46 protein-coding genes, 1 tRNA gene, 2 pseudogenes and 3 riboswitches (2 of these 52 only partly in view) are annotated in these 55,898 nt (G+C 71.6%); of the genes and pseudogenes, 22 read left to right on the top strand and 27 right to left on the bottom strand.

Annotated elements, in window-relative coordinates; translation table 11 throughout:
* Window positions 1-1,142, bottom strand: partial view of a DEAD/DEAH box helicase gene (locus ACFRU2_RS02920; RefSeq protein ID WP_382966881.1) — the 5' portion only. Its footprint begins 427 nt before the window's first position; only the first 1,142 of its 1,569 coding nucleotides appear in the window; its start codon is at window positions 1,140-1,142; its stop codon lies beyond the left edge, outside the window.
* A gap of 351 nt (window positions 1,143-1,493) precedes the next feature.
* Window positions 1,494-1,697, bottom strand: coding sequence for a cold-shock protein (locus ACFRU2_RS02915; protein ID WP_053678014.1), 204 nt, complete (start codon window positions 1,695-1,697; stop codon window positions 1,494-1,496).
* 337 nt (window positions 1,698-2,034) lie between these two features.
* Here ACFRU2_RS02915 and ACFRU2_RS02910 point away from each other — a divergent pair.
* Window positions 2,035-2,111: transfer RNA gene (locus ACFRU2_RS02910), tRNA-Met, on the top strand.
* A 91-nt stretch (window positions 2,112-2,202) separates the two neighbouring features.
* On the opposite strand, the gene ACFRU2_RS02905 is transcribed toward ACFRU2_RS02910, so the two are convergent.
* The 4 genes from ACFRU2_RS02905 to ACFRU2_RS02890 form a co-directional block, all read right to left on the bottom strand.
* Window positions 2,203-2,967, bottom strand: coding sequence for an SDR family NAD(P)-dependent oxidoreductase (locus ACFRU2_RS02905; RefSeq protein WP_382966879.1), 765 nt, complete (start codon window positions 2,965-2,967; stop codon window positions 2,203-2,205).
* A gap of 55 nt (window positions 2,968-3,022) precedes the next feature.
* Complete coding sequence (locus tag ACFRU2_RS02900; protein ID WP_382966877.1) at window positions 3,023-4,402, bottom strand: MFS transporter; 1,380 nt, start codon at window positions 4,400-4,402, stop codon at window positions 3,023-3,025.
* A 95-nt stretch (window positions 4,403-4,497) separates the two neighbouring features.
* Window positions 4,498-5,082: a TetR/AcrR family transcriptional regulator gene (locus ACFRU2_RS02895; RefSeq protein WP_382966875.1), complete on the bottom strand. Its 585-nt coding sequence runs from the start codon at window positions 5,080-5,082 to the stop codon at window positions 4,498-4,500.
* A 54-nt stretch (window positions 5,083-5,136) separates the two neighbouring features.
* Window positions 5,137-5,436 (bottom strand): hypothetical protein, encoded by a 300-nt coding sequence (locus ACFRU2_RS02890; protein ID WP_382966873.1) that lies wholly within the window; start codon window positions 5,434-5,436, stop codon window positions 5,137-5,139.
* A 383-nt stretch (window positions 5,437-5,819) separates the two neighbouring features.
* Here ACFRU2_RS02890 and ACFRU2_RS02885 point away from each other — a divergent pair, with 383 nt between their 5' ends.
* Window positions 5,820-7,385, top strand: a complete 1,566-nt coding sequence (locus ACFRU2_RS02885) for an oleate hydratase (RefSeq protein ID WP_382966871.1) — start codon at window positions 5,820-5,822, stop codon at window positions 7,383-7,385.
* A gap of 50 nt (window positions 7,386-7,435) precedes the next feature.
* Window positions 7,436-7,921, top strand: coding sequence for a peroxiredoxin family protein (locus ACFRU2_RS02880; protein WP_382966869.1), 486 nt, complete (start codon window positions 7,436-7,438; stop codon window positions 7,919-7,921).
* 61 nt (window positions 7,922-7,982) lie between these two features.
* Here ACFRU2_RS02880 and ACFRU2_RS02875 read toward each other — a convergent pair whose 3' ends face one another.
* From ACFRU2_RS02875 to ACFRU2_RS02865, 3 genes are all read right to left on the bottom strand, one after another.
* On the bottom strand, window positions 7,983-8,183 hold the full coding sequence (locus tag ACFRU2_RS02875; protein ID WP_382966867.1) for a hypothetical protein: 201 nt from the start codon (window positions 8,181-8,183) through the stop codon (window positions 7,983-7,985).
* 415 nt (window positions 8,184-8,598) lie between these two features.
* Window positions 8,599-9,516, bottom strand: coding sequence for a MurR/RpiR family transcriptional regulator (locus tag ACFRU2_RS02870; RefSeq protein WP_250745767.1), 918 nt, complete (start codon window positions 9,514-9,516; stop codon window positions 8,599-8,601).
* 143 nt (window positions 9,517-9,659) lie between these two features.
* Entirely contained in the window at window positions 9,660-10,961 is a 1,302-nt protein-coding gene (locus ACFRU2_RS02865) for a M14 family zinc carboxypeptidase (protein WP_382967822.1), read from the bottom strand.
* A 332-nt stretch (window positions 10,962-11,293) separates the two neighbouring features.
* Between ACFRU2_RS02865 and ACFRU2_RS02860 the strand changes: the two genes are divergently transcribed.
* A complete protein-coding gene (locus ACFRU2_RS02860) occupies window positions 11,294-12,109 on the top strand; it encodes a hypothetical protein (protein ID WP_382966864.1) in 816 nt (271 codons plus the stop codon).
* Window positions 12,110-12,154: 45 nt separating this feature from the next.
* Here ACFRU2_RS02860 and ACFRU2_RS02855 read toward each other — a convergent pair whose 3' ends face one another.
* Complete coding sequence (locus ACFRU2_RS02855; protein ID WP_382966863.1) at window positions 12,155-14,074, bottom strand: HelD family protein; 1,920 nt, start codon at window positions 14,072-14,074, stop codon at window positions 12,155-12,157.
* Between the two features lie 6 nt (window positions 14,075-14,080).
* Here ACFRU2_RS02855 and ACFRU2_RS02850 point away from each other — a divergent pair, with 6 nt between their 5' ends.
* Window positions 14,081-14,428, top strand: coding sequence for a hypothetical protein (locus tag ACFRU2_RS02850; protein WP_382966861.1), 348 nt, complete (start codon window positions 14,081-14,083; stop codon window positions 14,426-14,428).
* Between the two features lie 151 nt (window positions 14,429-14,579).
* Here ACFRU2_RS02850 and ACFRU2_RS02845 read toward each other — a convergent pair whose 3' ends face one another.
* Window positions 14,580-15,365, bottom strand: coding sequence for a carbonic anhydrase (locus ACFRU2_RS02845; RefSeq protein ID WP_382966859.1), 786 nt, complete (start codon window positions 15,363-15,365; stop codon window positions 14,580-14,582).
* A gap of 189 nt (window positions 15,366-15,554) precedes the next feature.
* Complete coding sequence (locus ACFRU2_RS02840; RefSeq protein ID WP_382966857.1) at window positions 15,555-16,523, bottom strand: helix-turn-helix transcriptional regulator; 969 nt, start codon at window positions 16,521-16,523, stop codon at window positions 15,555-15,557.
* Window positions 16,524-16,586: 63 nt separating this feature from the next.
* On the opposite strand from ACFRU2_RS02840, the gene ACFRU2_RS02835 reads away from it, so the two are divergent.
* Window positions 16,587-17,732, top strand: a complete 1,146-nt coding sequence (locus tag ACFRU2_RS02835; protein ID WP_382966855.1) for an epoxide hydrolase family protein — start codon at window positions 16,587-16,589, stop codon at window positions 17,730-17,732.
* A 103-nt stretch (window positions 17,733-17,835) separates the two neighbouring features.
* Window positions 17,836-17,975, top strand: a riboswitch (cobalamin riboswitch).
* 140 nt (window positions 17,976-18,115) lie between these two features.
* Window positions 18,116-18,604 (top strand): DUF4430 domain-containing protein, encoded by a 489-nt coding sequence (locus tag ACFRU2_RS02830; protein WP_382966853.1) that lies wholly within the window; start codon window positions 18,116-18,118, stop codon window positions 18,602-18,604.
* 123 nt (window positions 18,605-18,727) lie between these two features.
* On the opposite strand, the pseudogene ACFRU2_RS02825 reads toward ACFRU2_RS02830, so the two are convergent.
* The 3 genes and pseudogenes from ACFRU2_RS02825 to aceA all read right to left on the bottom strand — a co-directional run.
* Window positions 18,728-18,877: pseudogene (locus ACFRU2_RS02825) on the bottom strand (3-hydroxyacyl-CoA dehydrogenase family protein); the annotation flags it as partial.
* A gap of 120 nt (window positions 18,878-18,997) precedes the next feature.
* The gene (gene aceB / locus ACFRU2_RS02820) at window positions 18,998-20,593 is read right to left on the bottom strand and encodes a malate synthase A (protein WP_382966851.1); all 1,596 of its coding nucleotides are present in this window, start codon (window positions 20,591-20,593) and stop codon (window positions 18,998-19,000) included.
* Between the two features lie 110 nt (window positions 20,594-20,703).
* Window positions 20,704-21,990, bottom strand: a complete 1,287-nt coding sequence (gene aceA, locus ACFRU2_RS02815; protein ID WP_382966849.1) for an isocitrate lyase — start codon at window positions 21,988-21,990, stop codon at window positions 20,704-20,706.
* 379 nt (window positions 21,991-22,369) lie between these two features.
* Between aceA and ACFRU2_RS02810 the strand changes: the two genes are divergently transcribed.
* Window positions 22,370-23,785, top strand: coding sequence for a short-chain fatty acyl-CoA regulator family protein (locus tag ACFRU2_RS02810; protein ID WP_382966847.1), 1,416 nt, complete (start codon window positions 22,370-22,372; stop codon window positions 23,783-23,785).
* Window positions 23,786-23,800: 15 nt separating this feature from the next.
* On the opposite strand, the gene ACFRU2_RS02805 is transcribed toward ACFRU2_RS02810, so the two are convergent.
* Together ACFRU2_RS02805 and ACFRU2_RS02800 are read right to left on the bottom strand one after the other, a co-directional pair.
* Entirely contained in the window at window positions 23,801-24,715 is a 915-nt protein-coding gene (locus ACFRU2_RS02805; protein WP_382966845.1) for an ABC transporter substrate-binding protein, read from the bottom strand.
* 54 nt (window positions 24,716-24,769) lie between these two features.
* A complete protein-coding gene (locus tag ACFRU2_RS02800; protein WP_382966844.1) occupies window positions 24,770-26,182 on the bottom strand; it encodes a hypothetical protein in 1,413 nt (470 codons plus the stop codon).
* 118 nt (window positions 26,183-26,300) lie between these two features.
* Window positions 26,301-26,436, bottom strand: a riboswitch (cobalamin riboswitch).
* Window positions 26,437-26,523: 87 nt separating this feature from the next.
* Window positions 26,524-26,662, top strand: a riboswitch (cobalamin riboswitch).
* A gap of 108 nt (window positions 26,663-26,770) precedes the next feature.
* Here ACFRU2_RS02800 and ACFRU2_RS02795 point away from each other — a divergent pair.
* Genes ACFRU2_RS02795 through ACFRU2_RS02775 form a run of 5 tightly spaced genes read left to right on the top strand, consistent with a single transcriptional unit; the run spans window position 26,771 to window position 34,235 of the window.
* Complete coding sequence (locus ACFRU2_RS02795; protein WP_382966842.1) at window positions 26,771-29,566, top strand: prenyltransferase/squalene oxidase repeat-containing protein; 2,796 nt, start codon at window positions 26,771-26,773, stop codon at window positions 29,564-29,566.
* Window positions 29,563-30,489 (top strand): hypothetical protein, encoded by a 927-nt coding sequence (locus ACFRU2_RS02790; protein WP_382966840.1) that lies wholly within the window; start codon window positions 29,563-29,565, stop codon window positions 30,487-30,489. The genes ACFRU2_RS02795 and ACFRU2_RS02790 overlap by 4 nt, the downstream gene beginning before the upstream one ends.
* 4 nt (window positions 30,490-30,493) lie before the next feature.
* Window positions 30,494-31,681: an energy-coupling factor transporter transmembrane component T gene (locus ACFRU2_RS02785; protein ID WP_382966838.1), complete on the top strand. Its 1,188-nt coding sequence runs from the start codon at window positions 30,494-30,496 to the stop codon at window positions 31,679-31,681.
* Entirely contained in the window at window positions 31,678-33,333 is a 1,656-nt protein-coding gene (locus tag ACFRU2_RS02780; protein WP_382966836.1) for an ABC transporter ATP-binding protein, read from the top strand. Before ACFRU2_RS02785 ends, ACFRU2_RS02780 begins: the two co-directional genes overlap by 4 nt.
* Window positions 33,334-33,386: 53 nt before the next feature.
* Window positions 33,387-34,235 (top strand): ECF transporter S component, encoded by an 849-nt coding sequence (locus ACFRU2_RS02775; RefSeq protein ID WP_382967820.1) that lies wholly within the window; start codon window positions 33,387-33,389, stop codon window positions 34,233-34,235.
* 100 nt (window positions 34,236-34,335) lie between these two features.
* Here the strand turns inward: ACFRU2_RS02775 and ACFRU2_RS02770 are convergent.
* A pseudogene (locus tag ACFRU2_RS02770) lies at window positions 34,336-35,190 on the bottom strand (hypothetical protein); the annotation flags it as partial.
* A complete protein-coding gene (locus ACFRU2_RS02765) occupies window positions 35,187-38,618 on the bottom strand; it encodes a DNA polymerase III subunit alpha (protein ID WP_382966834.1) in 3,432 nt (1,143 codons plus the stop codon). The gene ACFRU2_RS02765 and the pseudogene ACFRU2_RS02770, both read right to left, overlap by 4 nt.
* Window positions 38,619-38,925: 307 nt before the next feature.
* Between ACFRU2_RS02765 and ACFRU2_RS02760 the strand changes: the two genes are divergently transcribed.
* The gene (locus tag ACFRU2_RS02760) at window positions 38,926-39,936 is read left to right on the top strand and encodes a S41 family peptidase (RefSeq protein ID WP_382966832.1); all 1,011 of its coding nucleotides are present in this window, start codon (window positions 38,926-38,928) and stop codon (window positions 39,934-39,936) included.
* A 94-nt stretch (window positions 39,937-40,030) separates the two neighbouring features.
* Complete coding sequence (locus ACFRU2_RS02755; RefSeq protein WP_382966830.1) at window positions 40,031-40,384, top strand: hypothetical protein; 354 nt, start codon at window positions 40,031-40,033, stop codon at window positions 40,382-40,384.
* Window positions 40,385-40,400: 16 nt separating this feature from the next.
* Here ACFRU2_RS02755 and ACFRU2_RS02750 read toward each other — a convergent pair whose 3' ends face one another.
* From ACFRU2_RS02750 to rox, 4 genes are all read right to left on the bottom strand, one after another.
* Window positions 40,401-40,799 (bottom strand): YdeI/OmpD-associated family protein, encoded by a 399-nt coding sequence (locus tag ACFRU2_RS02750; RefSeq protein ID WP_382966828.1) that lies wholly within the window; start codon window positions 40,797-40,799, stop codon window positions 40,401-40,403.
* Window positions 40,800-40,921: 122 nt separating this feature from the next.
* On the bottom strand, window positions 40,922-41,335 hold the full coding sequence (locus ACFRU2_RS02745; protein ID WP_382966826.1) for a VOC family protein: 414 nt from the start codon (window positions 41,333-41,335) through the stop codon (window positions 40,922-40,924).
* Window positions 41,336-41,472: 137 nt separating this feature from the next.
* Entirely contained in the window at window positions 41,473-42,576 is a 1,104-nt protein-coding gene (locus tag ACFRU2_RS02740) for a hypothetical protein (RefSeq protein WP_382966824.1), read from the bottom strand.
* A 29-nt stretch (window positions 42,577-42,605) separates the two neighbouring features.
* On the bottom strand, window positions 42,606-44,093 hold the full coding sequence (rox, locus tag ACFRU2_RS02735; protein ID WP_382966822.1) for a rifampin monooxygenase: 1,488 nt from the start codon (window positions 44,091-44,093) through the stop codon (window positions 42,606-42,608).
* Window positions 44,094-44,273: 180 nt separating this feature from the next.
* Here rox and ACFRU2_RS02730 point away from each other — a divergent pair, with 180 nt between their 5' ends.
* From ACFRU2_RS02730 to ACFRU2_RS02700, 7 genes are all read left to right on the top strand, one after another.
* The gene (locus ACFRU2_RS02730; protein WP_382966821.1) at window positions 44,274-44,843 is read left to right on the top strand and encodes a DinB family protein; all 570 of its coding nucleotides are present in this window, start codon (window positions 44,274-44,276) and stop codon (window positions 44,841-44,843) included.
* Between the two features lie 55 nt (window positions 44,844-44,898).
* On the top strand, window positions 44,899-45,222 hold the full coding sequence (locus ACFRU2_RS02725) for a hypothetical protein (protein WP_382966819.1): 324 nt from the start codon (window positions 44,899-44,901) through the stop codon (window positions 45,220-45,222).
* A gap of 108 nt (window positions 45,223-45,330) precedes the next feature.
* Entirely contained in the window at window positions 45,331-46,071 is a 741-nt protein-coding gene (locus ACFRU2_RS02720; RefSeq protein WP_382966817.1) for a hypothetical protein, read from the top strand.
* Between the two features lie 284 nt (window positions 46,072-46,355).
* The gene (locus tag ACFRU2_RS02715) at window positions 46,356-47,705 is read left to right on the top strand and encodes a discoidin domain-containing protein (RefSeq protein WP_382966815.1); all 1,350 of its coding nucleotides are present in this window, start codon (window positions 46,356-46,358) and stop codon (window positions 47,703-47,705) included.
* Window positions 47,705-49,048: an MFS transporter gene (locus ACFRU2_RS02710; RefSeq protein ID WP_382966813.1), complete on the top strand. Its 1,344-nt coding sequence runs from the start codon at window positions 47,705-47,707 to the stop codon at window positions 49,046-49,048. Before ACFRU2_RS02715 ends, ACFRU2_RS02710 begins: the two co-directional genes overlap by 1 nt.
* Window positions 49,045-50,091, top strand: a complete 1,047-nt coding sequence (locus tag ACFRU2_RS02705) for a TolB family protein (protein ID WP_382966811.1) — start codon at window positions 49,045-49,047, stop codon at window positions 50,089-50,091. The genes ACFRU2_RS02710 and ACFRU2_RS02705 overlap by 4 nt, the downstream gene beginning before the upstream one ends.
* 130 nt (window positions 50,092-50,221) lie before the next feature.
* A complete protein-coding gene (locus tag ACFRU2_RS02700; RefSeq protein WP_382966809.1) occupies window positions 50,222-52,561 on the top strand; it encodes a family 20 glycosylhydrolase in 2,340 nt (779 codons plus the stop codon).
* A 16-nt stretch (window positions 52,562-52,577) separates the two neighbouring features.
* Here the strand turns inward: ACFRU2_RS02700 and ACFRU2_RS02695 are convergent, their stop codons facing one another.
* From ACFRU2_RS02695 to ACFRU2_RS02680, 4 genes are all read right to left on the bottom strand, one after another.
* Entirely contained in the window at window positions 52,578-53,831 is a 1,254-nt protein-coding gene (locus ACFRU2_RS02695) for an alpha-L-fucosidase (protein WP_382966807.1), read from the bottom strand.
* A 31-nt stretch (window positions 53,832-53,862) separates the two neighbouring features.
* On the bottom strand, window positions 53,863-54,840 hold the full coding sequence (locus ACFRU2_RS02690; protein WP_382967819.1) for a hydroxyacid dehydrogenase: 978 nt from the start codon (window positions 54,838-54,840) through the stop codon (window positions 53,863-53,865).
* Between the two features lie 95 nt (window positions 54,841-54,935).
* Window positions 54,936-55,895: a carbohydrate ABC transporter permease gene (locus ACFRU2_RS02685; protein WP_382966806.1), complete on the bottom strand. Its 960-nt coding sequence runs from the start codon at window positions 55,893-55,895 to the stop codon at window positions 54,936-54,938.
* Window positions 55,892-55,898: the end of a carbohydrate ABC transporter permease gene (locus ACFRU2_RS02680; RefSeq protein WP_375949768.1), read on the bottom strand. Its footprint extends 854 nt past the window's final position; only the last 7 of its 861 coding nucleotides appear in the window; its start codon lies beyond the right edge, outside the window; its stop codon occupies window positions 55,892-55,894. Before ACFRU2_RS02680 ends, ACFRU2_RS02685 begins: the two co-directional genes overlap by 4 nt.

The raw sequence follows: 55,898 nt of genomic DNA, 5'->3' as shown, positions 1-55,898 counted from the left end.
TTCGTCGCCACGAGCACGCTGACGTGCCCGGACTTGAACTGCGTGAGCGTACGGGTGCGCTGGGGCTGCGACTTTCCGCCGTGCAGCGCCGCGGCGCGCACCCCGCTGCTCAGCAGGTGCTCGGTGAGCCTGTCCACGCCGTGCTTGGTGTCCAGGAACATGATCACGCGGCCCTCGCGGGCGGCGATCTCGGTCGTGGCGGCCTGCTTGTCGAAGTTCTGCACGTGCAGGACGTGGTGTTCCATCGTGGTGACGGCGCCCTGCGAGGGGTCGACGGAGTGCACCACGGGGTCGGTCAGGTAGCGGCGGACCAGCAGGTCGACGTTGCGGTCGAGGGTGGCGGAGAAGAGCATCCGCTGGCCCTCGGGGCGCACCTGGTCGAGCAGCGCGGTGACCTGGGGCATGAAGCCCATGTCCGCCATCTGGTCGGCCTCGTCCAGGACGGTGATCCCGACCTGGTTCAGCCGGCAGTCGCCCCGCTGGATGAGGTCCTTCAGACGGCCCGGAGTGGCGACGACCACTTCGGCACCGCCGCGCAGCGCGCCGGCCTGCCGGTGGATCGGCATACCGCCGACGACGGTGGCGATCCGCAGCTTCAGCGCACGGGCGTAGGGCGTGAGGGCCGCCGTGACCTGCTGGGCGAGTTCACGGGTGGGTACGAGGACCAGTGCGAGCGGCTGGCCCGGCTCGGCCTGCTGGCCGGCGGTGCGGGCCAGCAGGGCGAGCCCGAAGGCCAGGGTCTTGCCGGAGCCGGTACGGCCGCGCCCCAGGACGTCCCGGCCCGCGAGGCCGTTGGGCAGCGTGGCCGCCTGGATCGGGAACGGGGTGGTCATGCCCTCGCGGGTGAGCGTGGCGAGCAGCTGCGAGGGCATCGCCAGATCGGCGAACGCCTCGACGGCGGGCAGCGCGGGGACCACGGTGACCGGCAGGGCGAACTCGCCCTGCGGTGCGGCGGGACGGCGCCCGTAGCCGCCGCCACCCGAGCGCTTGGGAGCACCGGAGCGGCTGGGGGCGGAGGAGCCGAAGCGACTGCCGGAGCGGCTGCCGGAGCCGGAGGAGCCGCCGTAGGAGCCGTAGGAGCTGTTGGATCCACCCGTACGGGAGGACGAAGACCGGTCATTCATGCGGGTCGTGCGGTTCATGCAGAACCTTCCTCGATTCGGCGCACATCGAGGAGTTCTCGGCAGCGAAAATCTGGCCGCACGAGGATTCACAAGAATGAGCCGGAGCATAAAAAGATATGGACGGAGTCGAATCGAACTTCGCTCGATCAACCGGCCATGAAAGGATTATCACCCTATGTGTCGGCGAGATATGTGCCGCATGCGGGTGGGGAGCCGAGGAGTGCATCCATCGGCCGAACGGTGGGGCGCTGGGGGGTTTCCCCGCCGCGCCGCGCACGCGGGCCCAGACGGCCCGCAGATCCAAAAAACGCAACGAGCTGGGGCCCGCACCCAAGGTGCGGGCCCCAGCTACGCGGTTACGCGTGAACGTCAGGCGGTGACGATGTTCTCGGCGGTCGGGCCCTTCTGGCCCTGCGCGATGTCAAAGCTGACCTTCTGGCCTTCCTGAAGCTCACGGAAGCCCTGCGAGGCGATGTTCGAGTAGTGGGCGAACACGTCAGGACCGCCACCCTCCTGCTCGATGAAGCCAAAGCCCTTTTCCGCGTTGAACCACTTCACGGTGCCATTTGCCATGTTTTTTTACTCCTTCGGGGCACAGCCCAGAGATCCGCACTGTGCGAACCTCAAGTCGCCGATGATTGCCCAGCCCGGAAAACGCCGGAAATACAAGAGCACTCGCCCTGCTCCTGCGAGGGAGTGGGCGGAGCTGCTCAAAATTTTTGGGAACCACAACTGCAACTAAAACCACAGTAGCACGCCGGGGTCGGATCGGCGGGAAAATAAAATCCGCTCCTTCCGGCTGCGCGGAAAATTCTTGCCCGCCCGTACGGGTTTCTCCGCCCGGCCCGCCCGGATTTTCGGCGGTGGTCGGAGGCCCGCCCGGGATCCCGTACAGTGATGTTCACAACGACGCGGGGTGGAGCAGCTCGGTAGCTCGCTGGGCTCATAACCCAGAGGTCGCAGGTTCAAATCCTGTCCCCGCTACCAAAGGTTCGGCCCCCTTGACGCCCAGGCGTCAAGGGGGCCGAAGCCGTTTCCGGGCCGGTTCGCCCTACGGCGGGACCGGTTCTCGCGGCCGTCAGGCGGCGGCGCCGCCGTCGATCACCAGGTCGGTGCCGATCACGGAGGCGGCGTCCGGCGATGCCAGGTAGAGCACGGCCGCCGCGACCTCGGCGGTGGAGGACACCCGGCCCAGCGGTGATTCGTCCTGCATCCGGGCGGCACGGTCCGCTTCGTTCTCCCCCGGCCGGAGCGACATCGTGGTGGCGGTGGCTCCGGGGCTGACCGCGTTGATGCGGACCCCTTCGGCGATGTGGTCCAGGGCGGCGGCCCGGGTCAGGGCGGAGACGGCCGCCTTGGTGGTGAGGTAGCCGGCGACCCCGGGGATGCGGGTGTGTGCGCCGAGGTTCGAGGAGATGTTGACGATCGCCCCGCCGGCGGGCTGGTCGCGCATGGCGGCGACCTCGGCCTGGAGGCTGAGCAGGACGCCGGTGACGTTGATCTCCAGCATGGTGCGCCAGTCCTCCTCCGGGAGGTCCGCGACGGGACCGACGCCCCGCAGGACGCCCGCGTTGTTGACCGCGACGTCGAGGCTGCCGAAGTGTTCCACGGTACGGCGCACCATGGCCCGTACGTCCTCGGCGCGGGTCACGTCCGCGGTCACCGCGACGGCCCGGCCGCCCTCCTTCTCGATCAGCTCGACCGTCGCGTCGAGCGGAGCCCCGGTGCGGCCGGCCACGGCCACTGCGGCCCCCTCGGCGGCGAAGGCGAGGGCGATGGCCCGGCCGATGCCCGAGCCGGCACCCGTGACGAGGACGCTCTTGCCGGTGAAACGTGCGGACATGGTGGTGATTCCCCTACTCGGTTGTCTGTCGGTTGCTTGGTGCGGGTGTTGTCGGTTACTTGATGCGGGTGTTGAGGAAGGCTGCTGCGGCGAAGGCGACCGCGGTGGCGGCGAGGGAGACCGTGTCGGAGCCCAGGGAGAGCACGGCGGCGAAGACGACCGTCGGGCCGAGCTCCATCGCGGTGTTCATGACCCCGCCGGCGAGTCCCGCCTGGTGGGGCGCCACCCCGTCGGTGGCGAGGACCGCGGCCCCGGCGAAGGCGGCCGCCGCTCCGACGGGCAGCAGGAGCAGGCCGGGAAGGATGCCGTAGGCGTACGGGATCTGCGCGGCCAGGCCGGTGAGTGCGAGGAGCGCCAGTCCGGCCGCGGCAACCACGAGGCCTGCGGTGGTGACGCGGGGCGCCCCGTACCGGCCCACGAGGGGACCGGCCACCCGGCCCGCCACCAGGAGCGCCACCGCGAAGGGGAGGAACGCGGCCGAGGTCCGCAGCGCGGACCAGCCGAGTTCCTGCTGGAGGTGGAGCGAGAGGAGGACGAAGGTCAGCGCGGTGCCGGCGGCGGTGAGGCCGATGGCCGCGAGGGCGAGGCCCCGGCGCCGGTCACGGAGGAATCCGAGCGGGAGCAGGGGGTCACGGACCCGGCGCTCGACGAACGGGAAGGCCAGCAGGAGCGCGGCCGCGGCGACCAGGACGACCAGGACGTTCGTCGAGCCCCAGGACCGGACGTCGGTGAGGACGAATCCGTAGCTGGCGAGGCTGATCCCGGCGGTGGCCAGCAGGGCGCCCGGCAGGTCCAGGGACCGGCCCTCACCCTCCGGGGTGGCGGGCAGCAGCCGGGGAGCGAGGAGCAGTGCGGCGGCGGCCACGGCTACCGGGACGGCGAAGGACAACCGCCAGCTGCTCAGGGCCGAGATGACCCCGGAGAGCAGGTTCCCGGCGGTCGCACCGAGCACCGACAGCCCGCCCCAGGTGGCCATCGCCCGCCCGAACGCGGCGGGTTCGGGGAAGACCGCCCGCAGGACGGCCATGGCGGCCGGTGCGGTGAGCGCGGCGCCCACTCCCTGGGCGAAGCGGGCGGCGAGCAGGGTCCCGGCCCCCTGGGCGAAGGGTGCGGCGAGGGAGGCCACGGCGAAGAGGAGCAGTCCGGCGGTGAGCACCCGGCGCCCGCCGAACCGGTCGGTGAGGCGGCCTCCGAAGAGCAGCAGGCCGGCGAAGCTCAGTCCGTAGGCGGCGCTGAGGAGCAGCAAGTCATCGCGCCCCAGGGTGAATTCGCGGCCGATGGCGGGCAGCGGCACGATGAGCGAGGTGAGCGCGAAGATCAGTGTCATCTGCACGGTGCCGAGCAGCGCGAAGGCCGGGCCGGGCGCCGGGCGGGCCGCCCTGGATCCGGACGCGGTGAGCGTCTGCGTGGTGCGTGCGGTCTGCGTGACGGCCATTACTCCCCCTCATGATGTGAACTGGATCGTACATTCCAGAATGAAGCCTTAAAAGAACCTCCCCGAAGGGAGGTGCCAAACAGTCGTGCGTCCGGTCAGTCGAGCAGTGCCAGGGCCTGCTCCGCGGCGGCCAGCACCCGGGCCGGGTCCTGCGAGGCCTTGCCCACGACGCGCATGCCCTGCATGAGCACCAGCAGCATGCTGGCGAGCGTGCGCGGATCGCGGTCCGCCGGCAGCTCGCCCTGGGCCTGGGCCCGGGTCAGCGCCGACTGCAGCAGGGTCTCGATGTGGCTCCAGCTCGCTTCCACCCTGCGGGCAGCATCCGGGTCGTGCGCACCGAGCTCCGTGGCCGTGTTGGTCACGAAGCAGCCGTTCCGCCGCAGGTCACCGGTGCTCGACTCGGCGGCGAAGCGACGTACCACCGTGCGCACGGCCGGCAGCGCGGGCCCCGGCTGGGACAGTTCGCGCAGCAGGCTGGGGTCGCGGTACTCGCCGTAGCGGTCCAGCGCCTTCAGGTAGAGCTCGCGCTTGTTCCCGAAGGTGGCGTACATGCTGGCCCGCCCGATGCCGAGCTCCTCCACGAGGTCCGCCATCGACGTCGCCTCGTAGCCGCGCCGCCAGAACAGCTCCAGAGCCGACTGCAGCGCGGCGTCGGGATCGAATTCCTTGGTCCTGGCCACATCCCTTACCCTACGGATACTGGAACGGTCAGTCAAGTAATCCGTGCGGTTCGTTCAGATGACCCGGGTCTCCGCCGCCGGGTGGGCGCTCAGCTCCACCACTTCGACGCACCGCCGGAGCTTGGCCTGGGCGCGCGGCGAGTCCGCTGCGGGCACCACGATCTCGCACACGGCGAGCCCGCCGCCCTCGGCGGCCCTGAAGGACAGCGTCCTGACGGAGAGGTTGTTCAGGAGCGCGGAGATGCGGGTGAGGGCGTGGCCGCCGTCCCGGACGGTGATGGTCAGCGCGTGGCAGGCGGTGTCGCCGGTGCGCACGGCGTCGTCGACGGCGGGGAGAACATCGCTGCGGGTCATGAGAGGTGGGCTCCTGTCCTGGGGCGGAGGTGCGTGGTCCCGGAAAACAAGAAGACCCCTCGCGGATGCGAGAGGTCTGCGTGCGGGCGGTGGGCTGCTGGGGTGGTCTCAGTTCAGCTCCGGGCCGGCACGCCGGCGCTAATCTTCTGCTGGCGCATGCGGAAGAGTCTGGCACGCCGCCGCCGACATGTGACACCGCATCTCACGATGCGGATGGCCCGCGCCGCGACCGTCCGCGGGAAGCGCCCGCCGGCACGACACCCTTCGACACGGCACCCGCCCAATGGCGCACCCCGGTCGCGACCCGCCGTGGGGGGTGGTGGCCTGGGTGGGTGACCGTACGGCCGACCGGGGCCCGTGCGGCCAGGGCGAGGAGACACATCGTGGCCAAGGCCTATCTGGTGGGTGCCGGCATCGCTTCCCTGTCGGCAGCGGCGCTGCTGATCAGGGAGGGCGGGTTCGCGGGCTCGGACATCACGATCCTGGAGGCCCAGGGCCGCACCGGCGGGAGCCTGGACGCCGCGGGAGATCCCGAGAACGGCTACACCATGCGCGGCGGCCGGATGTTCGAGCTGCACTTCGAGTGCACCTACGACCTGCTGCGCTCCATCCCCTCACTGGACGCGCCGGGCACCTCGGTCACCGAGGACACCTTCGCCTTCCACGAGGACTTCGCCTGGAACGACAAGGCCCGCCTGGTCGACTCCGCCGGCCTGCGGGTCGACACCCGTTCCATGGGGTTCTCCGAGCGCGACCGGCTGGACCTGGTGGCGTGCGTGGCCTCCCCCGAGTCCCGGCTCGACGGCAAGCGCATCTCCGACTGCTTCACCCCCGCGTTCTTCACCACCAACTTCTGGTACATGTGGTGCACGACCTTCGCCTTCGAGCCCTGGCACTCGGCGATCGAGTTCCGGCGCTACCTCAACCGGTTCGTGCACCTCTTCAAGACCTTCGACACCATGTCGGGCATCTACCGCACCCGCTTCAACCAGTACGACTCGATCGTGCGCCCGCTCCAGAGCTGGCTGCGGAGCAAGGGCGTCGTGTTCACGATGAACACCACCGTGACCGACGTGGAGCTGGCCGACGGAGAGGCCACCACCGTCACCGCCCTGGCCTGTACGCGGGAGGGCTCGGCCGAGCGGATTCCCGTCGCCGCCGAGGACCTGGTGTTCGTCACCAACGGCTCGATGACCGCGAACTCGACCCTGGGTTCCACCGACACCCCCGCCGTCCTGGACACCTCCGCTCCGGACGCTTCGTGGCGCCTGTGGCAGACCCTGGCGGCCAAGCGCCCCCACCTGGGCGACCCTTCGGTGTTCGACTCCTCCGTCGCGGACTCCACCTGGGGCTCCTTCACCGTCACCACCCAGGACCCCACCTTCTTCAAGGCCATGGAGGAGTTCTCCGGCAGCGAGGCCGGCAAGGGCGGTCTGATCACCTTCAAGGACTCCGGCTGGCTGCTGACCATCGTCCTCAACCACCAGCCGCACTTCCACGAGCAGCCCGAGGGCACCTACGTCTGGTGGGGGTACGCCCTGTTCCCGGACAAGGCCGGCGACCACGTGGGCAAGACGATGGCGGAGTGCACGGGCCGCGAGATCCTCACCGAGGTGCTCGGACACCTGCGCCTGGAGCAGAGCGAGCAGATCCTGGAGTCCTCGGTCGTCGTTCCGGCCCTGATGCCCTACATCACCAGCCAGTTCCTGGTGCGCAAGGCCGGCGACCGGCCCGAGGTCGTCCCGGAGGGCTCCACCAACCTGGCCTTCATCGGCCAGTACGCCGAGGTCCCCGACGACGTCGTGTTCACCGTCGAGTACTCGGTGCGCACCGCGTGGACCGCCGTGGCCCGGCTGCTGCACCTGGACCGGCAGCCGCCGCCCGTCTACAAGGGCGGCCACGATCCCAAGGTGCTCCTCGAAGCCCTGCACACGATGCACCGCCGCTGAGCCGCGGTCGGGTACCGTACGCCCCTCGACAACAGAGAGGTGCGGCCATCGTGACCCGAATCCCGGACGTGGGCGATGTGGTGGGCGATTTCTCGCTCCCCGGCGGCCGGCTCAGCGAGGACGTGTTCGTCCGCGGGCAGTACGCGCTCGGCGAGCAGCGCGGGAACCCGGTCGTTCTCGCCTTCTACCCCGGCGACAACACCCCCGTCTGCACGACGCAGTTGTGCTCCTACTCCGACGGGCTGGAGGCGCTCTCCGCGTGCGGTGCCCAGGTGTGGGGCATCAGCCCGCAGGGCGTCGACAGCCACGAGGCCTTCGCCCGGGCCCGCGGCCTGCGGATGCCCCTGCTGGCCGACACCGACCGCGAGGTGGCCCGTGCCTTCGGCATCGCGGCTCCGGTGATCGGTCTGCGCCGGGCCGTCTTCGTCATCGCACCGGACGGCACCCTGCACTGGAAGCACGTCGGGACCCTGGGCATGGGGTTCCCTTCCGCGGACACCATCGCGGAGCAGCTCGTCGGCGTGGCCACCGGCTGACGCGCCGGGTCCCCGGCCGTCCGGCGGAGCGCCGGACGAGCGGGGACCCCTGAGCCAGTGCTCAGTTGTTGGATCCCACCGTGTTGTTGAGGCCCGCGTTGAACACGTCGTCGGCGGCGAACTGCAGCCAGTCGCCGAAGACGATGGTGTACGACTTCTCGGACGGGGCGTTGACGGTCACATCGGCAGCGGCGGCGGAGGCGCAGCCGAGGACGATGACACCGGCGGCGACGACGGCGAGAGCGGAGCGGACGGAACGCATGGATCCACCTTTCGAGGGGGGCTGTGGGCACCCTCGAACCTAAAGAGGCTCCGCCCGTCTGTCCCGTCACACCGCCGGGCGGGGCCGAGAGCAAGCCGATCGGCCGAACGTCCCGAACGCCGGTGGAGAAGGTACTGGGCGGCCTCGGCCCAGGGGTTGGCCGAGGCCGCAGAGGCGCTGCGGGATCCGAAAGCCGGACAGGAACACCTGACGTCACGTGAGGAGGAGAAACGTCACGTCGGGTGTCGGTTCTAGGACGGTGTGGGGACACCCTCCTTGGCATCTCGACGGATGACCGCGCCGCCATCAGTAAACATATATACCGCCGAGTAAGCAAGGGTATGAAAATATTCATGTGTAAGGGTGGTGTGAATATGGCACCTCAGACCCTTTTCGCAGCCCTTGCCGGTAGCCCTCAGAGGAAGAAGCCGTGCTGGTCCGCGGCCTGCTCGTAGCTTTCGAGCCGGGCCTGCGTCCGCTCCGGGTCCGCGTCCGCCATCGCCTGGAGCAGCGCCGCGGACAGGACCCCCGGCGCCGCGTAGGAGTCGAAGACCAGCCGCGAACCGGTACCGGCCGTCAGCGCCACGTCGGCCTCGTCCACCAGCGGTCCCAGCGTCCGGTCCGTGATCAGCGCGATCCGCAGCCCCGCCCCGCGGGCCACCCGCAGCGCCGCGAGGGTCTCCTTGGCGTGCCGGGGCATCGCGAAGGCCAGGACCCAGCTGCCACCCGCCGCCCGGGCCTGCAGCAGCGCGTCGGAGGCGACGCTGCCGCCACCGGTGACCAGGCGCACGTCGGGGTGGATCCGGCGGGCCGCGTACGCGAAGTACTCCGCCAGCGAGACGGAGATCCGCAGGCCCAGGACCGTGAGCGGCACCGACCGGGCCAGCTCGCGGCCGATGTCGAGCACCTGGTCGGTGTCGGCCAGCAGCTGGCGGACGGTGCGCAGGTTCTCGATCTCGGCGTCGACGGCCGCCTGCAGTTCGTTGCGCCGGGTCTGCTCGGGGCTGTCCGGGGTGCCGGCCACCGCGCTGAGCGCGATCGGCTGGAGCACGTCGCGCAGGGCCGGGTACCCGCTGAAACCGAGGGCCGCGGCGAAGCGGGTCACGGAGGGCTGACTCACCCCGGCCCGTTCCGCGAGCTCGGTGATCGAGAGGAACGCCGCCTCGGTGAGGTGGTCGACGAGGTACTGGGCGATCCGGCGCTGCCCCGGCGAGAGGGGATGCCCGTCGAACAGGGCCCGGACCCGGTCGGCCGGGGCCCGCTCGTGGTCGACCGCCTGCCCGCTCGGCGTGATCGCTGCCGCCTGTGCGCGCGCCTGCTGCCCCGATGACACCGGCGGTCCTCTCTTTCGTGCCGCTCCGTGATCCCAACATAGCTCACGGCATCCGGCTGACCAGCGCGCTTCCCCCCGCAGCCGGGCGTGCGCACGTCACCGGCGCCCACGGATGCGCGGCACCGGCCGTCACTGACGGAACATCAGCACCTCTGCACGGGCTGCCCTGTTGTGATCCGGTGCGGGGCCCGGCCGTCGAGGAGGAGCACCACGAGGGCCCGCAGGGGCCGGCTCAGCGGGACGAACGCACCACCACCGTCGGCGGGTACGGCCCGTACGCCGTGCAGGGCCAGGCGGTCGCCGGTCCCGGCGTACTGGGCCGGGGTGAGCCGGTAGCCGCAGGGCGGGTCGGCGAGGATCTCGCCGGCGGTCGCGGGGGCGTTGTCCGCACCGGCCAGCATGACCGGCCCCGGCACGCTCCCGGCGGCCCGGCGGCCCGCGTCCGAGGCGGCCGCGAGGGGGCCCGTACGCGTGGAGACGTAGGCGAACAGGCCGCGCAGGGCCGCGCGTTGGGAGTCGACCCGGCGGCGGTGGTTGAGGGACGCGTCGGCCCTCTCCGCGTCACCGGCCGCGCCCGCGGATGGTTCGATGCGGCTTTCGATCAGCAGCGCGACCGCGTGCTTCACGCCTGCCGTGTTGCGCAGGATCCGCTCCTGGCCGTCGCCCGCGGACTGCCCGACCGGGGCGCCGGTCACGGGGTCGGTGCGGATGCCGTAGGTCCCGGTGGAGTGGCCGGCCGCGCGGGCGGCCCCGCGTACGTACGCGGCGGACAGGAGGCGGGACTCCGCGTACACCGCCGGGTCGGTGTTGGAATTGCGCGGCCAGAGGTCGAAGAGGTCCTTGTCGTAGGTCCCCGGAGTCGACCGGTACTCGTGCAGGTCGTACACGAGGTGCGGCCGGTGGTCGCGCAGCACGGCGGCCATCGCCCGCGCCTCGGGCGAGGTCAGGGCCATGTGGTCGCGGTTGATGTCGGTGCCCGCGGCGTTGGTGCGGGTGCCGGCCGCCCGTCCGTCCGGGTTGGCCGTCGGGATCACGAGCAGGGTGACGGTCTCCAGGAGGCGCCGGGCCGCCGCGTCCCGGGCCTGGGCGAGGTCCCGTACGGTGCTCAGGCACGCCTCGCGCCCCGCCGGTTCGTCTCCGTGCTGGCTGCACACCAGCAGGACGGTGACCGGGCCCCGCCCCAGGCTCACCAGGCGCAGCGGACGGCCCCGCACGGTCGTCCCGATGGTCCGGACGGTCGTCCGGACGGCGGCGCCCTCGCCGTGCCGGGCGACCGCGTGGAGCAGGTCCCGCTCCTGGGACTCGGTGGTCCAGTGCGCTCCGTGCGTGGCCTCGAAGCCGGTAGGGGGCGCCCCTTCGGCCGCGCGCACCGGGCCGGGGGCCAGGGCCGTCGCGAGCACGGCCGTCAGGGTCGCGGCGAGCGCGGAGAGACCGCGTGCCGTCATCTTCTCGATCACTCCCCGGTTCTAGCGGGACCCGGACCCCGGCGGCAGGGATCCGCTCCCGAACTCACCCGGGTGGCCGGGCGAGTTCCTCCCGTACGAGACACCGCGCCTCTGCCGAACGGCACTACGGCGGCACTCGTGCGGGTGGCGTTCGGGCGCTGCGGGCGCCGCGGGCGCGGGACGGACGGGCCGGGCACGAGGATCACGGACACGGGCATCGCGGGAGCGCGACGCGGCCGGAGGGAGATCGTGGTGGGATACGTGACGGGTCCGCCCGGTGCCGCGGGCGGGGAGGCCGCGCCTCCCGGGGATGCGGCGCGGGAGGCCGGGCCGTGACCGTCACCCTCCTCGTCGCCCTCCTCGCACTGGCCGCGGGGGTCGCCGCGAACCGGTTCCTGCGGCCCCGGCTGATGGGCGGCGACGACGCCGAGGGCATGGGCGTGCGCGATCTCATCGGGCCCTTGATGACCCTGACGATCCTGATCCTCGCCTTCATGCTCGTCACCGCTTCCAGCTCCAACGGGCGGGCCGACGACGCCGCGCGGGCCGAGGCCCACGCACTGGACCACCTCGCGGAGGTGGCGGACTACGCTCCCCCGGCGTTGCGCCAGCGGCTGCGCGGTGACGCGGTCTGCTACGCGCGCGCCGTCGAGCAGAAGGAATGGCCCGCCATGGCCGAGGGAAGGGGTTCGTCGGCCCCCAGCGTGTGGAGCAGGGACTTCCGCGCGACCTTCAAGGAACTGGGCACGGACAGTCCCACCTTCGGCATGCTGGTCGCCGCGGACGACCAGCGGTCCCTGGGCCGGCAGGCCAGGATGGCCGAATCCACTCCGACCATCCCGCCCCTGATCTACTGGTTCATGCTGCTGAACCTCGCCGTGACCGTGGTCGGCCTCGGTCTGTGCCTGCCCCGCAAGGACAACAAGGGGCCGCTCGCCGCCCTGGTCGTCGTCACCGTGCTGCTGACCGCGACCCTGCTCATCATCCGGGACGTGGACCGTCCCTTCGCCGGCGTGATCGTGGTGAAACCCGTGCAGATGACGGACGTCGAGCAGGAGTCGGTCCGGGACTTCCTGGCCGACTACCCGGCGGACCGGCTGCCATGCGACGAGCAGGGCCTGCCCAGGGCGCCGAAGGGCGGCTCGTAGGGGCAGCCCCTGGACGGCCCGGTCCGCGGACCCCTGCCCGTCTGCTTACGGCTGTTCGTCCAGGCCCTCCGGCAGTCGGCCGGTGTGGAGCACCCCGAGGGTCTGGGTCGCGCGCGTCAGGGCGACGTAGAGGTCGCTGGGCTCGTGGTCCGCCGGTTCCACAACGATCACCGTGTCGAACTCCAGGCCCTTGGCCTGCCGCGGTGCGAGCAGGACCACCGGGCGGGTGAGGTCGGGCTCCTCCCCCGCCCGTACGCCGGGCAGCGCGGCCGCCAGCTCCTCGTGCAGCGGGCGCGGGGCGATCACCGCGAGGCGTCCTTCGGCCGGCGCGCCCTCCCGTACCGCGTCGGCCACCGCCGCCGCCAGGTCGTCGGTCCGCGCCACCCGGGGCCGCCGCCCCGTGGAACGGACCGAGCTCGGCGGCTCGAAGCCCGGGTGGCGGGCCCGGAGCACGGCTGCCGCCAGCTCCATGATCTCGGCGGGCGTGCGGTAGTTGACGGCGAGGCGCACGAGCTCCCAGCGGTCTTCCACGTAGGGCGCCAGGATCTGCTGCCAGGAGCCGCACCCGGCCTCGTCGCCGGTCTGGGCGGGGTCGCCCACCAGCGTCATGGAACGGGTCGGGCAGCGCCGCATGAGCAGGCGCCAGGCCATGGCGGACAGTTCCTGCGCCTCGTCCACGATGACGTGCCCGAAGGCCCAGGTGCGGTCGGCGGCGGCCCGTTCGGCAGCGCTGCGGTGGTCGGCCTCCTCCTGCCGCTCCGCCATCCGCTCGGCGTCGATGATGTCGTGGGCCGCGAGGAACTCGTTCTCCGCGTCCTCGAACTCGTACGACTCCGACCCGGCCGACAGGTCCAGGACGCCCTGTGCGTACGCGACGCGTTCGAGGCGCTCGCGCTCCTCGGCGGCGCGCAGCGCGGTGTCGTCGACTCCGAGCAGTTCGGCGGCCTCGTCGAGCAGCGGGACGTCGGCCGGGGTCCAGTCCGCCTCGCCCGTCGTCGTACGCCGGATCAGCCCGGCCTCCCGCTCGGGGAGGTACGTGGGCTCGGCGAGGTAGTCGGCGATCAGCTGCCGGGGCGTGAGCGGGGGCCACAGCGTGTCGATGGCCGCGTGCACGTCGGCGCTGGTCGCGATCTCCTTGCCCAGTTGGGCGATGTCGTCGGGGCCGAGCAGGTTGGGGCCGCCGTAGGGGTCGGCGCCGAGCCGGTCGGCGAGCTGTTCGGTCAGCGCGTCGATGATCCGGAAGGCGAAGTAGGGGCGTGCCAGGTTGTGCGGCAGTCCGGTGGCGCGGGCCCGATCGCGGGCCTCGTGGGCCATGGTCCGGTCGAGCAGCAGCGTCCCGTAGTCGTCGTGGTTGATCTCCAGGGCCGGTTCGGGCACCACGTCGGCGTCCTCGCCGCTGCCCGCGGGCACGGTCTCCGGCAGCGCCTGCCGGTCGCTCACGACGCGGGCGAGGATCCCGGCCATCTCCGCGCGCCCCTTCACGGCGGCGGCGCCGGGGCGGTCGGCGGCGGTGGCGCGCACGCCGGGGAACAGCTCGCCCGAGGTGGCGAGCAGGACCCCGGTCTCACCGAGGGCCGGCAGGACCTGGCCGATGTAGCCGAGGAAGGCCGGGTTCGGCCCGACGATCAGCACGCCGCGCTTGGCGAGCAGCTCGCGGTGGGCGTAGAGCAGGTAGGCCGCCCGGTGCAGGGCCACGGCGGTCTTGCCGGTGCCCGGGCCGCCCTCCACGACGAGGACGCCGCGGTGGGTGGAGCGGATGATGCGGTCCTGCTCGGCCTGGATGGTCTGCACGATGTCGTGCATCCGGCCGGTCCGGGCGGCATCGAGTGCGGAGAGCAGCACGGCGTCCGCGTCGGCCCCCTCGTGACCGGTGCGTTCGGTGTCGGCGAGGTCGAGGATCTCATCGTGCAGGGCGGTGACCTCGCGGCCCCGGGTGGTGATGTGGCGGCGCCGGCGCAGCCCCATGGGGGAATGCCCGGTCGCGAGATAGAACGGGCGTGCGACATCGGCCCGCCAATCGAGTACGAGAGGGGTGCGCTCCCGGTCGTCCTGCCTGATCCCAATGCGGCCGATGTGGTGATCCGATCCGTCGGAGAACTCCAGGCGGCCGAAACACAGGCCGCTTTCGCCCGAGTTCAGAGCGGAAAGCAGACCGGACTGTTCAGCGACCACGATGTCCCGCTCCAGACGCGCCTGGAACCCGCCACCGGCCTCGCCGAGTGCACCCTGCACGGCACGTTCGGCCTGCTCCCGCAGGTCGTCGAGGCGTGCGTAGAGATCCGTGATGAATTGCTGTTCATTCCGGAATTCTTCGGTTGACAATTCCACTCCTGACGCGGTACGGTGTCCCCATAAGCTTTTTCACGTCTAGGCCCTGCCTCGATGTGAAACATCAAATATACGCAGAGAAACACCCCGGCCGTCAATCGGTCCGGGGTGTTTTTGCGTGGTGTTTATATACGGGCGGTATTTACTCGGTACGCGGGGTCTCGGTACGCAGCGTCTCGGTGCGCAGCATCCGGACCTTCTGGTCGTCCAGGTCGTAGCGGGCGACCGCGACGGCGAGCCGGCCGGCGGCTATCCGGTCGGCCAGGTCCGGCTCCGCCGCCAGCAGGTCCCGGGTCCGGCGCGCATGGGCGTCGATGGTGGCGGCGACCCGGGCCTCGCCGTGCTGGCTACGGTCGATGGAGGGCCGGATCTGCTCCGCCAGGTACTGGATGTGCGCGGGCAGCCGGGTACCCGTCTCATCGGCGTGCACCGCTGCGCCGACGGCCCCGCACGACTGGTGGGCGAGGACCAGGACCAGGGGGACGTCGAGTTCCAGGACCCCGTACGCGATGCTGCCGAGCACCGCCTCGTCCAGCACCTCCCCCGCCGCGCGCACGGTCAGCAGGTCGCCGAGCCCCTGGTCGAAGACCAGCTCCGGCGGCACCCGGGAGTCGACGCAGCCCAGCACGATCGCGAACGGGTGCTGTTCCCGCGCCACTTGGAGGCGTATGGAACGGGACTCGTGCGGATGCTGCTGGCGGTACGCCGCCCAGCGCCGGTTGCCCGCCGCCAGGCGGCGCAGCGCCTCCTCCGGACTCCGGGGACGGACCCCGTCCACGGCTTCGGCGGAGGCCTCGGAGGCGGAGGCCGGGAAAACGGAACCGAGTCCGAGGGCGGACCCGGCGGCCGCGGTGCCGGCCAGGGCGGTGCGCAGGAGGACGCGACGGCTGGGCGAACTGGCGGAAGACGCCTGTGTGTTCGAGGACATTCGGGGACGTTAACCCCGCTCCGGCCCGCCGCGGCCGCTCCGGGACGGAAATGGCGGGTTCCTCCCGGAGCCCGGCTCGATCGGGACGACGGAGTCGTGCGGAACGCCGACCTGCCGCCATGCCGACCGGCACTTTGCTCCAAACCCTGCGGTACGGCTCGGCAGGTCGGGCCGGCGGGTCTTCTCGCCTCAGGGCGTAGGTGGTGTGGAGCGGGAGTAGCGGTCCGCGAGTCGGCGCAGGTGGGTCACCAGTTCCGCGGGCTCGGTGACGGAGAAGTCGAAGTCGAGCATGCCCAGATAGACCGCGAGGGTCTGCACCGTATCGGCGCCGGTGGTCAGGACGCAGGTGTCGGCGTCGAGTGCCTCGACCGTGCCGACCGCAGGGTTGATCTGCTCGATCACCGCCTCCGCCGGGGCGTGGACGGTGACCCGTGCGTGGTAGCGCCAGGCCGCGCCCGATACCCGTCGGGAGACGTACGCCGCAGCGTCGCCACCGGGCAGTTCGCGCGGGGTGAAGCGCGGCCCGGTCGGGGTGCGGGGCCGGATTCGGTCGGCCCGGAAGGTCCGCCAGTCCTGGCGCTCGACGTCCCATGCCACCAGGTACCAGCGCCGTCCCCAGTTCACCGCCCGATAGGGCTCCACGATGCGACGGGTGGGCGAGCCGGCGTGGTCCAGGTAGTCGAACCGCAGTCGCTCCTGGTCGCGGCAGGCGGACGCCAGGGTGGTCAGTACCTCCGCGGTGACGGTCGGGGCCGGAGCGTCGGCCGGCACGGCCACGGTGTATGTCATGAGGGTCCGCACCCGGCGGCGCAGCCGGGAGGGCAGCACCTGCTCCAGCTTGGCGAGCGTCCGCAGGGAGATCTCCTCGGTGCCGGGGACGACGCCCTGCGCGGCGGTGCGCAGCGCGACCGTCACCGCGACGGCCTCCTCGTCGTCGAGGAGCAGCGGAGGCATCGCCGCCCCGGCGCCGAGCCGGTAGCCGCCGGTGGTTCCCCGTGTGGCGTCCACGGGGTAGCCGAGCTCGCGCAGTCGGTCGATGTCGTTGCGGACGGTGCGGCCGCTCACCCCGAGGCGCTCGGCCAGTTCGGATCCCGGCCAGGCCCTCGGGGTCTGCAGAAGGGAGAGGAGGCGCAGCAACCGTGCGGATGTATCAAGCATGAGGACAAGCCTGTCGCGCTATTAGGAACGTATCGTGCCTATATTCAGAATACTGTCGTACTCATGGAGAACAAGAGCAACACCGACGCCCGGATCAAGCCGTTCCGCATCGACGTCCCGCAGGAGGAGCTCGACGACCTGCGGGGGCGGCTGGCACGTACCCGCTGGAGCGGCGAGATCCCCGGCGCCGGCTGGAGCCGGGGTGTGCCCACCGACTACCTCAAGGCCCTGGCCGCGTACTGGGCCGACGGTTTCGACTGGCGCAAGGCCGAGGCGGAGCTCAATGAGTTCCCGCAGTTCACCACCGAGATCGACGGCCAGAACATCCACTTCCTGCACGTCCGTTCGCAGAACCCGGCGGCGGTGCCGCTGCTCCTGCTGCACGACTGGCCCTGCTCGTTCGTGCAGTTCGTCGAGGTCATCCGGCCGCTGGCGGAGGACTTCCACGTCGTGGTGACGTCCACGCCCGGCACCGGCTTCTCCGGTCCGCTCGGCGAGGCCGGCTGGAACACCGGTCGCATCGCGGGGGCGTTCGTCGAGCTGATGGGGCGGCTCGGCTACGGCACGTACGGCGTCCAGGGAACAGGCGGTGGAGCCTGGATCGCTGCCGAGATGGGGCGGCAGGCGCCCGACGCGGTCGTCGGCATTCACGTCAACGGCCTGGTCACCTTCCCCTCCGGGGATCCTGCCGAGTTCGAGGGGCTGACCGCGTCCGAGCAGGAGCGGCTGGCGCGGCTGGAGGATTTCCAGCAGGACAAGATGGGCTTCAACGCCATCCAGTCCACCCGTCCGCAGACCCTCGCCTACGGACTGCACGACTCGCCGGTCGGCCAACTCGCTTGGATCACCGAGAAGTTCAAGGAGTGGACGGACCCCGCCGCCGAGCTTCCCGAAGATGCCGTGGGGCGCGACCGCCTGCTGACCAACATCAGTGTCTACTGGTTCAGCGGCACGGCGGGCTCCTCGGCGAACTTGTACTACGAGGCGGGCCACGACCCGAGCGCCTGGGCCCCGAAGGCCCGCGGCACCGTCCCGACCGGCGTCGCCGTCGCCCTGCACACCGACATCGCCATCCGCCGCTTCGCCGAGCGAGACCACAACATCACCCACTGGACCGAGCTCGAACGCGGCGGCAACTTCCTCTCGCTGGAGCAGCCGGAGGCGTTCGTGGCCGACGTCCGCGCCTTCTTCGGCACGCGCGGCGCCTGACACCTCAAGGCCGGGTCGGCTTGGCATGGCGGAGAACCAGACCCGGCTTCGGCGCACACCGGAAGGTGCCACTGGTCACCACGTGGCGGCGACCGTACGATGCGTGTGCCCGGTCGGACCGGGTGACAACTGAATCGCCGTGTGGCCAGGGGGAAGCCGGTGTGAATCCGGCGCTGACCTGCAACCGTGTGGGGCGCATCCGCGCCCCGAGTCGGATAGCCCGCCATACGGCTCGCACCGACTCCCACTGTCACGGACTGCAGCGCGGAGCCTTGAGTCGCCGACTCGCCACAGCCTGCTCCCGCCGCACCGGGGACCGGTGCTGCCGGGCGATGCCGCAGCGGAGGGGCCCTGCTGCGGCCGCTCTGCCCGAAAGGCAACCCATGCGCCCGAACCTCGTCCGTCGCACCCTCGTCACGACGGCCGCCCTGGGACTCGCGCTCGCCACCGCGCCCGCCGTCGCCCACGCCAAGCCGGCACCGAACACGAATGCCCCGGTCAAGGTCAGCCTCACCGTGCAGGGCCCCAACGGCCTGCTGTTCAAGGGGAAGATAAAGACCAAGGGGCACGACGTGACCACCATCGCCGGCGGGACGCACAAGTGCGACGGTACGAACGGTGGTGCCAACCCGAGCGCCGTGCCCACACCGACGGCCGCACTCGACGACGCCGCCAAGAAGAAGCACTTCACGTGGGACGGGACCTGGTACGCCTCGTTCGACGACTTCTCCGTCGACACGATCAAGAGCGTAGGCGGAGGCGGCGCCGCCTACTGGAGCATCTCCGTCAACGGCACTGCGACCCCGGTCGGCGGCTGCCAGTTCAAGCTGAAGGCCGGCGACCAGGTCGCCTACACCTGGACCGCCTTCTAGCAGGCGCAGCAGCGCCGCGAGAAGCGCCTTGCACGGTGGGGGCGCGGCGACACCACTCGCCACACCCCCACCGCCCTCGGGCACCTCCGGCGCACCCTCATGGCCGGAGGCCTGCCGGGCCCCTCAGACCCGGCCGTACGTGTGGAACCCGCGGCCGCTCTTGCGGCCCAGCAGCCTCGCCTGCACCATCCGCCGGAGCAGCGGGGGCGGGGCGTACAGCGGTTCCTTGAACTCCTCGTACAGCGATTCCGCGATGGCCTCGACCGTATCCAGGCGACTACGGTGTCCACTCCGGCGCGGGCGCACACCTCGGCGATTCCGGCTCCCATCCGGCCACCGCCGACGACCCCGACCCGCAGGATCCGCTCCGGCTGTACGGGGGCGCTCACGCGGTCACCTGCGCGGCCAGGGGGCGCGGCGGACGAGGTGGCGGGTGTAGGCCTCGGGGGTGAAGAAGGCGGGGAGCTGCACCGAGAGGGCGGTGTCCACGAAGATCTCCCTGGCTTCGAGGGCGAGGGCCTGTGGGTCCTCGGCCTCCAGAGCCGCGCATTCGGCGTCGAGGAGGTCGGTGACCGTCCCCCGGTCCACCCGGTCGTGGCGGAGCCACTGCCAGATCTGGACACGCGCGATCTCGGCGGTCGCGGCGTCCTCCATCAGGCCGTACAGGGCCACGGCTCCGCTGCCGCGCAGCCAGGCGTCGAAGTACCGCAGTGCCACTGCCACGTTGGAGCGGATGCCCTCCGAGGTCGGCGGGGCGGCGATCCGGCGGACGGACAGGAGGTCGGCGGCCGCCACGTCGACGTCCTCACGCGTCCGGTCCAGTTGGTTCGGCCGGTCCCCCAGGAGGTTGTCGAAGACCTCGTGGCAGACGGGGACGAGTCCGGGGTGGGCGACCCAGGAGCCGTCGAAGCCGTCCTCGGCCTCCCGCTCCTTGTCGAGGCGCACCTTCGCGCACGCGGCGGAGTCCGCTTCGGTGTCCTTGCTCGGGACATGGGCGGCCATGCCGCCGATGGCGTGGGCGCCGCGCCGGTGGCAGGTCCGGACGAGCAGCTCCGTGTAGGCGCGCATGAAGGGGGCCGTCATGGTGACGGCCGCCCGGTCGGGAAGCTGGAAGTCGGTGCGGTGGCCGAAGGTCTTGATGAGGCTGAAGAGGTAGTCCCAGCGGCCCGCGTTCAGTCCCGCGCTGTGCTCGCGCAGTTCGTAGAGGATCTCCTCCATCTCGAAGGCGGCCGTGATCGTCTCGATCAGGACGGTGGCCCGGACGGTGCCGCGCGGAATGCCGAGCAGGTCCTGTGCGAGGACGAAGACGTCGTTCCACAGCCGTGCCTCGTACGCGTTCTCCAGCTTGGGGAGGTAGAAGTAGGGGCCGTGCCCGGCGTCGATCTGCCGCTGTGCGCAGTGGAAGAAGTACAGGCCGAAGTCGACGAGCGACGCCGACACGGGGCGGCCGTCGATCTCCAGGTGCTCCTCGGTGAGGTGCCAGCCGCGCGGGCGGACCATGATCGTGGCGAGGTTCTCGCCGAGGCGGTACTCCTTGCCTTCTGCGGTGGTGAAGTCGATGCGGCGCTCGATGGCGTCGAGCAGGTTCAGCTGGCCGCCTATGACGTTGTCCCAGGTGGGCGCGGTGGCGTCTTCGAAGTCCGCCATCCACACCCGGGCGCCGGAGTTGAGGGCGTTGACCGTCATGCGTCGTTCGGGCGGCCCGGTGATCTCCACCCGGCGGTCGGTGAGCCCGGGGCCCTGAGGTGCGACCCGCCAGTGGGGGTCGTCGCGGACGGGTCGGGTGGCGAGCGGGAAGGCGAGCTGCTTGCCGTCGGCGAGGTGGGCGGAGCGGCGGCGCCGCTCCTTGAGGATGCCCAGGCGGCGCTCGGCGAACGCCGCGTCGAGCCGGCCGATGAACTCCAGGGCCGGGGGCGTCAGGATCTCCTCGTGGCGTTCACCCGGCACACCGAGGATCTGGACGCTGCTGAGCAGGGGCTTGAGTGACATGCGGATCTTCTCCTCGGCGTGGGGCGGCGGGCGCCCGAGGCGGGGAGGAGCCTCGGGCACCGTCGGACGGCAGGTGGCAGGACGCGGGCCGGCCGGGGGCGAGGGGATTCCTAGTGGAACTGCTCTTCCTCGGTGGAGCCGGCGAGTGCGGTGGTGGAGGAGGCCGGGTTGACGGCGGTGGAGACGAGGTCGAAGTAGCCGGTGCCGACCTCGCGTTGGTGCCTGACCGCGGTGAAGCCCTGCGCCTGCGCGGCGAACTCGCGCTCCTGGAGGTCCACGTACGCGGTCATGCCGTGTTCGGCGTAGCCACGGGCCAGGTCGAACATGCCGTGGTTGAGGGAGTGGAAGCCGGCCAGGGTGATGAACTGGAAGCGGTAGCCCATCGCGCCCAGCTCGCGCTGGAACTTGGCGATCTGGTCGTCGTCCAGCGCCGCCTTCCAGTTGAAGGACGGCGAGCAGTTGTAGGCAAGCATCCGGTCGGGGTACTGCGCGTGGATCGCCTCGGCGAACTCGCGGGCCTGGGCGAGGTCCGGGGTGCCGGTCTCGACCCAGATGAGGTCGGCGTACGGGGCGTAGGCGAGACCGCGGGCGATCACCGGGGCCATGCCGTTGCGCACGCGGTGGAAGCCCTCCGCGGTGCGCTCGCCCGTCACGAACCGGGCGTCGCGCTCGTCGACGTCGCTGGTGATCAGGTTCGCTGCCAGGGCATCGGTTCGGGCGATGATCAGGGTCGGTGTGTCGGCGATGTCGGCGGCGAGGCGGGCCGCGTTCAGGGTGCGGATGTGCTGCGAGGTGGGGACGAGGACCTTGCCTCCGAGGTGGCCGCACTTCTTTTCCGAGGCGAGCTGGTCCTCGTAGTGGATGCCCGCGGCGCCGGCCGCGATCATCGCCTTCGTCAGCTCGAAGGCGTTCAGTGGTCCGCCGAAGCCGGCCTCGGCGTCCGCGACGATCGGCGCCAGCCAGTCCGTGGTGTCGGCGCCGCCCTCGGCGGTGGCGATCTGGTCGGCGCGCAGCAGCGCGTTGTTGATCCGACGGACCACCTGGGGAACGGAGTTGACCGGATACAGGCTCTGGTCCGGGTAGGTGTGCCCGGCCTGGTTCGCGTCGGCCGCGACCTGCCAGCCGGACAGGTAGATCGCCTGTAGCCCGGCCCGCACCTGCTGGACCGCCTGGCCGCCGGTCAGGGCGCCCAGCGCGTGGATGTAGTCCTGTTCGTGGAGCTGTCGCCACAGGCGCTCTGCGCCTCGGCGGGCCAGGGTGTGCTCCTCGCGGACGCTGCCGGCCAGCCGGACCACGTCCTGTGCGGTGTACGTCCGCTCGATGCCCGCCCACCGCGGGTCGTTCGCCCACCGCTGCTTCAGCTGCTCGGCCGCCGCCGTCGTGTTCGCCTCTGCCATGACCGTCACCGTTTCCGTCCGTCGCTTGTTCTGCCAATGCGCCGAGTGGAAGCCCGAGCACTGGCACTACGTGCCTGATGAGGAGATGCGGCCGCCGGACCCGCCTGAAGGGGCGGAGCTGAGCAATGCTGCCGATCCGCCGGAAGCGGGCCGATCGAATCGCCGAAATCAGGGCATGAATCGGGGATTTGGGGTCCGTCCCGGCTACCGGTCCGGCTGGCCGCAGGACCGACTCTGGCATTGGCACTGGGTGCCATCAAGGTGGTACGGCTGCCAAGGTTTGCGAATCTTCAAGGCCGGTTTTGCCAAGCTTGCGAAGCCTCGGGGCGGGCTGAGTCCCCCTATGCTGACGGTGCCCGTCCGACGGTGGAGGAGTCCGGTGAGCAAGACGTACGCGGGGGCGCGGCTCCGCAGGCTGCGCGAGGAGCGCCGCATGACCCAGGCGGACCTTGCCCGGGTCCTCGGCATTTCACCGAGTTACCTCAACCAGATGGAGCACGACTCTCGCCCGCTCACCGTCCCGGTGTTGCTGCGGCTGACCGAGGCGTTCGGGGTGGACCCCGGCTTCTTTTCGGAGCGTGACACCAGCCGCATGGTGGCCGACCTGCGCGAGGCCCTCGCCGAGCAGGTGGCCGAGGCCCGTGTGTCCCCGTCCGATCTGGCGGAGCTGGCCACCCGGATGCCGGCGGTGGCCTCGGTGCTGCTGGACCTGGGGCGCCGGAGCCAGCTGCTGGCCGAGCGGCTCGCCGACGCCGCCGACGGCCGCGATGCGGTGGCGGTGGCCCCGCGTTCGCCCCATGAGGAGATCCGCGAGTTCTTCTACCGGCGGCAGAACTACCTCCACGACACCGATCTCGCCGCCGAGGAGCTGGCCCGCGCGATCGGCATCCGCCCCGGGGACGTCGTCCGCGCACTGACCCTGCGACTCGCCGACCGCCACGGGATCCGCATCTCCGCGGACTGCGACCGGCTGCACCACTACGACGGCACCGCCCGGGTCCTGCACCTGTCGAACCGGCTCCGGCCGGGCCAGCAGGCCTTCCGCATGGCCACCCAGCTCGCGCTGATCGAGTACGGGGACGAACTCGACCGGCTGGCCACCGAGGATTTCGCCCCTGGTTCCCCCACGCACGCCCTGGCACGGATCGGCATCGCGAACTACTTCGCCGCCGCCCTGATCCTCCCGTACACGGCGTTCCACACCGCGTCGGAGGAGTTCCGCTACGACATCGAGCGGCTCACGGACCACTTCGGGATCGGTTACGAGACCGTCTGCCACCGCCTCAGCACCCTGCAACGCCCCAGGCTGCGCGGCGTCCCGTTCTCCTTCGTCCGGGTCGATCGGGCCGGGAACATGTCCAAGCGGCAGTCCGCCACCGGATTCCACTTCTCGCGTGCGGGCGGTACCTGCCCGCTGTGGAACGTGTACGAGGCCTTCGCCGCTCCCGGCCGGATCCATGTCCAGGTCGCCTCCATGCCCGACGGACAGCGGTACCTGTGGACGGCCCGCGCCGTCACCCGACACCGCGGCGGCTGGGGCGAGCCCGGCAAGACCTTCGCGATCGGGCTCGGCTGCGAGATCCGGCACGCGTCCCGTCTCGTGTACGCGGATGGCCTGGACCTCGGCAACCGGTCGGCCGCGACCCCCATCGGCATGGGCTGCCGCCTGTGCGAACGCCTCGATTGTCCCCAGCGGGCGGTCCCGCCGCTCGGCCGGGCCCTGGCCGTCGACGAGAACAGCAGCACCTTCGTGCCCTACCCCGTTGCGGGCGCTCCCGCCTCGGCCCGCGACTGACCGGAACCCGGCCGCTCACTCCGTCCGGCGGGCCTCGGCCGTGGTCACGGGCTCGCCCGCCCGGACCCCGTGCAGGACATGGGCGAGCACCTCGGCCCCGCGCACCACTCTCGGGCCGGGGCGGTTGAAGTAGGCGGGCCCGTCCAGTACCCAGACTTCCCCTGCCCGTACGGCGGGGAGCTCGTTCCAGCCGGGGAGGGATGTCAGCAGGTCGCGCTCGCGGAGCGTGCGTTCGGGCGGGAAGCCGCAGGGCAGGAGCAGCACCACGTCCGGGCGGGCGGCGCGGACGGCGTCCCAGGTCATCGGCTTGGTGTGCTCGCCCGGTGCGGCGAGCAGCGGTTCGCCCCCGGCACACGTGATCTGTTCGGGCACCCAGTGCCCGGCGGGCCACAGGGGGTCGAGCCACTCGATGGCCACCACCCGGGGCCCGGGCCGCCCCGCCGTCAGCCTCCGTACCTCGTCGAGCCGGGCGCGCAGCTCCGTCCGCCGGCGCTCCGCCCGCTCGCGTACGCCGAGCAGTTCCCCCACGGTGACCAGGCAGTCCAGTACGTCGTCGAGGGTGCGCGGCTCCAGGCTGAGCACGCGGGCGCCGCCGTCGAGCACCCGCACGGCGCGCGAGACTCCTTCGTAGGACACGGCGCAGACATCGCACAGGTCCTGGGTGAGGACGAGGTCCGGGGCGAGAGCGGCGAGCGCCGCCGTATCCAGGGTGTAGAGCGAAGAACCGGAGTGGGCGGCCCCGCCCACCGCCTCGGAGATCTCCCGGCTGCTGAGCTCCTCGGCGGCGAACTCGGCCCGGGTGACCACGGGTACGGAAGCCACCGCCGCCGGCGGCCAGTCGCATTCATGAGTACGTCCGACCAGGTCGGCGGCGAGGCCCAGCTCCGCCACGATGTCGGTGGCCGCCGGGAGCAGGGAGACGATGCGCATGCACCGACTGTAGGCGCGCTTACGGCGGGACCCGGGGCACGGCACCCGTGGAGATCAAGCGCCCCAGCGCAGGGCGATCGTGTCGCCCACGTTGATCACCTTGTTGCGGGCGGCGCCGGCGAAGGCGGAGCCGTCGACGCTGACCTTCCAGGTGTTGGAGCCGCTGTTGGCCTTGCCGTTGATGTGGGTGATCGTGCCGGTGCCGGACGACGGGGTGATGCTCGTGACACAGCCCGACGGGGTGGCACCGGTGGTCGCGGCGTTGAGGACGTCTCCGAGGGTGGTGGTCGTACCGGTCGGGGTGAAAGCCACCGAGCAGACCTTGAGGCTGCCGGCGCCGTCGTCGACGGTCAGGGCCAGCTTGGTGGCGGTCCCGGCGGTGAAGGCGGACTGGGCGACCCACTGCGGGGCGCCGGGAGTGACCGGTACGGGCGGGGCCGTGGTGAAGCCGCCGCCGGCCACTGCGCGCAGCGCGTCGATCGAGGCGTAGGCGCTCGGGCTCGTGTCGGCGGGCTTGTACTTGAAGCCGCCCGCCGGGTTGTACTGGTTGGCGATCAGGAAGTCGATCGGGGTCTTGCCGTTGGCGGTCAGGAAGTCGCCGGTCTGCGGGCTGATGCCACAGGCGTTCAGGCCCGCCACGCCCCATCCGTTGGAACTGGTGTTGACGCCGTACAGGGAGTTGAAGGCGCCGGTGGTCGCGACCAGCTTGCCCTTGAGGAAGTTCTTGGCCTGGACGACGTCCGCATCGGTGTGGGGCACGCCGGAGACGCAGAGCGCCGCCATCGCGGCGCCGGTCATGTCGACGTCGCTCGCGGAGTTGAGGACGGTGGGGTTGCCCTCGGCCTTGTTGAAGGTCCAGCCGCCGTCCACGTGCTGGTTGGCGCGGATGCGGGTGACCATCGAGTCGGTCAGGGCCTGCGGAATGCGGTGGGCGCCGCCCTGCGTCTTGGCTCCGCGCAGCGAAAGGGCCGCGAAGACGGTGCCGTTGAAGTTACCTGACGGACCGAAGTAGCCGGCCTCTGCCGTCTGCCAGTAGGAATAGACGTTCGCGACGAGGTTGCGCGAGGCGGAGACCCGGGCCGGGTCGATGCCCGCGGCGTACGCGTTCAGGGTTCCGCGCTCGTAGTCGGTGACCACCGGGGAAGCCTGCGGCCAGCCTGCCGTGGAGAGCAGGTTGCGGTAGACCGTGCGGGCGTTCTTCGTCGTGTCGCCGCCGGGGGCGACATCGACGACGGCCGTACCCGCGGCGGCGAAGGCGCTGAACGCCCACTCGTTGGACAGCCCGGACCCGGCGTACGAACCGTCCGCGGCCTGGAGCGACTTGAGGTAGGCGACGCCGTTCGTCTTGGACGTGGCCATCTGCGCAGGGCTGGAGGTCGCGAAGGCGGGCAGTGCGGTGAGGACGAAGGCGCCGAGTGCGGCGGGCACCGCGAGCGCGAGGCGGCGGGAGGTACGGGGACGGGACATGGCCTGCTCCTGGAATCGGCGAACGCCGGCCGCCGCCCGCGCACGCCCACAGGTCACCGCACACGAACACGGCCGGGGCAGGGTGGGAGGGCCGCCGTCCGGAACGCGTGGTACGGCTTCCTGTACTGCATCGCCGTATGGGCATTCGGGCTCGGAACGGCCCCCGCCGTCCCCTACCGCTGCGCGTCAGCTCCGGCTTCTCACCGGATTCCCCCATGTGGCAGCCCAGGACGCTACCGGAGTGATCAAGGGTCCGCCAGCCAGTCAGCCGGCCACCCGGAGGGCGGGCAAGCCCAGGGCCCTCGAGACCCCTTGATGAGACTCACGCCACCTTGACGCGTCACCGACATCCGTGTTGCACTCCGGCTGATAACTGCTCAGTACCAGGGGAAGCCGGTCGAATTCCGGCGCTGACCCGCAACCGTAGGCCCGGGGCGTCCCGGGTGAGCCGGAATGCCTGGGGCTGGGTCACAGTACGAAGAACGCCGTCGCGGACTGCGGTGTGGTCGTCGCAACCTCCCACGGCGCACGAGCCGTGCGGGGGCGCATCGCCACGTACGCAGCCGCCCGGCAGAGACGAGGGCCGCGGTGGGCACCGAACAGCAGGCGAAACGGCAGTCGGGGACGAGGCGGCGGTTCTTCTCCCTCGTGACCGCGTCCTTCCTGACGCTCGGTGCGGGAGTGGCTTTCCTCACGGTCCCCACCTCCGCGAACGCAGACCCGGTCGAGCAGTGCACGGCCACCACCGGTGCCATCGTCGCCGTGGACTTCGGACCCTTCGGCGGCAAGGTCGAGCGCGGCTGCGACACCACCCCCACCACCGGCTACGAGCTGCTGCACACCGGCGGCTTCACCACCGAGGGCACCGTCCACGACGGTGACGGGTTCATCTGCCGGATCGGCAACGGCTCCTTCAACACCGGTACGGAGTACCCCACTCCGGACAAGGAGGACTGCGTCCTCACGCCGCAGGCCACCGCCTACTGGTCGTACTGGACCGCCTCCCCCGGCCAGAAGAACTGGACCTACAGCCCGCTCGGCGCCATGGCGCGCAACCCGAAGGCCGGCGACGTGGACGCCTGGGTCTACGGAGGAACCGACATCGGCGGCACCTCGGGCAAGCCCGTCTTCTCCCCCGACGACGTACGGGCCGGGGGAGGTTCCACCCCCGATCCGACCGTCCCGACGGCCCCTCCCACCGTGCCCGCCGGGTCGGTCGACGTGCCCGCGGCCATCCGCTGGATCAGCGGCAAGCTGACGGACGGGGAGCGCGTCGTCGACGAGGGCTCCACCACCCCGAACCACCTCCTCACCACCGAGGCCGTGTACGCCCTGACGGCTGCCGACCCGAAGAGCCCGGCGGCCAGGAAGGTCGCCGCCTTCCTCGCCGCGCCCGCGCAGACCGACGCGTACGCCTACCCGGCCGGCAAGGACAAGATCCCCGACGCCTCCGCCGCCGCCCGTCTCGCGCTCGTCGCCGAGGCCACCGGCAAGGACCCTCGCGCCTTCGGCGGTCACGACCTGCTCGGCGACCTCGTCAGGTACGTCTGCCCGCGCGACATCGGTGACGGCGAGAACGTCGAAGGCTGCCTGACCAAGGGGGACTTCCGCACCACCGGCCAGTCCGACGCCCAGGCCATGGCCGTCATCGCGCTGCTGAACGGAGGCGTGACGCCCCCGGCCCACGCCGTGAACCGGCTGATCGGACTCCAGTGCGAGGACGGCGGCTTCACCTCCATCCTCATCCGCTCCGGCGAATGGTGCGACAGCGACGCGAACGCCACCGGGCTCATCACGCTGGCCCTCAAGCGGGCCGGCGGCCACGACGCGGCCGTGCAGAAGGCCCGTGGCTACCTCAAGAAGTCCCAACTGGCGACCGGCGCCTGGCCCTCCGCCTCGTACATGACGACCGGCAGCCCGGCCTCCACCGCCTGGGCCGCCCAGGCCCTGCGCGCACTCGGCGACGCGGCCTTCGCGGACGCGGGCGTCTCCTGGCTGTCCAAGCACCAGTTCCCGGGAGCCGGTTTCGGCTTCGAGGAGGACGACACCGAATCGCGGCTGTTCGCCACCGCGCCGGCCGCCGTCGCCGGCGCCAAGAGCGACCTGGTCGCGCTGACGACGACGAAGACCGATCCGCCGACCACCCCGCCGGTCACTCCGCCCGTCACCCCGCCCGTCACTCCCCCGGTCACTCCTCCGGCCGGTGACGGGCCGGACCTGAGGAAGGGCTCGGCGTACCTAGCCGACCACAGCCGTCTGATCCAGGGCCGCTACTACGAGAGCGGCGCGGGCACCGGCTTCGCCGACTACGGCCTGACCATCGACGGCGCCTACGCGCTCGCCGCCACCGGCCGGGACAACACCACGCTGCGGGGCATCGTCGACTTCCTCGACAAGGGCGGCAAGGACGGCAAGGGCCGCAGCATCGACGACTGGACCCTGATCGGCACCAAGTACGCCGCCGGCGGCTCGCTCGGCAAGACGGCCCTGCTCGCCGAGGCCGTAGGCCGTGACCCCCGAAACTTCGGCGGCCGGGACCTGATCGCCGCGCTCGCCAAGGGCATCTGCACGGCGAAGAACGACACCCCCCAGCAGTGCGCGGCGAAGGGCAACTACGCCTACGCCACCTCCGTCTTCTCCCAGTCCCTCGGCGTCATCGCCCAGCTCCGAGCGGGGGAGAGCGCCGCCGCGGCCGAACCCATCGCCTACCTCAAGAGCCTCCAGGACCCCTCGGGCGCCTGGCCCAGCCTGATCGGCGAGCCCAGCCGGGCCGAAGTGGACTCCACCGCGATGGCCGCCATGGCCCTCGACCTGCTTCCCGACGCCGCCTCGCAGGCGGCCGTCGACAAGGCGGTCGCCTGGCTGGCCACCCAGCAGAAGGACGACGGCGGCTTCCCCGGCGCCTCCGGGAATTCCGTCAACTCCGCCGCCCTCGCCGTGCAGGGCATGTCCCTGGACGCCACGAAGTACGCGGACCGCATCGCCAGGGCGCGCACGTTCCTCGTCTCGCAGCAGAACTCCGACGGCGGCTTCACCATCGCCAAGGGCGGCCAGCCCGGTTCCGACGTCCGCGCCTCCGCGCAGGCCGTGGGCGGCGCCACCGGCATCTCCTTCGGCCTGCTGACCCGCGACCTCAGCGGCACCGCCCCGCAGCCCGTCCCCAGCGCCTCGGTCCGGCCGTCTCCCTCCCCCTCCGCCCCCGTCATCGTGACCCCGGGCGAAAACGGGGGCGGCCCGGGCTCCGGTCCACGCGGCGGAGGCCTCGCCGCAACCGGCGCCCAGGTCGGCGGCCTCGCTGGCGCAGCCCTGCTCCTGACCCTCGGCGGCTGGGGCATCACCCGCGCCGCCAAGCGCCGCCGCGAAACCACCGGGGGCGAGGCATGATCCGCAGCCGCGTCCTGCGGACCCTGGCCCGTACGGCCGCCGCGCTCGGGCTGACGGTGGCGGCCCTCGCCGCCACCGCGGCCCCGGCCGGGGCCGGCCCGCTCCCCATGGGACAGTGCACGACCTCCTCCGGGGCCGTCCTCGCCGTGGACTTCAGCCGTTGGGGCGGCCCGGTCTACCGCTCCTGCGGGAGCACGCCCACCACCGGCTACGAGCTCCTCAACCAAGGCGGCTGGGCCACCACCGGCACCGGACACGACGGTCCCGCCTTCATCTGCCGCATCGGATACAGCGGCTTCCAGGGCGGCAAGCAGTTCCCCACCGCGCAGCAGGACGACTGCGTGCTCACGCCCCCCGCTTCCGCCTACTGGTCGTACTGGCACGCCGACCCCGGCCAGAACACCTGGGAGTACAGCCAACTCGGGGCCATGCTCTACAAGCCCAAGCCGGGCAGCGTAGACCTGTGGATCTTCGGCGGCACCGACATCGAGGGCACCGAGGGCAAGCCCACCGTCACTCCCGACCGGCTTCGGGCCAAGAACACCGCGCCGACCGGCGGCCCCGCGCCCCAGGACACCCGCACGGCGGTGCCTCCGCCGCCGAACGTCAACACGGGCCCCACGCCGGAGAACCCGGCCACACCCGACCCGACGCCGCCCGGCCCCACTGCTCCGGAGAGCCCGTCCGCCCCGCCGGGCCCCTCCGAGAGCGTCTCCCCGACTCCTTCCCCTCCGGCGTCGCCGAGCGCACCGGTTGCCGCCGCGCCCGCCCCGGGCCCCCAGGTCGTCGAGGCGGCCCCCGCCGCGGACGCCACCCATGACGCGGGCTCGTACCTGCCCGCCGTCGCCGCCGGGGCCTTGGTGCTCCTGATCGGCGGCGCCGCCGTGTACGCGGCCAGGCGCCGCCGCCGTAGTACGGAGTAGCCGCGTGTCCCGCACCACCACCGTGGCCGCGGCCGAGCCGCCCGTGTCCCGCAACGCGCCGGACACGGGCGGCCGTCGGCTGCCCCGCACCCTGCATCCGGTCGCCTGGTGGATCTGGGCCCTCGCGCTCGCCACCGCCGTCAGCCGCACCAACAACCCGCTGCTGCTGTTCCTCGTCCTCGCCGTCCTCGGTTATGTCATCACCATGCGCCGCACCGAGGCCCCCTGGGCCCGCGGGTTCAAGTACTACCTGTACTTGGCCCTCACCGTGGTCGCGATCCGGGTGCTCTTCCGCGCCGTCTTCGCCACCGGCATCACCCCCCGCGACCACTTCCTCTTCTCCCTGCCGCACATCCCCACACCCGATTGGTACGCGGGGATCCAACTCGGTGGCCCCGTCTCGCTGGAGGCCCTGCTCTCCGCCGCCACCGACGGACTGCGGCTCGCCTGCATGCTGTGCTGCATCGGCGCCGCCAACACCCTCGCCAACCCCAAGCGAGCCCTGCGCGTCCTGCCCGGTGCCCTCTACGAACTGGGCGTCGCCGTCACCGTGTCCATCAGCGTCGCGCCCCAACTCGTCCAGAGCGTGCAGCGGGTGCACCGGGCCAAGCGGCTGCGGGCCGGCCGGTCCAAGGGGCTCCGCGCCCTGCGGGGCATCGTCGTACCGGTCCTCGAAGACGCTCTGGAGCGCTCCCTGCGCCTCGCCGCCGCCATGGACTCCCGCGGCTACGGCCGCGCGGGCACCGCCACCCGCCGCTCCCGCCGACTGACCGGCGCCCTCATGCTGCTCGGCATGTGCGGCCTCTGTGCCGGGGCCTACGGACTCCTCGATGCCACCGCTCCGAAGCTGCTGGGCCTGCCCTCCATGGGCGTCGGCGCCCTGCTGTGCTTCGCGGGACTCCGCCTGGGCGGCCGCCGCATCACCCGGACCACCTACCGGCCCGACCCCTGGCGCGCAGCCGAGTGGGCCGTGGCCGGATGCGGGGTCCTCTCCGCAGTCCTCCTCTTCACGCACGTCGGCTTCAACGCCGCCGAGCTCAACCCTTCGATATACCCGCTCAGTTGGCCCACCCTGCCGCTCGTACCCGCCGCCGCGATCCTGCTCGCGGGTACCGCCGGCTTCCTGGCCCCGCCCCCGGCCCCGCCCGCCCGCGCGGTCGTCCCCGCACAGCGCACCGAGGAACCCAAGTGATCACCTTCGACGAGGTCACCGTCCAGTACGACGACACGGACGAACCGGTCCTGCGCGAGGTGAACCTCACCGTGGAGGAGGGCGAACTCTGCCTGGTCGTCGGCCACACCGGCGTCGGCAAGTCCACCCTCCTCGGCGCCGTCAACGGCCTCGTCCCCCACTTCACCGGCGGCACCCTCTTCGGCCGCGTCGTGGTCGACGGACGGGACACCGCGGCGCACCCCCCACGTGAACTCGCCGACGTGGTCGGTGTGGTGGGACAGGATCCGCTGGACGGGTTCGTCACCGACACGGTCGAGGAGGAACTCGCCTACGCGATGGAGCAGCTGGCCGTCCCCCCGGCCACCATGCGCAAGCGCGTGGAGGAGACCCTCGATCTCCTCGGCCTCGCCGACCTGCGCCACCGCGCCCTGCACGAACTGTCCGGCGGCCAGCAGCAGCGCGTCGCGATCGGCTCCGTCCTGACGGCCCACCCCCGGGTCCTCGTCCTCGACGAGCCCACCTCCGCCCTGGACCCGACGGCGGCCGAGGAGGTCCTCGCCGCCGTCACCCGCCTCGTCCACGACCTCGGCGTCACCGTGCTCCTGGCCGAGCACCGCCTGGAGCGCGTGGTCCAGTACGCCGACCGCGTCATCCACCTTCCGGGCGACGGCCGTGTCGTCTCCGGACCGCCCGCAGAGATCTTCCGGACCGCGTCCATCGCCCCGCCCATCGTGGAACTCGGCCGCACCGCGGGCTGGAGCCCGCTCCCCCTCTCCGTACGCGACGCCCGACGCTCCGCCGCCCCGCTGCGGACGCGGCTGGCCGGCATCACTCCCCGGCCGGTGCGATCGTCGCCTCCGACGGGTAGCCCGGAACTCCTCACCGCCCGCGGTGTCACCGTGACGTACCACGGCGTACCTGCGGTCCGCGAGGTCGGCCTCAGCCTCCGAGGCGGCGAGATCACCGCGCTGATGGGCCGCAACGGCTCCGGAAAGTCCTCCCTCCTGTGGGCCCTTCAAGGCTCCGGCCCCCGCAAGGCCGGCACCGTGGCCGTCGGCACTCCCGACGGTCCGAAGCCGCGGGACCCTCGGAAGCTCCCTGCGGCAGCGGCCCGGCAGCTCGTCGGTCTCGTCCCCCAGACCCCCACCGACCTGCTCTACCTCGAGTCGGTGCAGCAGGAACTCGACCAGGCCGACACCGAGTCCGGGGTCGGGCCGGACGGGGTCCGGGCCCGCGCCGTCCTGGACCGGCTCGCACCCGGCATCCCCGACGCCACCCACCCCCGCGATCTGTCCGAGGGCCAGAAACTGGCCCTGGTCCTGGCCATCCAGTTGACCGCCGCCCCACAGGTGCTGCTCCTGGACGAGCCCACGCGCGGTCTCGACTACCGCGCCAAGAGCGAGCTGATCCGCATCGTCGACGGCCTCGCGGCGGAAGGCCGGGCCGTCGTGATCTCCACCCACGACGTCGAGTTCGTCGCCCGTGCCGCCGACCGCGTCGTGGTCATGGCAGAGGGCGACATCGTCGCCGACGGCCCCACCACCGAGGTCATCGTCGCCTCTCCGGTCTTCGCCCCGCAGACGGCGAAGATCCTGGCCCCGCTGCCCTTCCTCACCGTCGACCAGCTGGCCGCCGTACTCCCCGCCGACGGAACGGACCCGCACGCGTGAACGCGTACACCGAGGCCATCCGCATCCGCCCCCGCGCCGGAATCATCATCGCCATGGCGGCCTTCCTCGGGATCGTCGCGTTCTTCTGGCCCTTCCTCGTCGCACCGGGGAAGTTCGGCTCGCACTACGCCCCGCCCCTGATCTTCGGCGTCCTGCTCGTCATCGTGCTCTGCGTGGTGATCTCCGAGATAGCCGAGGGCGGCATCAACTCCAAGGCCCTGGCCATGCTGGGGGTCCTGTCGGCCGTCAACGCCGCCATCCGCCCCCTCGGCGCGGGCACCGCAGGCATCGAGACGGTCTTCTTCGTCCTCGTCCTCGCCGGGCGCGTCTACGGACCCGGCTTCGGCTTCACCCTCGGCTGCACCTCGCTCTTCGCCTCCGCCCTCATCACGGGCGGAGTCGGGCCCTGGATGCCGTACCAGATGTTCGGCTGCGCCTTCGTGGGCATGCTCGCCGGATTCCTCCCCAAGGCCACCGGCCGCCGCGAGGTCGCCGTGCTCGCGGTCTACGGCTCGGTCTCCGGCTACCTCTTCGGCTTCCTCCTCAACCTCTCCTTCTGGCCCTTCTCCCTCGACCCCGACAGCTCCATCGCCTACCTCCCCGGCCTGCCCTTCACCGAGCAGTTCCACCGTTACCTCGCCTTCGACCTGGCCACCTCCCTCGGCTGGGACACCGGCCGCGCCGTCACCAACTTCGTCTGCATCTGCCTCGCCGGCCCGGCCGTCCTCACGGTCTTCCGCCGCGCCGCCCGCAAGGCCCGCTTCCATGCCCCGATCCGCTTCGCACCCGACGCTCGCCCGGATGCCGGTCCGATAAGGCCCGCCGAGGTGCCGGCCTCGGCGCCAGGAGCGAGGCCGGGTGTACGGCGCCCGTGCCGAAGCGCCGGCCGACCCGGTCGATGACCGGTTCCAGCGCGCGGGCGTTCTCCGTGGGCCGGTCGAAGGTCAGTTGCTCAGCGGCGCCGGCCGCGCCGGTCAGCTCGCCGACCCGGGCGGTCACCGCCCGCACGCGCGCCCGTTGCAGCCCGAGTGCGGAGAACAGTCCGTACAGCGTCTGCTGGAGGGAGCGGGTGTGGGCCGTGGGCTCGGACAGGGTGCGCGAGCGCGTGGTGGTCGACCGGTCGGCGTAGGTGACCTGCAGCTCGACCGTACGGGCGACCTGTCCGGCGAGCCGGAGCCGGGCTCCGAGATCCGTGGCCACACCGAGCAGGGCACGGCGGACCCCGGCCGGGTCGAGGACGTCCCGGTCGAAGCGCTGGGCGCTGGTGATGACGGCGGGAGGTCCGCCCGGGCTGACCGTGCGGCGGTCGATCCCCCGAGCCCGCTCGTGCAGGAGGCGGCCGGCAGAGGCGCCGGCGATCCGCTGCACCGTGGTCAGCGGGAGGGCGGCCAGATCACCGATCGTCCCGATCCCGTACCGGAGCAGCGAGCGCTCCAGGACGGACCCGACCCCGGGCAGTGCCCGTACCCGGCAACTCTGCAGGAAGCGCTCCAGTTCGGCCGGGTCCTCGGGCAGCACCCGTACGGAACCGGGTGGGGCGGTGCCGGCGGCGAGGGTGGCCAGGAGACGGTTCGGGCCGATCCCGCCCGTGCTGACCAGTCCGTACCGGGCTGCGAGCCGGGTCTGGAGCCGGTCCGCGAGCTCTGCGGGAGACTGCGCGAAGTACCGCGTGGCACCGGCCAGGTCCAGTAGCGCGCTGTCCGGAGGGAGCGCCTGGACGACGGGGGTGATGTCGCCGAGGACCGTGAACAATTCGCGGTAGGTCTCGAAGCCGACGCGGTGGAAGCGCAGGTGAACGACCGTCGCCCTGGTACTGGTACTGGTACTGGCACTGGCACTGCTACTGCTACTGGTCATCCGGCGCTCCCCTGACTCGCGTGCCACAGCCGCCCGGCACCGCCGCCGCCCTGCCCGCCGTGAGTCGGCCCGGCTGCCGCAACGGCGTCGCCGTCGGAGCCCGGGGGCTCGCCGGCGAGCAGCGTACGGACGGCGGCGGGGCCGCCGTCCCGGTGGGCGTCGGCGATGTCCTGGAGGTTCCAGGCGTGGGTGCCGATGACGGAGACGGACTTGCCGCGCCGGGAGACGGTGCCGCGCGCCAGGAGCAGGAAGTGGTGGAACAGCGGGTAGGCGGCCTGCTCGTGGGTGTCGTCGAAATAGGTGAGGTCGATCTGGCCGGCCGGGCTGCCGTCGTCGAGGGAGACGAAGATGGTGCGCCGTCCGGAGCGCATCGGCGGGGTCTGGATGGCGACCTTCGCGCCGGCCACCAGCACGGTCCCGCCGGACGGCTGGTCCTTCAGCCGGTGGGAGGGGGTGACGCCGAGCTCGGCCAGCAGCGGGTGCAGGGGTTCCATCAGGTGCCGGGAGGCGTCCATGCCGATGACCTCCAGCTCGGCGTCCAGTTCCTCGCTCGGCGTCATCGCCGGCAGACCGCTCGGCCCGGGGTACGAGCCTGCGCCGGCCGGGGTGAGGGTGAGCTGACCGGCTCCCGGGGAGGTCCGCTGGTGGCGGTGGAGTTCCTCGATCTGCAGGAGCAGGTCACGGCGACCGGCTCCGGGGGCGAGGGTGGCGAAGGCGCCGATCCGCGCGAGGCGATCGGCCACCGGGTGGGCGGGCCGGGCGCGGGCCCAGAAGTCGGCGAGATCCGTGTACGGCCGGCCCCCTTCGATCCGGGCGGCCTGCTCTTCGGTGATGCCCTGGACGTCGGCCAGCGATACCCGCAGGCCCAGCCTGCCGTCCGGGAGCCGCTCGGTGCGGTAGCCGGTGGCGGAGTACTGGACGTCGAGCGGCAGGATCGGCACGCCGCGGCGCCGGGCGTCGGACAGCACCAGCCGCTTCGGGTACATCCCGGGGTCGTGCTCCAGCAGCCCGGCGTAGAACGGCGCCGGGTAGTGCGCCTTCAGCCAGGCCGACTGCAGGGTGGGCAGCGCGAACGCGGTCGCGTGCGCCTTCGCGAAGCCGTAGGCCCCCATGTTCTCCAGCATCCGCCACACCGCGTCGATCACCTCCGGCCGGTAGCCGGCCGCGGTGGCGCTCTGCCGGTACCAGTCCTGGAGCTTCGGCAGGCGCTCCGGCTGGGCCAGGGCGCGGCGTGCTTCCTCACCCATGGCCAGGTCGCTGCGGGTCATGGTGGCGAACAGGCCCGCCACCTGCTCGTTGTAGATGACCACCCCGTAGGTGGAGCGCAGCCAACCCTCCAGGTCCGGGTGGGGATAGGTGACGGGCTTCTTGCCGTGCCGGCCGAGGAGGAACGGGCGGATCATGTCCGCCTGGACCGGGCCCGGGCGGAACAACGAGATCTCGGCGACGAGATCGGCGAAGGTCTCCGGCTGGAGGCGGCCCAGGAGGTCCTTCTGGCCGGGGGATTCCAGCTGGAAGACGCCCAGCGACTCGCCCTCGCGCAGCAACTCGTAGGCGGCCGGGTCGGTCAGCGGCACCTGGGTGCGGTCGTCCAGGTCGATGCGCTCGCCGGTGGTGCGTTCGATCTCGCGGACCGCGTACGCCATCGAGCTCTGCATCCGTACGCCCAGGACGTCGAGCTTCAGCAGGCCGAGGCCGTCCTTTTCGACGTCGTCCTTGTCGAAGACGGTGGCGGGGAAGCCTTCGGTGGCGGTCGGGACGACCGGGGTGCGCCCCAGGAGGGTGGCGTCGGAGAGGATGACGCCGCAGGGGTGCATCGCGGTGCCGCGCGGGAGCGCGTCGAGGCCTTCGACGAGGTCCCACAGCCTCCCGTAGCGGTCGGCGTGGGCGGCGACCTGCCGCAGTTCCGGGAGTTCGCGCAGCGCGGTGCGGGCCGAGCGGGCGGCGATGTGCGGGAACGCCTTGGCCAGGCGTCCGACCTCGTCCGGGGGCAGACCGAGGGCCAGCCCGGCGTCGCGGATCGCCCACCGCACCCGGTAGGTCTCCGGCATGCTGAGGGTGCAGACCCGCTCGGTGCCGAACCGGTCCATGATCCGGCGGTAGACGTCCAGGCGGCGGGCCGACTCCACGTCGATGTCGATGTCCGGCAGCGTGCCGCGGCGCAGGTTGACGAACCGCTCCATCAGCAGCCCGTGCTCCAGGGGATTGGCGAAGGAGATGCCCAGAAGGTGCACCACCAGGGATCCGGCGCCGGACCCCCGGGCCTGCACCCGGATGCCCATCTCCCGGATGTCGTCCACGACTTGGGCGACGGTCAGGGCGTACGAGGGCCAGCCGAGCGTGTTCAGCACCCGGAGCTCCTCCTCCAGACGGGTCCGCATGGTGGCGGAGCGGTCGTAGCCGTGGCGGACCATCGCCGCCTCGCACCGTTCGCGCAGGGTCCGGGCGGAGGTGCCGGGGGCCAGGCCGATGACGTGTTCCTCGGGGAAGTGGACCCGGCCGATCCCGAGGTCGGCGTACGGGTCGAGGCGGCACTCGGAGGCGGTGCGGGTGGTGGTGGCCAGCAGGTGCGCGGCCCCGCCGTTCTCCTGTCCGGCCGCCCGGGCGACCTCCTCGGCGAGCTCGCCCATCTCGGTGGCGCCCTTCAGGGACCGCTCTCCGTTGCAGGTGTGGCCGGGCCGGATGGGGGTGAGCAGGCGGGCCGAGTCCAGTACGTCGGCGACCGGCGCCTGGTCCCGGGTCGCGTAGCGGACCGCGTTGGTCAGGACGGCGAGCAGGTCGAGGTCGGCGGCCAGTCCGAGCGTGCGGGCGGCGAGCCGGAGCGAGCCGGGCCCCGTGCCGGTGCGGCGGTGGTGGACGGCCTCCAGCCGGAGGTACTGCCCGAACACCTCCCGCCACGGCGCGAGCAGCACGGCCGCCCGGTCCGGGCGGCCGTCGGCAAGCGCCCGTACCGGCTCGGAGGCCGGGCCCAGCAGCACGGTCAGCCCTTCGGCGTGCTGCTGGACCGCGGGCCAGGGGACGATCGGCTGTCCGCCGCCGGCCTGTGCGCGGGCTGCCCAGCCGGCAGTGATCAGCGCGCACAGGTTGGCCCAGCCGGTGGCATCGCGGGCCAGCAGGGTGACCCGCGGTGCGGAGTCGGCGACGAAGGCGCCGCCCCGGGCCGGGGCGCGGCCCTTCGACGGTGCCCGGCCGCCGGCCGGACCGAGGACCGGACCGAGGACCGGGACCGCGAGGTCCGCACCGAACAGCGGCCGGATCCCGGCCTTCGCGCAGGCCTGCGCGAACCGGACCGCCCCGGACACCGTGTCCCGGTCGGTCAGCGCCAGCTCCCGCAGGCCCTGCTCCGCCGCCCGCTCGGCCAGCCGTCCGGGCAGCGCCGCGCCGTAGCGCACCGAATAGCCGGAGGCGACGTGCAGGTGCGCAAACATCGCGTCACCACCTCCAGCTCCTGGTCAGCCCCCGATCGTCGACATCCGGCTCCCCATCCGGTCTCTCCAGCGTAGACCGTATTCGATAATCTGTTCGACATGCACGTCAAGCCATTACCCCAGGTGGAGCAGCCACTACGCACCGCTCCCGCCCGTTCCGCTTCCGGCTGCCTTCCGGGTGTGCGCTCTGGTGCTCAGACGCCTGCCGCCTCCGCCGCACCAGCGATACTGCTGGGGCAAGAAGGGCCGGATCCGCCCGTCGCACGGCACGTCGGCCGGAACGCCAAGAGGGAGCAAGAGAGACGTCATGCGGGACATGCCGAAGAAGACGCCGACACGGCGCCACGTGGTGGCGGCCATGGCGGCGCTCGTGATCGCCACCGGATGTACCGCCCAGCCCTCGGCGCCGGGGTCCGCGATGTCACCCGACGCCCGCGCGTACCTCACCTCCGCGCTGGACGTCATGGAGGGGAACTCGCTGTACAAGAGTGACCTCGACTGGACGGCGATACGCCGGAACGCCTTCACCCGCGCAGCGAAAGCACGCACACGGGCCGAGACCTACGGGGCCGTTCGCGAAGCACTCCGGAACTTGGGCGACCAGCACAGCCAGTTCATGACCCCGGAGGAGGCCAAGGCGGCGCTGAGCCCCTCATCGGAGGACTCCCCACTGCCTGAAGGCCGGCTGCTGCCCGGAGGCATCGGCTACCTCGTGCTGCCCTCGGTCACGTCCGACAAGGCCGCCGCGGCATACGTGCGCCAGGCCCGGGCCGTCGTACGGGACGTGGACAAGCAGGGAGCCCGCGGCTGGATCGTCGACCTGCGCAGCAACACGGGTGGCGACATGTGGGGACCACTGGCCTCGGCCGGACGCCTCCTGAACGACGGTGACATCGGCACGTTCGTGGAGTCCGACGGCAAGCGGACAGCCTGGACCCTCCAAGAGGGAACACCGAAGGCGTACTTCGACACCTGGGGCCCCGCCGAACCATTGGCACATCCGGATCCGCCCGTTGCCGTCCTCACCAGCAAGCGCACCGCCAGCGCGGCCGAGGCCGTGACGATCGCCTTCCGCGGACAGCCGCGAACCCGAAGTTTCGGCCAGCCCACACGAGGTGTTCCCACGGCCAACGACTCCCACCGTCTCGCCGACGGCGCGATGATCGTCCTCACCCAGGCCAGAGAAGCGGATCGGACCGGACGGATCTACGACGGCCCGATTCCACCCGACGAAGAGCTCCCGGACGATACCCGAAACCCCGGCAACAGCCAGGACAACACCATGGAAGCTGCGACCCGCTGGCTGAGTGCCCAGTGACGGAAACTGCGTAGCTGCCGGGTTCCCGGCGCCGGTATGGTCCGTTCCCAGACCAGCCGTACCAGCGGCCTCCCGCATGCAGAGAGCGATTCACATGACCAGCCGACGAGCAACGACGACCCTGTGGCGCCCCACCGGCCCCGAGGAGCTCGACCTGGTCCGCGAGCTGAACTGGCGTGCTTGGCCGCCTCGGCTCCCCGAGCAGCCGATCTTCTACCCGGTCCTCAACGAGGACTACGCGATCAAGATCGCGAGGGACTGGAACGTGAAGCACAGCGGTGTCGGCTTCGTCACCCGGTTCGAGGTCGAGTCGGAGTTCTTGAGCCGATACCCCGTCCAGCAGGCCGGGGGGCGGACGATCCTCGAGCTGTGGGTGCCGGCCGAGGAGCTGGACGACTTCAACGCGCACATGGTCGGCGAGATCCAGGTGGTACACGAGTTCCGCTGAGACTGAAGGCCGACGGTCAGCCCCGCAGGGTGGCGATGGCCTTCTCGATGCGCCGTTGGCGCGTCTCGGGCTTCTTCGCGCTCTCGATGGCGCGCACGTGCTCGCGCTTGCGGCTGTACGTCAGGGTGTCGTAGGCGGCGCGGGCGGCCGGGTCTTCGTCCAGAGCCCGGGCGAAGTCCGCAGGCTCGACGACGACGCGCGGCTCGGTGTCGAGCTCGACCTCGACCTCGATCTCCTCGCCGATCTCCACATCCGCGGCCTGCCGGTTGGCATGGCTGAGGCCGATCAAGTGGCGGCCGCGCAGGAGGGCGATCCGGCTCTTCCAGGAATGCTCGTTGATCGTGATCGTCACCGGCGGCCGCGAGCCCTCGCCGAGCGCTGCCACCACCTCGGGCGGAACTTCCAGGCCCCGCATGGGCTCAGGTGGTTCAACGATGGACCGAAACTTCAAGATCTTCCCCTGTGTTGTTCCTGTGTTCCTGGGTTCCCGCACCCGTCTCGCAGCCGTCCCGGACGGCTGCGAGACGAAGACCGCTGCTACTCGGCGTAGGGCTGGTCGGCTCCTTGCTCGCTGTAGCCGAGACTCCAGATGTAGCCCTCCGGGTCGGCGAAGGTGCCGCCGTAACCGCCCCACGGCAGAGCGCCGGCGGGCTTGAGGACCGTGGCGCCAGCCTTCTGGGCCTCCGCCATGATCTCGTCGACCCGTGCCTCGCTGCGGACGACGTAGGTCAGGACCAGTCCGCTGAACCCGCTGCCTTCCTGGTCGGTGCCCACCTGGTCGGCGAGGCCTTCGCGGCTGTAGAAGCCGACGGGCGAGGCGCCGTCCGATGCGAAGAACACCGATATGCCGTAGTCGCTCTGGATCTTCCAGCCGAGCCCCTCGGCGTAGAACTGCTTGGCCCGGTCCATGTCCCGGACGCCAAGAAGGATCGAGCTGACGTGCGCTTTCATGCCTTGCTCCTTGCACGGTGGATGTGTACGCGGCGGAACTCCGGGCCGGCCAGGGCCCGGATGATCAGGCTAAGGGCGTTCCGTGGACCCCGCTTCTTGATTCCTGATCGATCCTGATGCAGAGCCAGGTACCGGTCTCAGCCACCCGCGGCTTCGCTCCAGCGGTGGAGCGTGGCGCTGCTGTCGTCGTAGGTGAGCCAGGTCCCGTCGCCCAGCGGGCGCACGTAACTGTCGACGGGACCCGACGGATACCTGACCGTCCCGCGTGTCTCCAGGGTGCGGGCATCGAGCAGCCAGTGACGGGCCCGCTCCGGGTCCTCGTCGGATTCGACCGTCGAGGCGATGACCGTGTCGGCGTCGACGAAGCCACAGCTGTAGTCCCAGTAGGGCGGTTCCTCGCCGTCAGCCGGTTCGGGCGCCGCCTCGGAGAGGACCGCGCCGTCCAGGGCGTGCAGTTGGAGGTCGGCTCCGTAGTGCTCGACCGTCAGGAAACCCGGGAGCTCCGCGTGGACGTCCGCCAGGATGCGGTCCATGGTGGCGTTGAGGTCCCAGCCGGTCAGCGTCGCGCCGTTCCAGCGCGCCCAGTGGAGCAGGATGCCGTCTTGGCCCATGCCGATGCACAGGCCCATGTGGATGCCGTCGGGGTGGGAAAGGTGGTGTGAACCTGCGGCTGCACTGTCCAGCGGCAGCCGGGCCAGTTCTCGCCCGTCGCGGGCGTCCAGGACGACCCAGCATTCCTGCCCGTCGCCTCCTGCTTCCCCTTCCCTTTCCCGTTCCCTTTCCCGTTCCTCGGGGCCCATCGCGACGTGTGCCCAGACGAGCCGGCCGTCGTCGGAGACCCGGCAGGATCCGTGCTCGAATCCACCGCACACCTCCTGGTCGTCACCCGTGTGTGCGTGGCCGAGCTCGGACGCCCAGCAACCGTGCCGGTACTCCCACAGCGTTGCTCCGCCCACGCCCACGGCCCTTACCGCGCGCTGGCCCGAGAACACCGTGAACGAGCCGTCGGGGCTCACCGAGTGGACACCGTGCTCCCACCCGGGCCAGGGAACGGGGAAGACCGCGGCCGGCGTGCGTTCCCCCGCGAAGAGCTCGTACAGGTCGTAGACCTGCAGTTCCCGCCCCTTCCGGAGGAGAGCACGGCACGACCCGTCCCCACGCCCCTCGAAGGCGAAGCCGTTGACGAGTGCATCCCCACCCGGCAGCTCCACCGAGTCGCGCAGTTGTGCGGTGATCAACATGGGCTGAAGATATCGCCCCGCCGACGTGCTCAGGCCGTGGCGCTGCCGAACCACTTCGGCAGGTGGGCGTCCAGGTCGTGCTGGTCCTCCCCGACCCATGCCACATGGCCGTCCGGGCGCAACAGCACGGCCGGTACGTCCAGTTCCTCACTGACGTCGACGACGTGATCGATGCGGTCGGCCCATCCGGAGACCGAGAGCCGACCGGTCTGGTCGAGCAGGAGTCCGCGGCCGGTGTGCATCAGCTCGTAGAGGCGTCCCCGCTTCAGCTCCACGTCCCGCAGCCTGCGGCCGAGCAGTTCGTGGCCCTCGCCGAGGTCGTAGCGGACCTCGACCGCGGTGATCATCCCCGTCACGTACCGGTTCACCTCCTCGAAGTCCATCAGCTTCGCGAACAGCTTCCGCAGCGCGGTGGGACCCGCGTCGCTCCCCATCAGCGTGATCTGTGCGCGGGTGTTGTCCAGTACGGCGGCGCCCACCGGGTGGCGTTCGGCGTGGTAGCTGTCGAGGAGGTCGTGCGGGGCCCAGCCGTTGACGGCGGCGGCGAGCTTCCAGCCGAGGTTGAAGGCGTCCTGCACGCCGAGGTTGAGTCCCTGGCCGCCGGTCGGCGGGTGGATGTGCGCCGCGTCGCCGGCCAGCAGGACCCGGCCGACCCGGTACTGCTCGGCCTGCCGGGTGGCGTCGCCGAAGCGGGACAGCCAGCGCGGCGAGTGCACACCGAAGTCGGTTCCCCCGAAGGCCCGTAGCTGCTGCTTGAACTCCTCCAGGGTCGGCGCGGTGCGGTCCTCGGACACGCCGTCGGCGGGGACGATGATGCGGCACGACCCGTCCTCGCTCGCGTGGACGCCGAAGCGGAGCTGGGTCTTGTTGACCTCCGCGACGACTGCGGCGATCGTCTCCGGATCCGCGGCCACCTCCATCTGGCCCAACAGGGTCTCGACCGTGGCGGGCTCGCCCGGGAAGCCGACGCCGAGCAGTTTGCGCACCGCGCTGCGGCCGCCGTCGCACCCGACGAGGTAGCGCGAGCGCAGGCGCGTACCGTCCGCCAGCTCCACGGTGACCCCGTCCTCGTCCTGGCTCAGGCCCACCGCTTCGCAGCCGCGCCGGATCTCGGTACCGACTTCGAGGGCGTGCTCGCCCAACAGCCGCTCGGTGACGGGCTGCGGGATGGCGAGGCCGTACGGATGCGCCGTGTCCAGCCGGTCCGGCCACGGCTTCATGACGCCGCCGAACAGGCCGCCGACCTGGAACTTATCGCTGACGGCGAGGAACCGGTCCAGCAGGCCGCGCTGGTCCATCAGCTCTACGCTGCGCGTGTGCAGGCCCTGACCGCGGGACTCTCCGGTCGGACGGGGCAACTTCTCCAGCACGACCACGCGGACACCGTGCAGGCGCAGCTCGGCGGCCAGCATCAGACCGGTCGGTCCCCCGCCGACGACGGTTACGTCGATGACGTCGGTCCCGTCGGTCGTGTTGGTCGCGTCGGTCGCTTCGGTCGTGTTGGGTACTTCGGTCATCACGCAATCACCATTTCCGCAGGTTCCGCCTTCGATCGGTGATTCTGCGTCACGACCGGGGCCTTGCCGCAAGCCCCCCGGTGCGTTATAAGTTGAGAGTGGCAAGGAGTGGGGAAACCTCCTTGCAGTTCTGCGTTCCGGGAGAAATCAGCTCGCGAGCCGGTTCCTTCGTGGACGAGCATGGAACGCATGAGTGATCAAGACGAGCGATGGACCCGGTCGACCATCTACCCCGACATGTGGGTGGACCCGGACGACGACCCCCGCAACAGCGGCGGGAGCAGTGCCGAGGGCGAGCTCGCGACCCTGCAGGACTTCCTCAAGGACTACCGCCTGACCTTGCGGATGAAGTGCGAGGGCCTGGCCCCGGAGCAGCTGGCCCGCCGGTCGGTCCCGCCGTCGACGATGTCGCTGCTCGGCCTCCTGCGGCACCTCGCCGAGGTGGAACGGGACTGGCAGAACTGGATCACCGACGGCGATCCGCTGCCGAAGCTGTACGGCAAGCGCGACGGGGACTTCGAGGGAGCCGTCGCCGAGCAGGCCGTGGTCGACGGCGCGTACGCCGATCTGGAGCGCGAGCAGGGCGCGACCGACGCGGCGCTGGCCCGGCATCCGGATCTGGGCGAGCGGCTGGGCAAGGACCGGATCGCGGTGCGGGAGCTCATGGTGCACCGGATCGAGGAGTACGCGCGTCACTGCGGGCACGCCGACCTGTTGCGCGAATGCGTCGACGGGAGGGTGGGCCAGTGACCGGCGACGGCCCGTCCGGGAGCCGGTCGCGGGTGCCCGACCAGGCTTTCGCCCCATGAGCACGATGGGGCAGCGCACGATGGGGCTGTGGAGACGAGCGCGCCGGAGTGACCACCCCTGCGCGATCGTCGCCGGGGCGGTCAACCTGCTCCTCGGCTGCGTACTGCTCTCGATGGCGATCGGCGGCCCCTTCTTCGAGGCCACGACCCGGGCGCAGGAAACCTCCGCGCAGGAGCTCGCGTTCCGGGTCTTCGGCTGCTGGCTCGTGGGCGGGCTGGTCCTCTTCCTCGCCCTGGGGATGACCCGTACCGCGGTGGTCCACCTGCTCACTCTGTTCCTTCCGCCCGCCCTAATGATCCTGGCCCTTCTGGCCCTCTGAGGGAAGCGGCGGAAGGAGCCCCGGGAGAGCGACAGGGCCGCCTACGGGAACGCGCGCAGCCCGTGTGACCATGGCTTCCTTCGCACAACAGCACCTCATGGGGGGACCATGCGCACCCGTACCACCACCGCCTCGGCCGGCCTTGCCGCCATGCTCGCGGCGGCCCTCGTCCTGTCCGGCTGCTCGGCGTCCGGCGGGAGCACGGCCGGGAAGGGCGCAGGGGCCGGCGCAGGTGCCGGTGCTTCCTCGTCGGCCGTGGCGTCCCCCGCGCCGGTGCCCGCCGGTGGCGCTTTCGAGGGGCCGCGGCCGCAGGACCAGAACCTGCTGGCCTGGACCGGGGATCCGAACGACGCGGGGCACGTCACCGCCCAGTCCGCGGCCGGGGTCGGCGGACGGGTCACCCTGGTCCGGATGGTGCTGCGCGAGCAGCTCACCTGGTCCAACATCTGGCTGGGGCTGGCCGGCATCGACCCGAACGCCCAACTGGCCAACTGCTACCTCGGCGTGTACGACGCCAAGGGCACCCTGGTCGCGTCCACCGCGGACGTCTCCCCGCAGCTGATGACCGAGGCGATAGCCAAGCCGTTCCCCCTCGCCAAGCCCTTCACCGCCGCCCCCGGCACGTACTTCGTCGCCCTCCTCCTCAACGGCACCTGGGCCACGAACGCCCTCACCCTGAAGGCCACGGGCGCCGGGATCTCGGTGAACGCGGGTCTGAACCCGCCGAGCCTCCGCTACAGCACCGTCCTGACCGGTCAGACCTCGCTCCCGGCCACCGTGAACCTCGCCGAGCAGTCGACCAGCACCATCAACACCGGCTGGGCCAGCCAGTGGTACGCGATCTCCTGAGCGTTCCTGACGTCCCCCACGTCCCTGGCGCCCCTGCCGTCCCTGAAGTTCGTGCCGGGCAGGCCCAAAGCTCCTGCGGCGAATGACTGGTAGGAAAGTTTCCTGTTTGCTAGCATCCCGCTTCGGCGGCTCGGCGCGGTGCCCGCATCCGTGGGTATGACGCGCTCAGCGAGAGCTCTGACCCGGCCGCTGTGACCACGCCCACCCCTGCCCGCACCCGGGCAGGGGAGCAGGGTCTCGTACCGGTGCCAGCTCTCGCCACCCACCAGGCCAGGGAGTCAGGAATGCACCTGAGCACCCCCAGCACACTTCGTGTTCATACACCACGCCGCACCATCGGCGTGGTCATCACCGCCGTACTCCTCCTCGTAGGCGGGCTGTTGCTCGCCTATCCCGAACGGGCCGGCGCCGCCGCCGACCCCCTCATCTCGCGCGGCAAGACCGCCACGGCGTCCTCCGTGGAGACTTCGAGCTTCGGTCCGCAGAACGCCTTCGACGGCAGCTCCACCACCCGGTGGGCCAGCGTCGAGGGCAAGGACCCGCAGTGGATCCGCGTCGACCTCGGCGCGAACGCCACCGTCTCGCGGGTCGCGCTGCGTTGGGAGGCCGCGTACGCCAAGACGTACCGGGTCGAGATATCGGCCGACGGCACCACCTGGACCCGGCTCGCCAACGAGACGGCCGGGAACGGCGGCACCGACGACTGGACCGGCCTCTCCGGCACGGGCCGTTACCTGCGCGTGTACGGGACCGCTCGCGGCACCTCCTACGGGTACTCCCTGTACGAGGTGGAGGTGTACGGCACCCTCGACGGGGGGACTCCCCCGCCGACCGGCGCCTTCACCGTGGTCGCCGCCGGTGACATCGCCGCCCAGTGCACCGCCTCGGACAGCTCCTGCGCCCACCCCAAGACCGCGGCACAGGCCCAGAAGATCAACCCGAAGTTCTATCTGACGATGGGTGACAACCAGTACGACGACGCCCGGCTCGTCGACTACAAGGCCTACTACGACAAGTCGTGGGGCGCGTTCAAGGACAAGACCCGCCCCGTGCCCGGCAACCACGAGACCTACGACCCGGCCGGACCGCTCGCCGGCTACAAGGCGTACTTCGGTGCCGTCGCCTACCCGCAGGGCAAGAGCTACTACAGCTTCGACGAGGGCAACTGGCACTTCATCGCCCTCGACTCCAACTCCTTCGACCAGAAGGCCCAGATCGACTGGCTCAAGGCCGACCTCGCCGCGAACTCCAAGGGCTGCATCGCCGCCTACTGGCACCACCCGCTGTACTCCTCCGGCGGTCACGGCAACGACCCGGTGAGCAAGCCGGTCTGGAACATCCTCTACGGCGCCAAGGCCGACCTCGTGCTGAACGGGCACGACCACCACTACGAGCGGTTCGCCCCGCAGGACCCGAACGGGAACGCCACCGCCGACGGGATCACCGAGATCGTCGGGGGCATGGGCGGCGCCGAGCCGTACGACATCGAGACCGTCCAGCCCAACAGCCAGAAGCGGATCAGCGGTACGTACGGGGTCCTGAAGCTGGACTTCACCGACACCGGCTACAGCTACAGCTACGTCGCCACCGACGGGACCACGAAGGACACCAGCCCGAAGTACACCTGTCACTGATGTACCTGGCCACCACCGGCCGCCGGGCCGCTCCGGCCCCGCCCCCCACCACGGGGGCGGGCCGGCGCGTCCCCGCCGCCGTCCTCGCGCTCGGTACGGTCAGCCTCGTCACCGATGTCTCCTCCGAGATGGTCAGCGCGGTGCTGCCGCTCTACCTCGTCCTCGGACTCGGTCTCTCCCCCCTCCAATTCGGCTTCCTGGACGGCCTGATGGGAGGAGCCGGTGCGGTCGTACGGCTCCTCGGCGGGCATCTCGCCGACCGCGGTCACCGCTACAAGCACGTCGCGGGCATCGGCTACGCCGTCTCGGCCTGCTCCCGGCTCGGCCTGCTGCTCGCGGGCGGCGCCACCGGCGGAATCGCGGCCTCCCTGGCCGCCGACCGGGTCGGCAAGGGCATCCGTACGGCCCCCCGCGACGCACTGATCACCCTCAGCAGCCCTCCCGAGGACCTCGGCCGGTCCTTCGGCGTGCACCGGGCCATGGACACCACCGGCGCCCTGCTCGGCCCGCTCGCCGCCTTCGCCCTGCTCTGGGCGACCGCGGGCGCGTACGACGCGGTGTTCGTCGCCAGCTTCTGCGCCGGTCTGCTCGGCGTGCTGCTGCTGGTCCTCTACGTTCCCGGCCACCATCGCCCGGCGGCCGTGCCCGGCCCGGCTCCGTCCCGGGGCAAGGCCTTCGCGGCGCTGCGCGACCCCGCCTTCCGGAGGATCCTGTGGGCCGCCGCCCTGCTCGGCGGCGCCACCATCGGCGACGCCTTCGTCTACCTCCTGCTCCAGCGCCGACTCGGCCTGGATCCCGGCTGGTTCCCGCTGCTGCCGCTCGGGGCGGCCGCGGGCTATCTGCTGCTGGCCGTCCCGGTGGGCCGGATCGCCGACCGGGTCGGGCGCAGGCTGCCGTTCCTGTACGGTCACCTCGCCCTGCTCGGCGCCTACCTCGTCCTGCTCGCCCCGGCGGGCGGACCGGCCCCGCTCCTCCTCGCCGCCGTCCTCGCCCTGCTCGGGGTGTTCTACGCGGCCACCGACGGGGTGCTGATGGCCCTCGCCGGGCCGGTGCTCCCCGCCGGGGGCCGAGGGGGCGGGCTGGCCGTGCTCCAGACCGGCCAGGCCCTGGCCCGGATGCTCGCCGCGGCGGGCTTCGGCGCCGCGTGGACGGTGTGGGGGCCGCGGCCCGCACTGTGGGGAGCCACGGCGGTGCTGCTCGCCGCGCTGGCGGGCGGCTGGGCGCTGCTGCCGCGCGATCCGGGCGCGGCGGACGGTCCCGGCGCCCCGGACACCCCGGACGCCGCCGCAGGATCCGCCGCGGAGTCCGTGCAATCCCCCACCAGCGAGCGGAGCACCTCATGACCACGCAGCTCACCGGGCCGGCTTCCGCACGCCGGCTCGGCACCCGGGCCCGTACCGCCGTCACGGTCGCCGCGGTCGTCCTCCTCGCGGGCTCCACCGCCGGGTACGCCCTGCACGCGGGGAAGCGGCCGGCCGGCCAACAGGCAGACGCCGACGCCTCCTTCGCCCTCGCCGGGCCCGCCCTGTACTTCCGGGACAGCGCCACCGGCCGGGTGGCGCACCAGCCCCTCACCTCGACGGCGGGCGCCGCCGACCGCACAGCGGGCGGTCCCGCCTGCGACCGGTTCCATGCCGCCGGGGGCACCGCCCTCTGTCTGCGCGCCGAGCCGGGGGTGCTGCCGAAGACGTACGCCGTCGTCCTCGACCGGCAGCTGCGCGAGGTGAGCCGGACCGTCGTGCCGGGGGTTCCGACCCGGGCCCGGGTGTCGACGTCGGGGCAGATGCTCGCCTGGACGGTGTTCGCCACCGGGGACTCGTACTCCGCCACCGGCTTCTCCACCCGGACGGCCGTGCTCGACCGGCGCACGGGGTACTTGGTGAAGTCCCTGGAGGAGATACCGCTCACCATGGACGGTGTCCGGTACCACTCCCCCGACGTCAACTACTGGGGCGTGAGCTTCGCCCGGGACGACAGCCGCTTCTACGCGACCGTCTCCACCAAGGGGCGTACGTACCTCGTCGAGGGGAACATGTCCGACTGGTCGGCGAGGACGCTGCGGGAGAACGTCGAATGCCCCTCCCTGTCGCCCGACAACACGCGGGTCGCCTTCAAGAAGAAGGTGTCCGACGACCCGGCGGCGCCCTGGCGGCTCTACGTCCTCGACCTGCGGACGATGGTCGAGACCCCGCTCGCCGAGACGCGCAATGTGGACGACCAGGCGGCCTGGACCGACGACGGGACGGTCGCCTACGCCCTGCCGGGCGCGGACGGTCGTGCGAGCGACGTCTGGACCGTCCCCGCGGACGGCACCGGGGCACCCCGGCTGTCCGTCGCGGGCGGGTCGTCGCCGGTGGCGGTGGCGGACGCGGCCGCCGCGCAGTGATCCGTACGGTCGCCGATGCTCGATGATGCTCATTCGGCCGTCACTTCGAGCATCTCTTGACATAGACCTGACACTGCGTTGCACTGTGGGCCACTCCCTCCGGCAGTCACGGCCGGAGGGAGATGCCGCCGTGAACACCTGGGGACTCGCCATGCGTCTGCTCAGATTCCTGACCGCCTCCGCCCTGGCCCTGGCCGCGCTGTCGCTGCCCGCCCACGCCGGAGCCGAGCCCCTGCGGGCCGGGGCGGCCGCCGCCGCGCCGCCGCAGACCGTGCCGGCCCTGCGGCAGTGGACGGCCGGCAGCGGGTCGTACGGCTTCACGGGCACCAGCCGGATCGTCGTCGACCCCGCCCACACCGCACAGCTCTCCGACGAAGCGGCCACCTTCGCCGAGGACTTGGGGGCACTGGCCGGGCGTACGGTGGCGGTCGTCACCGGGAGCGCCTCCCCCGGCGACATCTCCCTGAGCCTGGGCGACGGTTCGCTGCCGGCCGAGGGGTACCGGATGACCGTCGGCTCGACCCTCGCCATCCAGGCCGGGACCGACGCCGGGGCCTTCAACGGCACCCGCTCCGTGCTGCAGCTGCTGCGCCAGTCGGCCTCCGTGCCGGCCGGAACGGCGGTCGACTGGCCCACCAAGGCCGAACGCGGCCTCATGATCGACCAGGGGCGGAAGTTCTTCACGGTCGACTGGGTCAAGCAGCACATCAAGGAGCTGGCCTACCTCAAGCTCAACTACTTCCACTTCCACCTGTCGGACACCTTCGGCTTCCGCCTGGAGAGTTCGACGCACCCGGAGATCGTCTCCGCCGACCACTACTCCAAGCAGGACATCGCGGACCTGATCGCACTGGGGCAGAAGTACCACGTCACGATCGTGCCCGAGATCGACACCCCGGGGCACATGAACCAGATCCTGGCCGCCCACCCGGAGCTGAAGCTCAAGGACGCTTCGGGTACGGCCAGTTCCGAGTTCATCGACCTGTCGCTGCCCGGTTCGTACACCCTGATCAAGGACCTGATCGAGGAGTACCTGCCGCTGTTCCCGGCCCCGTACTGGCACATCGGCGCCGACGAGTACGTCACCGACTACTCCCGGTACCCGCAGCTGCTCAACTACGCCCGCGCCCACTACGGGGCGAACGCCACCGCCAAGGACACCTACTACGGGTTCGTGAACTGGTCCGACGCCCTGGTCCGCGCGGCCGGCAAGACCACCCGGATGTGGAACGACGGCATCAAGGCCGGGGACGGGACCGTCAGCCCCGACGCCCGCATCCTCGTCGAGTACTGGTACAGCTACGGACTCACCCCCCAGCAGCTGGTCAATGCCGGGTACACGGTGGCCAACGAGTCCTGGACCCCCACCTATTACGTGCTCGGCGGCGCCAAGCCGGACACCAAGTGGATGTACGAGACCTGGACCCCGGACCGGTTCGAGGGCGGCGCCACCATCAGCGACCCCTCGAAGAACCGCGGTTCGCTGATCCACGTGTGGTGCGACAACCCCAACGCCGAGACGGAGACGCAGATCGCCGCCGGCATCATGTACCCGCTGCGCGGGCTCGCCCAGCAGACCTGGGGTTCACCGAAGCCGGTGGCCACCTATGCGGCGTTCACGCCGATCGTGGCAGCCATCGGGCACCATCCCTCCTGGCCGGGGACCGCCCAGCCGGGCAACCTCGCCCGCAACCGCCCCACCACCGCGTCCAGCACCGAGACCGCCAACTTCCCGGCCGCACTGGCGACGGACGGCGATCCGGGCACCCGGTGGTCGAGCGCGTACGCCGACCCGCAGTGGCTGCAGGTGGACCTCGGGTCCGCCCAGGCCGTCAACCGCGTGGTGCTGCGCTGGGAGGCCGCGTACGGGAAGGGCTTCCAGATCCAGGTCTCCGACGACCAGAGCACCTGGCGCACCCTGTACTCCACGACCACCGGTACCGGTGGGGTCCAGGACCTGACCGGCCTGTCCGGCTCCGGCCGCTACATCCGGGTGTACGGCACCCAGCGCGGCACCACCTACGGCTACTCGCTGTACGAGTTCGAGGTGTACGGAGGCCAGTTGAGCGGGACCCGGACCCTCACCTCGGCCGGAAAGGCGCTCGACGACCCGGCGAGCTCCACCGCCTCCGGCACCCAGCTGATCACCTGGACCCCGCACGGCGGCCCCAACCAGCAGTGGCGGCTGACCCTCACCGGTGACGGCAGCTACACCATGGCCAACGGCTCGTCCGGGCTCTGTGCGGACGTGGCGGGCGGTTCCACCGCTCCCGGCGCGGCCGTGGTGCAGACCGCCTGCGGCAGCGGCGACAGCCAGCGCTGGGTGGTCACCCCGGTCGGGTCCGGCGACTACGCGGTGGCCAACAAGAAGAGCGGACTGCTCCTGACCACGGCGTCCGGCGCGGACGGAGCCCTGGCGAGCCAGCAGTCCAACAGCGGTTCGGTCTACCAGCGCTGGCAGATCGGCTGACGGATCAGCCGGTGGGTCAGCCGACGCCGGGCGGCGGTCCGGCTGCCGACACCGAGGCCAGCCGGGCCCCGGGTCCGGTCAGCCGGATCCGCAGTTCCCGCACGGTGAGGGGCTCCACGCGGTGCACGCGGCGGACCCCCACCGTGTGACCGGAGGCGATCAGCCGGCCGTCCGCCCAGACCTCGTGGCCGTCCACGCACTGCCCCCGGGTGAGGTCCTCGCGCAGCTCCACGTGGTCCACGCGGACCGGCCGGCCGAAGTCCGCGAGGACCGCGTCTCCCTCGACCGTGAGGGCGGCGGGGACGGGATCGCCGAGGCGCCGCTCCAACTCTGCCGCGAACGCGAGGAGTCGGGCCCGGTCGGCCTCGTCGATCAGTCCGCGCCGGTCGGGCGGGACGCCCAGGAGCAGGCCGGCGCCCAGCCCCACCGAGGAGTACCAGATCTCCAGCAGCTCCTCCCGGCTCTTGAGGGTGTCGTGGTTCCCGGGTTGCCAGAACCAGTCGCCGCGGAGGGGGACATCGCATTCGGGCGGCAGGTAGGCGGCCGAGTCGAGCTCGGTGTGCCGGTCCTCGTACAGGCTGATGCCCGTGGAGTGCGTGACGTAGTGGCAGGGGTCGGCGGCGAGCCCCTGCTCGTTGCCGACCCAGCGGATCGTGGGGCGGCCCATGTTGAAGACCATGGCGTCCGGCTGGTGCCGGTCGATCACGGCCATGACCGCGTCCCAGTCGTAGGTGCGCCCCTCGGAGCCCGCGCCGTCGAACCACAGCTCGCACAACGGGCCGTAGCGGGTGCAGAGTTCGGTGAGCTGGCGGAGGTAGAAGGAGTCGTAGTCGGCGGGCTCCTCGTAGCAGTCCGCGTTGCGGTCCCAGGGCGAGAGGTAGAGCCCGAGGCCGAGGCCCGCCTCCCCGCAGGCCCCGGCCAGTTCGGCGACCACGTCGCCCGCTCCGTCCTTCCAGGGCGAGGAAGCCACGGAGTAGGCGGTGGTGTCGGTCGGCCAGAGACAGAAGCCGTCGTGGTGCTTGGCGGTCAGCACGACGTACTTCGCTCCGGCCTCGGCGGCGGTACGCACCCACTGGCGCGCGTCGAGCTGCGAGGGCCGGAAGGTGGCCGGGTCCAGGGTCCCGTCGCTCCACTCGGCGCCGTTGAAGGTATTGATGCCGAAGTGCAGGAAGATCCCGAATCCGGCTTCCTGCCAGGCGAGTTGCCCCGGCGTGGGTGCGAGGGGGGTTGCGCCGGGACCGGCGGGCGGTGCGGAGGGGCCGAGGGTCATGGTGGGCTTTCGGGGTTCGGCGGCGGGGCGTTCAGGCCGAGCGGGCCAGGCTCGCCGGATGGACGGCGTAGGCGAAGGGAAGTCCTCGGGCGTACCGCTCCAACTCCTCGGCCGCGCAGGCCGCGAGCCGTCCGAGTTCGTTGCCGAGGGATCCGGCGATGTGCGGGGTGAGCAGCACGTTCGGCAGGTCGTAGAGCGGCGAGACGGCCGGCAGGACGTCGGGGTGGGTGACGTCGAGGACGGCGTGCAGCCGGCCGGAGACCAGCTCCGTGGTGAGCGCCTCGGTGTCGACGAGCGTCCCGCGTGCGGTGTTGACGAGGGTCGCGCCGTCGCGCATGAGGGCGAGGCGGCGGGCGTCGACGAGGTGGCGGGTCTCGGGGGTCTGCGGCGCGTGCACGGTCACCACGTCGCTGCGGCCCATCAGTTCGTCGAGGTCGACGGGTTCGACCCCCAGGGCCCGCGCCTCGTCCCCGTCCAGGTACGGGTCGTGGACCAGCACGTGGGCGTCGTAGGAGCGCAGCAGTTCGATGACGCGGCGGCCGATGCGCGAGGCGCCGATGATGCCGACGGTCCTGCCGTAGTTGCCGATCCCGGGGTACAGGGTGAGCGGGTTCAGCTGGGTGCGGACCTCCCGGTAGGCCCGGGCGGTGGTGAGGACGCGCTTGTTGGCGAAGACGATCGCGGCGACGGTGAACTCGGCGACGGGCCGGGCATTGGCCTCGGCCGCGCTGGTGACGGTCAGCCCTCGCCGCCAGGCCGCTTCCGTCATCATCCCCTTCACGGATCCGGCGGTGTGCACCACCGCGCGCAGGGCCGGGAGGAGGTCGAGGGCCTGCTCGGTGAGGGGCGGGCAGCCCCAGCCGGTGAGCAGGACCTCGGCTTCGCGCAGTCGGGCGGGGTCGGCCGCGGCGAAGTCGGTGACCAGGAGGTCGGGGTCCAGGAGGGCGGTGGCGCCGAGCCGGGCGAGGGCCTGCTCGTCGAGCAGGGCCGCCTTCGTGTCCGGGCCCATGGCGAGGAGGGTGCGGGGTCTGCGGGGCCCGTCGGCCGGGTGGTTCGGGGCGGGGGCCGGGGCGGGGTTCAGGTCGGGGTTCGAGGCGGGGTTCGTCACTTGACCGCTCCCGCCGTGAGGCCGGAGCGCCAGAACCGCTGCAGGCCGATGAAGGCGAGGGCGAGCGGGACGACGGCGACCAGGGACCCGGTGATCGCGAGGGAGTAGAACTCGGGGTACTGGAGCACGACTTGGTTCCAGCTGTAGATGCCGAGCACCGCCGGGTACAGGTGGTGGTCGTTGAGCATGACCAGCGGGCCGAAGAAGTTGTTCCAGCTCGCGGTGAAGGAAAAGAGGAAGAGGGTCATGAAGCCGGGCATGAGCATCGGCAGCGAGATCGACCGGAAGACGCGCAGCTCGCTCGCCCCGTCGATGCGGGCCGCCTCCAGGACTTCACCGGGCACGTAGCCCTCGGAGAAGACCCGGGCCAGGTACACGCCGAAGGGGTTCACGAGCGCGGGGATGAGGATCGCCCAGTAGGTGTTGACGATCCCGGTCTCGGAGGCGAGCAGGTACTGCGGGAGGGTGATGACGACGGTGGGTACGAGGGTGCCGGTCAGGACGAGGCCGAAGAGCGCGCCCTTGCCGCGGAACTCGTACTTGTCGAAGCAGTAGCCGGCGGCGACGCTGATCAGCGAGGACGCCAGTGATCCGACGACGGAGTAGAGGAGGCTGTTGAGCAGCCAGCGGCCGAAGATGCCGTCGTCGTAGGCGAAGACGGCCCGGAGGTTGTCGAAGAGGTGGAACTCCCCGAAGCCGAAGCCGGCCGTTCCGAAGAGGTCGGCGTGGTTCTTGGTGGCGGCGATCAGCAGCCAGGTCAGCGGCATCAGGGTGTAGAGGACCGCCACCAGGAGGACGGCGTTGACCACGGCCTTGGAGGCCATCGCGCCGCTCCGGCGCGGCCTTCCGGCCGTCTTCCGCTTTCCCTGCCGGGCGGACGGGGCTCCGGGGGCGGGCGCCGGCTCGCCGCCGGGGGCGGCCGCGGGCGGGGCCGAGGGGGCAGTCTGGGTGCTCATGCC

The organism is Streptomyces sp. NPDC056883 (genome assembly GCF_042788835.1).
Taxonomy (GTDB): domain Bacteria; phylum Actinomycetota; class Actinomycetes; order Streptomycetales; family Streptomycetaceae; genus Streptomyces; species Streptomyces stoeckheimensis.
This window is presented reverse-complemented; position numbering and strand designations above follow the sequence as displayed.

Excerpts from the sequence above, each read along its gene's own strand:
- ACFRU2_RS02755 (WP_382966830.1), top strand. The coding sequence starts at position 40,031 with ATGACCAGCCGACGAGCAACGACGACCCTGTGGCGCCCCACCGGCCCC.
- ACFRU2_RS02690 (WP_382967819.1), bottom strand. The coding sequence starts at position 54,840 with ATGGGCCCGGACACGAAGGCGGCCCTGCTCGACGAGCAGGCCCTCGCC.
- ACFRU2_RS02715 (WP_382966815.1), top strand. The coding sequence starts at position 46,356 with ATGCACCTGAGCACCCCCAGCACACTTCGTGTTCATACACCACGCCGC.
- ACFRU2_RS02840 (WP_382966857.1), bottom strand. The coding sequence starts at position 16,523 with ATGCTTGATACATCCGCACGGTTGCTGCGCCTCCTCTCCCTTCTGCAG.
- ACFRU2_RS02890 (WP_382966873.1), bottom strand. The coding sequence starts at position 5,436 with ATGACCCGCAGCGATGTTCTCCCCGCCGTCGACGACGCCGTGCGCACC.
- ACFRU2_RS02850 (WP_382966861.1), top strand. The coding sequence starts at position 14,081 with ATGCCCGGTCGCGAGATAGAACGGGCGTGCGACATCGGCCCGCCAATC.
- ACFRU2_RS02835 (WP_382966855.1), top strand. The coding sequence starts at position 16,587 with ATGGAGAACAAGAGCAACACCGACGCCCGGATCAAGCCGTTCCGCATC.
- ACFRU2_RS02765 (WP_382966834.1), bottom strand. The coding sequence starts at position 38,618 with ATGTTTGCGCACCTGCACGTCGCCTCCGGCTATTCGGTGCGCTACGGC.
- ACFRU2_RS02710 (WP_382966813.1), top strand. The coding sequence starts at position 47,705 with ATGTACCTGGCCACCACCGGCCGCCGGGCCGCTCCGGCCCCGCCCCCC.
- ACFRU2_RS02830 (WP_382966853.1), top strand. The coding sequence starts at position 18,116 with ATGCGCCCGAACCTCGTCCGTCGCACCCTCGTCACGACGGCCGCCCTG.
- ACFRU2_RS02805 (WP_382966845.1), bottom strand. The coding sequence starts at position 24,715 with ATGCGCATCGTCTCCCTGCTCCCGGCGGCCACCGACATCGTGGCGGAG.
- ACFRU2_RS02875 (WP_382966867.1), bottom strand. The coding sequence starts at position 8,183 with ATGCGTTCCGTCCGCTCCGCTCTCGCCGTCGTCGCCGCCGGTGTCATC.
- aceA (WP_382966849.1), bottom strand. The coding sequence starts at position 21,990 with ATGGCAGAGGCGAACACGACGGCGGCGGCCGAGCAGCTGAAGCAGCGG.
- ACFRU2_RS02900 (WP_382966877.1), bottom strand. The coding sequence starts at position 4,402 with ATGGCCGTCACGCAGACCGCACGCACCACGCAGACGCTCACCGCGTCC.
- ACFRU2_RS02685 (WP_382966806.1), bottom strand. The coding sequence starts at position 55,895 with ATGAGCACCCAGACTGCCCCCTCGGCCCCGCCCGCGGCCGCCCCCGGC.
- rox (WP_382966822.1), bottom strand. The coding sequence starts at position 44,093 with ATGACCGAAGTACCCAACACGACCGAAGCGACCGACGCGACCAACACG.
- ACFRU2_RS02905 (WP_382966879.1), bottom strand. The coding sequence starts at position 2,967 with ATGTCCGCACGTTTCACCGGCAAGAGCGTCCTCGTCACGGGTGCCGGC.
- ACFRU2_RS02915 (WP_053678014.1), bottom strand. The coding sequence starts at position 1,697 with ATGGCAAATGGCACCGTGAAGTGGTTCAACGCGGAAAAGGGCTTTGGC.
- ACFRU2_RS02790 (WP_382966840.1), top strand. The coding sequence starts at position 29,563 with ATGATCCGCAGCCGCGTCCTGCGGACCCTGGCCCGTACGGCCGCCGCG.
- ACFRU2_RS02800 (WP_382966844.1), bottom strand. The coding sequence starts at position 26,182 with ATGTCCCGTCCCCGTACCTCCCGCCGCCTCGCGCTCGCGGTGCCCGCC.
- ACFRU2_RS02720 (WP_382966817.1), top strand. The coding sequence starts at position 45,331 with ATGCGCACCCGTACCACCACCGCCTCGGCCGGCCTTGCCGCCATGCTC.
- ACFRU2_RS02705 (WP_382966811.1), top strand. The coding sequence starts at position 49,045 with ATGACCACGCAGCTCACCGGGCCGGCTTCCGCACGCCGGCTCGGCACC.
- ACFRU2_RS02695 (WP_382966807.1), bottom strand. The coding sequence starts at position 53,831 with ATGACCCTCGGCCCCTCCGCACCGCCCGCCGGTCCCGGCGCAACCCCC.
- ACFRU2_RS02775 (WP_382967820.1), top strand. The coding sequence starts at position 33,387 with ATGGCGGCCTTCCTCGGGATCGTCGCGTTCTTCTGGCCCTTCCTCGTC.
- ACFRU2_RS02730 (WP_382966821.1), top strand. The coding sequence starts at position 44,274 with ATGGAACGCATGAGTGATCAAGACGAGCGATGGACCCGGTCGACCATC.
- ACFRU2_RS02740 (WP_382966824.1), bottom strand. The coding sequence starts at position 42,576 with ATGTTGATCACCGCACAACTGCGCGACTCGGTGGAGCTGCCGGGTGGG.
- ACFRU2_RS02760 (WP_382966832.1), top strand. The coding sequence starts at position 38,926 with ATGCGGGACATGCCGAAGAAGACGCCGACACGGCGCCACGTGGTGGCG.
- ACFRU2_RS02750 (WP_382966828.1), bottom strand. The coding sequence starts at position 40,799 with ATGCGGGGCCTGGAAGTTCCGCCCGAGGTGGTGGCAGCGCTCGGCGAG.
- ACFRU2_RS02745 (WP_382966826.1), bottom strand. The coding sequence starts at position 41,335 with ATGAAAGCGCACGTCAGCTCGATCCTTCTTGGCGTCCGGGACATGGAC.
- ACFRU2_RS02725 (WP_382966819.1), top strand. The coding sequence starts at position 44,899 with ATGAGCACGATGGGGCAGCGCACGATGGGGCTGTGGAGACGAGCGCGC.
- ACFRU2_RS02845 (WP_382966859.1), bottom strand. The coding sequence starts at position 15,365 with ATGTCCTCGAACACACAGGCGTCTTCCGCCAGTTCGCCCAGCCGTCGC.
- ACFRU2_RS02865 (WP_382967822.1), bottom strand. The coding sequence starts at position 10,961 with ATGACGGCACGCGGTCTCTCCGCGCTCGCCGCGACCCTGACGGCCGTG.
- aceB (WP_382966851.1), bottom strand. The coding sequence starts at position 20,593 with ATGTCACTCAAGCCCCTGCTCAGCAGCGTCCAGATCCTCGGTGTGCCG.
- ACFRU2_RS02855 (WP_382966863.1), bottom strand. The coding sequence starts at position 14,074 with ATGGGGCTGCGCCGGCGCCGCCACATCACCACCCGGGGCCGCGAGGTC.